Below are 57671 nucleotides of genomic sequence, written 5' to 3' on the forward strand. Positions count from 1 at the left end.
GTCTAGCTACTCAAAGGAATACTCCTGACGAGGAGTATTCATATTACTGGCTGTGTTATCGGCACGCTGTTGAGTTCTCAAAGAACACGCGCTCATCATCACGGTCCGCCGCACGGCGACTCGATCCGAGGCTGTGTCGTACATAAGCTTGTTGTTGAAACTTCCGACGCCCTTGGCCTCTGAGCTCAGACGAGCTACCGGCTGGGTCTTCGTCGTTTCTCGGTCACCCACTCTACCACAGTCCGTGGAAGCTTGGTTCGTGACCCTCGTCGCGCTCCGTTCCGGTGTTCCCGGCCCGTTCCGCGCTGACATGGAGAAAGTTACACGCACGCCAACTCGGGGTCAAATCGGGGGCAAACCGTTCACCCGCGGTGGTGAAACCGCAGGTCAACAGCCCCGTACAGGACCCACGAACACGCTATCGCAGCCCCGATCCCCTGCACACTGTGACCGCGATCACGTTCAGAAAGATCGAAGGCCGCCCGCCCCGTGCGGGACAGACGGCCTTCGGACAGCTGTAGACCCAGGTCAGAGCGCTACCCGCACGCCGGCGTTGTTGCGCTTCCCCCGGCGGAGGACCAACCACTCACCGTGGAGCAGGTCCGACGACGACGGCTTCCACTCCTCGTCGGTCACCTTCGCGTTGTTCACGTAGGCACCACCCTCGTTCACCGTGCGCCGCGCGGCTCCCCTGCTGTCCGCCAGCCCACCGGCGATCAGCAGGTCGACGATCGTGGGCTCGTCCGCGAGCCGGACGTCACCGGTCGGCGCCTCCGCCAGGGCGGCCTTCAGCACCGACTCGTCCAGGTCCCGCAGCTCGCCCCGGCCGAACAGCGCCTGAGAGGCCAGCTGCACCTGCTCCGTCGCGCGCTTGCCGTGCACCAGGTCGGTGAACTCCTGCGCGAGCCGCTTCTGCGCCGAGCGCAGGTGCGGCTTCTCCGCCGTCTCCCGCTCCAGCTCGCCGAGCTCCTCGCGGGAGAGGAACGTGAAGAGCCGCAGGTAGCGGAGCACGTCGGCGTCACCGACGTTGACGAAGTACTGGTACCAGGCGTACGGCGAGGTCATCTCCGGGTCGAGCCACACGTTGCCGCCGCCGGTGGACTTGCCGAACTTGCGGCCCTCGGCGTCGGTGACCAGCGGTGCGGTCAGCGCGTGCACGTGCTTGCCCTCGACCCGGCGGATCAGGTCGACGCCGCCGACGATGTTGCCCCACTGGTCGGAGCCGCCGATCTGCAGCGAGGTGCCGTACTTGCGGTGCAGCTCCAGGTAGTCGTTCGACTGCAGCAGCAGGTAGCTGAACTCGGTGTAGGACATGCCGTCCGACTCGAGCCGGCGCTTCACCGTCTCCCGCGACAGCATGACGTTGACCGAGAAGTGCTTGCCCACGTCGCGCAGGAACTCCAGCGCGGTGACCTGGCCGGTCCAGTTGAGGTTGTTCTCGACGACGGCGCCCGTGGCCGAGGAGTCGAACTCGACGAACCGCTCCAGCTGGCCGCGGATCCGGTCGGCCCACTCGGCGACGGTGTCGAGCGAGTTCAGCGTGCGCTCGCCGGTGTCGCGCGGGTCGCCGATCATGCCCGTGGCACCGCCGGCCAGCACGATGGGCCGGTTGCCCGCCCGCTGGAACCGCGACAGCATCAGCAGCGGCACGAGGTTGCCCGCGTGCAGCGACGGCGCCGTCGGGTCGAAACCGCAATAGAGGGTGAGCGGGCCGGCGGCCAGGTCCTTCCGGAGTGCGTCGAGGTCGGTGGACGTCGCGATCAGGCCGCGCCAGGACAGTTCGTCAAGGATGTGCTCGCTCACGCGTCTCATTGTCGCCTACCTGGTCCAACGTGTTTCGACCCGGTACGCGGACGGGTACGCCAGCGCCATGACAGACCCACGTGATGCGGAGTTACGGCGGCCCACCGAGCGCTTGCCGCGCGTGAACGAGCGGGTGAACGAGCCGGTCGTCGAGGAAGTGGTCGAGCGCCGCGACGACACGTACCGCAAGGTGCGCACCGTGCACAGCGTCTGCGCGGTCATCGACGTCATGTGCTGGGTGTTCGCCATCGTGCTTCTGGTGCACATCTTCCTGGTGATCGCCGATGCCAACGCGACCAACGGGTTCTTCCAGTTCGTCGCGGGCTGGGCGGACGGGATCACCCTGGGCCTGGAGGGCCTGTTCACGCCGGACAGCCCCAAGGTGGCGGTGCTGTTCAACGAGGGCCTGGCCGCGGTGCTCTGGCTGCTCATCGGCACGCTGCTGACGAGCCTGATCACCCGGTTGGCGCTGCCGGTGGACCACCGCAGGGCCTGGTACCGCAGGACCACGGTGCGGCCGTAGCCGACGGCGGCGGGGTGGCCGAGCGCGTCACCCCGCCCGTCCCGTCCTCACCGAACGGGTCAGCTCGACTCCGGTGCCGGGTTCGCGCGCCGTTTCCCGCCGCGCTTGTAGGTCGACACGGACGGGGAGTCGATCCAGAACCGCCACGGCACGTCCATCGCCACGGCGACACCCACGCGCGGTCCGGAGTGCACGGTCGTCACCGAGTCGCCCGCGTACAACCGCACCGGCGAGTCAGCAGACGTCAGGTCGAGGCCGTTGGAGCCGCGGTCCAGCCCGAGGACCTTGCACAGCCGTGCGGGTCCCTTGGCCAGTTCCGCCGCGGAACGCGAGGCCGGGCGGCGGGAGAACGCGATGTCCTCGCCCTCGACGACCTCTCCCGCGCGCAAGAGCACCGCACCGGGCACGCCGTCGGTCAGCGACACGACGTTGGCGCAGAAGTGCATGCCGTAGACGAAGTACACGTACAGATGGCCGGCCGGGCCGAACATGACCTCGTTGCGGGGCGTCTTGCCGCGGTAGCAGTGCGACGCCGGGTCGTCGCCGCCCCGGTACGCCTCCACCTCGACGATGCGCACGCGCACGCCGCCGGTCTCCAGGAAGGACCCCAGGAGGAGCCGGGACGCGTCGACCGGGTCGACCGCCAGCTCCTCCCGGGTGAGCAGCCTAGAACTCACGGGCCGCCGATGCTTTGGCCATCAACGCGTCCAGCTGTTCGCGGACCCGCGGGGGTGCCGTGCCGCCGTGGGCGTTGCGGGACGCGATCGAGCCCTCGACCGTGAGCACCGAACGGACCGAAGGCGTCAACGCGGGCGAGATCGCCGCGAACTCCTCGTCGGTGAGGTCCTCCAGGCCCACGCCACGGGACTCCGCCGCGCGTACGCACGCACCCGCGGCCTCGTGCGCCACGCGGAACGGGACGCCTTCGCGCACCAGCCACTCCGCGATGTCCGTGGCGAGCGTGAACCCGGCCGGCGCGAGCGAGGCCATCCGGTCGACGTCGAACTTGAGCGTCGCGACCATGCCCGCGAACGCCGGGAGCAGCAGTTCGAGCTGTTCGACCGAGTCGAACAGCGGCTCCTTGTCCTCCTGGAGGTCGCGGTTGTACGCGAGAGGCTGGGCCTTCAGCGTCGCCAGCAGCCCGGTGAGGTTGCCGATCAGCCGGCCCGACTTGCCGCGCGCCAGCTCGGCGACGTCCGGGTTCTTCTTCTGCGGCATGATCGACGAGCCGGTCGACCACGCGTCGTCGAGGACGGCGAACCGGAACTCGGCGGTGGTCCAGATGATGACCTCTTCCGCGATCCGCGACAGGTTCACGCTCACCATGGCGAGCACGAACGCGATCTCGGCGGCGAAGTCGCGTGCGGCGGTGCCGTCGATGGAGTTCTCGACCGGTGCGGAGAAGCCCAGGTCGGCGGCCACCTTCGCGGGGTCGAGGCCCAGCGAGGAGCCGGCCAGCGCACCGGAGCCGTACGGCGAGAACGCCGCGCGCTTGTCCCAGTCGTGCAGGCGGTCGACGTCGCGCAGCAACGAGTGCGCGTGCGCCAGCAGGTGGTGCGAGAGCAGCACGGGCTGCGCGGACTGCAGGTGGGTGCGGCCCGGCATGACGGCACCGAAGTGCGTCTCGGCCTGTCCCGCCAGCGCGTCCACGACGTCCAGCACGCCCGCGGCGACCCGGCGGGCGGCGTCGCGCAGCCACATCCGGAACAGCGTCGCCACCTGGTCGTTGCGGGACCGGCCGGCGCGCAGCTTGCCGCCCAGCTCGGCTCCCGCGCGGTCGATCAGGCCGCGTTCCAGGGCGGTGTGGACGTCCTCGTCCTCCAGCACCGGCGTGAACGCGCCCGACTCGACGTCGGCCAGCAGCTCGTCCAGCGCCTTGTGCATGCCGGCGAGCTCGTCGTCGGTGAGCAGGCCCGCCGCGTGCAGCACACGGGCGTGCGCACGCGAGCCGGCGATGTCGTACGGCGCCAGCCGCCAGTCGAAGTGCGTCGACAGCGACAGGCGGGCCATCGCCTCGGCCGGTCCCGACTCGAACCGGCCACCCCACAAGGAACTCATTGCACGCAACTTTCAGCTAGCGAAGTCGTAGAGGGATTCTTCCGAACGGGCGACGATGCCCACCACGCGCCCCTCGGACAGCGTGATGTCGACCTCGCCGGAGCCACCGCGGATCGCCGTCCGCGCCACCCGCAGCGCCACCGAACCGAGGCTGGACCGCACCACGCCGGCGCGGAAGTTCAGCTCCCGCACGGCCTCGGGCACGGTCAGCGTCTCGCCGTCCACCGCGACCGGCACGCCCTCGTCGAACGTCACGACGGCGTGCACCGGGTGGTCATTCATCGCCGTTGACCGAGGCCAGCGCGGTGAGCCGCTCGGCCAGCTCCGCGCCGGTCATCGGCTCGCGGGCCACGACCAGGATCGTGTCGTCGCCGGCGATCGTGCCGACGACCTCGTGCAGCGCGGCCCGGTCGAGCGAGCTGGCCAGGAACTGCGCGGCGCCGGGCGGGGTGCGCAGCACCGCGAGGTTGCCCGACGAGTCGGCCGACACCAGCCACTCGCTGAGCAGCCGCACCAGCCGGGTGGTGCCGCCCTGCACGCCGCGCACCGGGCTGCCGTCCTCCGGGATCACGTAGACCGGCGCACCGCCGTCGGGTCCGCGCAGCTTGACCGCGCCGAGCTCGTCGAGGTCGCGCGACAGCGTGGCCTGCGTGACCTCGATGCCTTCCGCGGCCAGCAGCTTCGCGAGCTCGGACTGGCTGCGGACGGCCTGCTGGCTGACGATCTCGACGATGCGGCCCTGCCGGGCGGTGCGGGTCATGACGACTGCTCCAGCAACCACACGAGCAGCGCCTTCTGGGCGTGCAGCCGGTTCTCCGCCTCCTGCCACACCAGCGACTGCGGGCCGTCGAGCACCTCGTCGGTGATCTCCCAGCCGCGGTGCGCGGGCAGGCAGTGCAGCACCGTCGAGTCCGGCTTGCCGGTCGCGGCCAGCAGGTCGGCGTTCACCTGGTACGGCCGGAACGGGCCGACGCGGTCCTTGCCGTCGTTCTCCTGGCCCATGGACGTCCACGTGTCGGTGACCAGCACGTCGGAGCCGTCGACCGACTCGCGCGGGTCGCTGATCAGCGCCACCGAGCCGCCGGTCTCGGCCGCCCGCTTCTTGGCGTCCTCCAGGAACTGCGGGTTCGGCACGAACCCGGCCGGTGCGCCGATGCGGACGTGCATCCCGGCTGTGGCGCCGCCCAGCAGCAGCGAGTGCGCCATGTTGTTGGCGCCGTCACCGAGGTACGTCAGCGTGAGGCCGGCCAGCGTGCCGTAACGGCGGCGGATCGTCTGGAGGTCGGCGAGCACCTGGCACGGGTGGAACTCGTCGGTCAGCGCGTTGACCACGGGAACCCGCGACACGGAGGCCATCGCCTCCATGCGGGCCTGGGCGAACGTCCGCCACACCACGGCGTCGACGTACCCGGACAGGATCCGCGAGGTGTCCTCGATGGTCTCCTCGCGGCCGAGCTGCATGGAGCGGCCGTCGATGATCACCGGGTTGCCGCCGAGCTGGGCGATGCCGACCTCGAACGACAGCCGGGTGCGGGTCGAGTTCTTCTCGAAGATCACGGCGACGGACTTCGGGCCCGCCAGCGGCTTCGCGGTGAACCGGTCGGCCTTGTAGGTGTCCGCGAGGTCGAGGACGGCGGCCTGCTCGGCGGTCGTCAGGTCGTCGTCGCGGAGGAAGTGCCGCAGAGTCACGCCTGCTCCTCGAAGAAGGTCGGCAGCGCGGCCACGAACGACTGCGCGTCGGATTCGTCCAGCACCAGCGGCGGGGCGAGCCGCAGCACGTCGGGCTGGATGGGGTTGATGAGGTAACCGGCCTTCTGCGCGGCCGCCGCGGCCTTCGCCGAGACCGCCTCGCGCAGCGTGATGCCGAGCAGCAGGCCAGCTCCCCGGACCCCGGTGATCGCGGGGTGGTGCAACGCCTCGACACCGGTGGCGATCTCCTTGCCCACCGCGGAGACGTGCTCCAGCAGGCCTTCGGAGGCGATCGTGTCGAGCACGGCGAGCCCGGCGGCGCAGCAGACCGGGTTGCCGCCGTAGGTCGTGCCGTGGTGGCCGGGCTTGAACAGCTCAGCCGCCGCGCCGAAGCCGATGGTGGCGCCCAGCGGCAGGCCACCGCCGATGCCCTTGGCGAGCGTCAGGACGTCCGGCACGATCCCGGCCTGCTGGAACGCGAACCACGTGCCGAGGCGGCCGATGCCGGTCTGCACCTCGTCGAGGATGAACAGCGCGCCGTGCTCGGCGGTGATCCGGCGGACCTCCTGGAGGTAGCCCGCCGGAGCGACGACGACGCCCTGCTCGCCCTGGATCGGCTCGACGATGAACGCCGCCGTGTCGTCGTCGATCGCGGCTTCGAGTGCGGCCACGTCACCGAACGGGACGTGCTCGACACCGGGGACGAGCGGTGCGAACGGCGCGCGCTTGGGTTCCTGGCCGGTGAGCGTCAACGCGCCCATCGTGCGGCCGTGGAACCCGCCGACGGTCGAGACGACCTTCGTGCGGCCGGTGAGGCGGGCCATCTTCAGCGCCGCCTCGTTGGCCTCGGCGCCGGAGTTGCAGAAGAAGACCTTGCCGGGCTCGCCCGCGATGTCGAGCAGGCGCTCGGCCAGCTTCAGGGCGGGCTCGTTGACGTACAGGTTGCCGGTGTGGCCGAGCTTCGCGATCTGCGTCGAGACCGCCTCGACGATCGCCGGGTGCGCGTGGCCGAGCGCGTTGACGGCGAGACCCGTCAGCAGGTCGACGTAGCGGTTGCCGTCGGCGTCCCAGACGTGCGCGCCCTCACCGCGTTCGAGCTGCAGCGACGGTGTGCCGTAGTTGTCCATCATGGACTGTTGCCAACGCGTGGTCACTTGTCCCCCAACACCATGGTTCCGACACCTTCGGAGGTGAAGACTTCGAGCAGAACGCTGTGGGCCAGCCGGCCGTCGATCACGTGCGCCTGCGGGACGCCGCCGCGCACCGCGCGCAGGCAGGCCTCCATCTTCGGGATCATGCCGCTGTCCAGGCCCGGCAGAATCCGCTCCAGCTCGGAGGCGCGGACCTGGTTCAGCAGCGACGAGCGGTCCGGCCAGTTCGCGTACAGACCTTCGACGTCCGTGAGCACGACGAGCTTCTCGGCGCCGAGAGCGACCGCGAGAGCGCCGGCCGCCGTGTCCGCGTTGACGTTGTGCGGCACGCCTTGGACGTCCGGCGCCACCGACGACACGACCGGGATGCGGCCCGCGCGCACGATGTCGAGCACCGCGTCCGGGTTGACCTTGGTGATGTCGCCGACGAGGCCGATGTCGACCTCCTCGCCGTCCACGAGTGCGCCGCGGCGGGTGGCGGTGAACAGGTGCGCGTCCTCGCCGGAGATGCCGACCGCGTACGGGCCGTGCTGGTTGATCAGGCCGACGAGCTCGCGCCCGACCTGGCCGACGAGCACCATCCGCACGACGTCCATGGCTTCCGGCGTGGTCACGCGCAGGCCGCCGCGGAACTCGCTGTGGATGCCGAGCCGGTCGAGCATCGACTTGATCTGCGGGCCGCCGCCGTGCACGACGACCGGGCGCAGGCCGCACAGCCGCAGGAACACCATGTCCTCGGCGAACGCCTTCTTCAGCTCGTCGTCGACCATGGCGTTGCCGCCGTACTTCACGACCACGAGCGCGCCGCGGAAGCGTTCCAGCCACGGCAGCGCTTCGACCAGAACTGCCGCTTTTTCCTGTGCGTTCACGATGAGTATGCGCTGTTCTCTTCGACGTAGTCGTGGGACAGGTCGGTGGTGAGGATCGTGGCCTCGGCCTCGCCGACGTTGAGGTCGATGACGATCTCGATGTCACGGCCGGACAGGTCGGCCTCGGACCGGTCGCGGTCGCGGGTCCCGTTGCGGTACAGCGACACGCCGTTGATCAGGATCTGCAGCACGTCCGGGTCGATCTGCGCGTCGGCCCGGCCCAGCGCCATCGCGATCCGGCCCCAGTTGGGGTCCGAGCCGAACAGCGCGGTCTTCACCAGGTTGTCCTCGGCGACGGTGCGCCCGACGAGAACGGCCTCGGCCTCGGTGGCGGCCTGCTTCACCGTGATGCTGACCTCCTTGGTCACGCCCTCGGCGTCACCCTGCAGCTGCTTGACCAGGTCGCCCGCGACCTCGGTGAGCAGCGCGAGGAAGTCCTCGTAGGACGGCTCGACGCCCGAGGCGCCGGAGGCGAGCACCAGCACGGTGTCGTTGGTCGAGGTGCCGCCGTCGACGTCGAGGCGGTCGTAGGTCCTGGAGGTGGCCGCGCGCAACGCCCGGTCCAGCTCCTCGCCGGAGATCCTGGCGTCGGTGGTGAGGACCGACAGCATGGTGGCCATGTTCGGGGCGAGCATGCCCGCGCCCTTCACGAACCCGCCGATCGACCAGCCCTGCCCGGAGTCCTTCCACGACTGCTTCGGGCGGCTGTCCGTCGTCATCACGCCGGTGGCGGCGTTGAGACCGGCCTCCTGCGACGACGCGAGCTCCTTCGCGGCCGTCTCGACCCCGGTGAGGACCTTGTCCATCGGCAGCCGCTCACCGATCAGGCCGGTGGAGCACACGGCGACGTCGACCGCGCCCGTGCCGAGCACCTCGGCGACCTTCTCGGCGGTGGCGTGCGTGTCCTGGAAGCCCTCGGGGCCGGTGCACGCGTTGGCGCCGCCGGAGTTGAGCACCACCGCGGTGAGCCGGCGGGACTGGACGACCTGCTGCGACCACAGCACGGGCGCGGCCTTCACCTTGTTGGTGGTGAAGACACCCGCGGCGGCGTCCTGCGGCCCGTCGTTCACGACGAGGGTCAGGTCGAGGGCACCGGACTCCTTGATCCCGGCGGCGACTCCGGCCGCGCGGAAGCCCTGGGGCCCGGTGACGCCCTTGCTGCGGTTCACGGTGCGACTCCAACGGTCGAGAGGCCGGTCGTCTCCGGCAGGCCGAGAGCGAGGTTCATGCACTGAACGGCGGCACCGGCGGTGCCCTTGGCCAGGTTGTCGACGGCCGCCACGACCACGAGGCGGTTCAGGTCCGTGTCGACGGTGACCTGCAGCTGGACGGCGTTGGACCCGAGGACGGCGTTCGTCGTCGGCCACCTGCCCTCCGGCAGGAGGTGGACGAACGGCTCGTCGGCGTACGCCTTCTCGTAGGCAGTGCGGACGTCACCGCCGTCGCGCAACGTGGCGGTGCACGTGGCGAGGATGCCGCGCGACATCGGCGCCAGCACCGGCGTGAAGCTGACCTTGACCGGCCGACCGGCCACGCCGCTCAGGTTCTGGGTGATCTCGGGCGTGTGCCGGTGCGCGCCGCCGACGCCGTACGCGCTCGCGGAGCCCATGACCTCGGAGCCGAGCAGGTTCGTCCTCAGCGACTTGCCGGCGCCGGACGTGCCGGACACGGCGACGATGACGACCTCGTCCTCGATGAGGTCCACGGCCGGTGCGAGCGCCAACGACGACACGGTCGGGTAGCAGCCGGGAACGGCGACCCTGCGCGCGTTGACCAGCTTCTCGCGGTGTCCGGGCAGTTCGGGCAGGCCGTAGGGCCACGAGCCCGCGTGCGTGCCGCCGTACCAGCGGGTCCAGTCGCCGGCGTCGGTCAGCCGGTGGTCGGCGCCGCAGTCGATCACGACGGTGTCGTCGCCGAGCTGGGCCGCGAGCTCGGCGGAGTGGCCGTGCGGAAGTGCGAGGAACACCACGTCGTGCCCCCTGAGGGTGTCGACTGTGGTGTCTTGTAGCTGTCGGTCGGCGAGCGGCAGGAGGTGCGGCTGGTGCTTGAGCAGCTGGTCACCGGCGCTGCTGTTGGCCGTGAGCGCACCGATCTCGACGTCCGGGTGGCCCAGCAATAGGCGGAGCAGCTCGCCACCCGCGTACCCGCTGGCGCCCGCGACCGCGATCCTCACTGTCATACGAATGATTATGCACGCCCATGCAAACTCACTCAACTGAAAGTGCACGCGGGGAGCTTTCGTACCCTCCTGGTGCACGCGGGGAGCTTTCGTACTCTCCTGGGGCACGCGGGGTCCCCGCGTGCCGGCAAAACGTGGCCGGGTGGCTGGGGGATTGGGGTCGGGTGGCGCTGGGCGCCACCGGGGCGGTCGGCGAGGATGATCGCCGTGAACGTGAGGCTGCGCGACGGGTTGTGGGCGGGCGGTGCCCTGCTGCTGGCGCTGATGTCGCTCATGACACCGCTCGGCCGGCCCGCCGCGCCGTGGCTGGTGGTCGCCTCCGCCGTGTGGGCCGCTGCGGTGGTGCCGGTCAGTGCTCGCTGGCCGCGGGCGGCGCTGCTGCTCACCACTCCCCTGCACGCGGTCAACAACCTGCTTGCGATCGCGCCCACCTCGCTCGTGGTCTTCCGCGTGGCCAGGACGGTCCCCGCCCGGCAGCTGTGGCTGCTGGTGCCCGCGACCGCGGCGCTGCAGGCCGGGTTCGGCGGGCTGCACTCGTGGCTCAACGGCGACAACGTCACCGAGTACCTGCTCGGCACCGGGTTCTCGGTGGTGTTCCTGCTGGTCTTCCCGGCCGTGGCCGGTGCGCTCGTCGGGCGCCGCAAGCCGTTGACGCAGGTGCTGATGGAGCGCAACGACTACCTGGAGCACGCGCGTGTGCTCACCGCGAGCACCGCCAGGTCCGACACCAGGGCGCACATCGCGAGCGAGATGCACGACGTGCTCAGCCACCGGCTCCGGCAGCTGACCGCGCACGCGGGCGCACTGGAGGCCGCCGCCGCCGAGCAGGCACCGGAGCTGCGCGAGCAGGTGGAGCTGATCCGCAAGACCTCCGCGGTCGCGATGGACGAGCTGCGCGAGATCCTCGGCGTTCTCGGCACGGCCACCGAGACCGGTGAGGACGCCGGGACGCGCGCCGACGTCGAACGGCTCGTGGCGGCGTCGCAGGACGCGGGCGTCTCCGTGCACCTGCGGTGGACGGGCGACGATCTGGCCGATGCCGACGCACGGCTGCGCAGGGCCGTTCATCGGGTCGTGCGTGAAGCACTCACGAACGTGCACAAGCACGCGCCGTCAGCCCAGACCCGCGTGTCGGTGCACGTGGCCGAACGGGTGCGCGTGGAGGTGGTCAACGGCCCGAGCGGCGAACCCCGCGGTGGCGGCACCCGGCGCGGGCTCATCGGCTTGGAGGAACGGGTCACGCTCATCGGCGGGCAGTTCGACGCGGGCCGGCTCGCGGGCGGGTTCCGGGTGGCGGCCGACCTGCCGGCGCACCCGGTGGTCCAGGAGGAGACGGGCGCGACCGGTGCCGTCGCGGAAGCGCCGCCGCCGGTCACCGCCGACGTCCTCACCGTGCCGCGGGTGGTCGGCAGCAGCTGCCTCGGCGTCCTCGCCGTCGTCCCCGCCGTGGGCACGGTGCTGGTGCTGGTGGTGATCGCGGTGTTCGGCCGCGGCGAGATGACCCGGCAGGAGTTCGACGGCTACCGGGTGGCGGTCACGCACGAGGCCGAGGTGACCGAGACGCACGGCTTCGGCGTGCCCGCCGACGGTCCCGGCTGCTACCGCTACCCCGTGCGCGACGACGACGGGCACGACTTCGAGCTCTGCTTCACCCGGCAGGGCCTGCTGACGACGAAGAGGGAGCTGGCGCGGTGAGGGTCGCGTGGCCGGTGCTGGCGTTCCTGGTCGGTCTGGTGCCGCTGCTCGCACCGCTGGCGCCGGTCCCGCACCCGGCGCTGACCGTCGCGACCGCGCTGTGGGTCGCGGTGCTGGTGTGGCTCGCGCCGCTGCGGCCGGAGTGGGCGCTGCTGCTCACCGCGCCGCTGTTCGCGGTCAACAACCTGTGGGCGCAGGCCGTGACGATGTTCGTGGTCTTCGCCGCGTGCCGGCGCGTCTCCCGGTTCGGCCGGCTGTGGGCGTTGCTGGGGCTCATGACGGTGCTGCAAGGCGGGTTCAGCCTGCTGCAGGAGAGCTACCGCACCACGCCACCGGCCGAGTCGCTGCTGGCCGCGGCGGTCGGGTCGGTCTTCTTCATCTTCTTCCCCGCGGTGTCGGGGATGCTGCTCGGCCGCCGCAGGCCGATGGTCCGGCTCCTGCGGGAACGCAACGAGTACCTGGAACGAGCGCGCGCGCTCACCGCCGCGTCGGCCCGTTCCGAGGAACGCGCGCACATCGCGGGCGAGATGCACGACATGCTCGGCCACCGGCTCAGCCTGATCTCCATCCACGCCGGCGCGCTGGAGCTGACGACCGCCCGCAGGGCACCGCAGCTGCAGGAGCAGGCCGAGCTGATCCGCACCACGTCCTCGCTCGCGATGGCCGAGCTGCGCGAGATCCTCGGCGTGCTGCGGACCAACCCCGAACCCGAGTCGCTCGACGAGGACACCGGCACCAGGACCGACATCGCGAACCTGGTCGAGAACGCGGCCGCGGCGGGCGTCGCGGTCACCCTCGACTGGTCCGGCGACGACCTGCACGGCGCCGACCCGCGGACCCGGCGCGCGGTGCACCGGGTGGTCGGTGAGGCGCTGAGCAACGTCCGCAAGCACGCGCCGAAGGCCCGCACCAGGGTGCAGGTCGCCGTTCAGGGCGGACGGGCCAGGATCCAGGTCCTCAACGGACCGACCACCACCGTGCCCGGCAGGGGCACCCGGCGCGGCCTGGCCGGCCTGGAGGAACGGGTCGGGCTGCTCGGCGGCGCGTTCAGCGCGGGACCGCCGCACGAGGGCGGTTTCCGGGTGGCGGCGGACGTGCCGCTGCACCCGGCATCGCAGGCCGACCAGTTCGCCGCCGAGGTGCAGGAGGTGCCGCCGCCGCTCGCGGCCGAGGTGCTGACCGTGCCGCGGGTGCTCGGCGGCGGCTGCCTGGGGTTGCTCGCGCTGCTGCCGATCAGCGGCGCGCTGATCGTGCTGCTGGTCTTCGCGCTGTTCAACCCGACGCAGATGAACGCGCCGTACTTCGACTCGCTGCGGGTGGGTGTCACCACCGAGGAGGAGGTGTTCGACCAGTACGGGTTCGGGCAGCTCGGCGTGGACAGCTGCTCGCGCTTCCGCAGCTCGCACGACGCGGACCTGCTCTACAAGCTGTGCTTCCGCGAGGGCAGGCTGATCTCCAAGGAGCAGGAGCGCCCGTAGGGTGGGCGCGTGATCCGAGTTCTGATCGCCGACGACGAGACGCTGATGCGCGCCGGCATCCGGCTGATCCTGGAGAACGACCCGGAGATCACCGTGGTGGCCGAGGCGAGCGACGGCAGGCAGGCCGTCGAGCAGGCCCGCGCGCACCGGGTCGACGTGGCGCTGCTGGACATCCGGATGCCCGGCGGCGACGGGCTCAAGGCCGCCGAGCAGATCGCCGGGAGCACGAACGTCGTCATGCTCACGACGTTCGGCGAGGACTCCTACGTGGCGCAGGCGCTGAAGGTGGGCGCGACCGGGTTCCTGCTCAAGGACACCCCGCCGCAGGAGCTGATCACGGCCGTGCGCACGGCGGCCAGGGGCGAGCCGATCCTCGCCCCGCAGATCACGAAGCGCCTGATCGAACGGCACCTGACCGCACCGGACACCAGCGGGGAGGCGCGCCGCAAGGTCGACGCGCTCACCGGGACCGAGCGGGAGGTGCTCCGGCTCGTCGGGTCAGGGCTGTCGAACACCGAGATCGGCGAGCGGCTGTTCATGGCGACCGGCACGGTGAAGGCGCACATCAGCCGGATCTTGCCGAAGCTCGGCTGCGCCAACCGCGTGCAGGCCGCCATCGTCGCTCACGACGCCGGTCTCACAGACCGCTGAACCTCACAGACCGCTGAACCTGTCCAGCGCGCGGATCTTGTTCGTCGCGTCGAGCGCGGCGACCTTGTACGCCTCGGACAGCGTCGGGTAGTTGAACACCGTGTCGACGAGGTAGTCGACCGTGCCGCCGCAGCCCATCACGGCCTGGCCGATGTGCACGAGGTCGGTCGCGCCCGTGCCGAACACGTGCACGCCCAGGATCTTGCGGTCCGCAGTGGACACCAGCAGCTTCAGCATTCCGTAGGCGTCACCGACGATCTGGCCGCGCGCCAGCTCGCGGTAGCGGGAGATGCCGACCTCGTAGGGCACCGCGGACGACGTCAGCTCGGCTTCCGTGGCACCGCAGTAGGAGATCTCCGGGATCGTGTAGATGCCGATCGGCTGCAACGCGGTCAGCTCGTGCACCGGCTCGCCGAACGCGTGGTAGGCGGCGAGGCGGCCCTGGTCCATCGACGTCGCGGCGAGCGCGGGGAACCCGATCACGTCACCGACGGCGTAGATGTGCTCGACCGGCGTGCGGTAGTGCTCGTCGACGGACAGCCGGCCGCGGCGGTCAGCCTCCAGGCCCGCGGCGGCGAGGTCGAGGTGTTCGGTGCAGCCCTGGCGGCCGGCGGAGTACATGACCGCGGCGGCCGGGATGCGCTTGCCCGACGCCAGCGTCGTGATCGTGCCCGACTCCGACACCGAGACGTCCACGACCTTCTCGTCGAACCGGAACGTGACGGCCAGGTCGCGCAGGTGGAACTTGAGCGACTCGACGATCTCCGGGTCGCAGAAGTCCAGCATCCGCTCGCGCTGCTCGACGACGGTGACGCGGGTGCCGAGCGCGGCGAACATCGACGCGTACTCGATGCCGATCACGCCGGCGCCGACGACGACCAGCGACGACGGGATCTCCTGCAGGGCGAAGACCTCGTCGGAGTCGAGGATCCGCTCCTCGTCGAAGTCCACGACGGACGGACGCGCGGGCGTGGTGCCGGTGGCGATGACGATGAACTCGCCGGTGATCCGCGTGTGGTCACCGCGGTGGCTGCCGTCGACGGCGACGGTGTGCTCGTCCACGAACCGGCCGAACCCGTTGAGCAGGTCGATGCCGTTGCGGTGCAGCTGCGCGCGCACGACCTGGACCTCGCGGCCGATCACGTGCTGGGTGCGGGCCATCAGGTCGGAGATCGTGATGTCCTGCTTGACCCGGTAGCTCGCGCCGTAGAGCTCGCGCTGGCTCATGCCGGTCAGGTACAGCACGGCCTCGCGCAGCGTCTTGGACGGGATGGTGCCCGTGTTCGCGCAGACGCCGCCGACCATCTCCTGCTTGTCGATGATCGCCACGCGCTTGCCCAGCTTCGCACCCGCGATCGCCGCCTTCTGGCCGCCGGGGCCGGAGCCGATGACGATCAGGTCGTAGTCGTACGACGTCATGGTCGGCAGCCTACCCAGCGCGCACCGGTTCCACGCGGGAACGACTGATCCGGTTCAGCCGGTCAGCAGCGACAACCCGCAGGCCGCTGTGCGCGCGGGCAGCCGGAGGATCAGGTCCAGCAGCCGCGCGGCTGCCCGGTACTCGGCCACGCGCTCGCCGAACGGCCGGGTCACGATCCCGCGCACCGCCTCGGGTGTCAGGCGTTCGTAGGCGGGCACCGTGTCGTGGCTGAGGAAGTCCCAGCGGGCCACCCGGTCCGCGTAGTTGAACGCGGGCAGCGGACCGCACAGCAGCGGCCGGTACTGCGCCGGGGTCCGCGCGCCCGGCACCGGCATCGGTCCCGCCACCGTCATCGCGTAGGTGACGATCTCGCCGGGCGGCAGCAGGCGGGCGCGCATCCGGTCGAACTGGTCGGGGATCACGAGGTTCTGCTCGCGGTTCGAGAACGCGAGCACCGCGCGTGCCGGGTCCGCCCAGGCCGCGGTGGTCGCCGCGTCGATGATCCCGGCGTCGCGCATCTCCTCCACGGCGGCGATGCCCCCGGCGAGGTAGGCGGCGTGCATCGCGCCGAGGTCCATGAAGATGTGCTTCTGCATCGACATCAGCATCGAGGAGAAGAACCGGAGCTCCGGCAGGGTGCCCAGGTCGAGCATGCCGGCGGCGAACGCGGGCGCGCCGATGTTCGCGAAGCCCATCCACCGCAACGTGTCCGGGTGCGCCAGGTAGAGCCGCGCGTAGAAGTCGTAGACGGCGAAGATGATCGGCCGGTTGTGCTCGGCCGGGCGCTGCGGGTCCCAGTCGGCCAGCCGCACCCCGGCGTCGTCGGCGGCGCGGACGACCCAGTACTGCCACAGCAGCGCCTGGTAGCGGGTCGGGTGCAGGCCCTTCGACCGGGCGGAGTCGAGCGCGCGCTCCAGGACGACCCGGTCGGCCGGGAGGTCGGGGTGCACGCCACCGCGCTGCTCACCGTTCCCGTTGAGCAGCGGCAGGTCCAGGAAATCCGCGGATTCCGCCTTGGTCGCGCTCATGCTGCCGAGCACGAGCGCCACCACCACCATCAGCACGCGCATGAAAGCGAACTGTAGTGCGCGCACAAGTGATTCTTGTTCACCGTGAGGGTGTGGCCGGAGATGTTTTGCGTTTTCGTTAGCTAGGCCGGGCATTGTGCGTAGCGAAATTCAAGAAGTGTGCGCCGATCGACCGCCGGGCCTCGGGCAGTCGGGTCAACGCCCGCGCGAGCGGGACTCCGGTCGTACAGTGCCGCTGTGACTGCCGAGGACGTGTTGGTCGACGCCGTGCGGACGGGGCTGGCCGCGCTGGCCGACCCGGTTAAGGCACCGCAGATGCGGGCGTACATGAAGTCGGACATGCCGTTCCTGGGCGTGCCGAAGCCGGGTCGCACGGCGTTGCTGAGGACGTTGCCGCGAATCGACGACCGGAACGTTTGGTTCCGCGCCGTGCAGCGGTTGTGGCGTGAAGCGGAGTTTCGCGAGGAACGGTATGTCGCGCTCTCGTTGAGCGGGGACGAACGATTTCAGTCGGCCGAGCTCCTGCCGTGGTTCGACGAGATGGTCGTGACCGGTGCGTGGTGGGACCACGTCGACGAGATCGCGGCCAAGCGGATCGGCCCGCTGCTGCGTTCGGAACCCGCGGCCGTCCGGCCGGTGGTGCTCCAGTGGTCGGCCGACCCGGACCGGTGGCGGCGGCGGACGTCGGTCATCTGCCAGCTGGGCGCCAAGGCGGCCACCGACACCGAGCTGCTGACGGCGTGCGTCGACGCGAACGCCGGCGACCCGGACTTCTTCCTGCGCAAGGGCATCGGCTGGGCGTTGCGCGAGTACGCGAAGACCGAGCCGGACTGGGTGCGGGCGTTCGTGGCCGCGCGGCCGGGCCTGTCGCCGTTGTCACGGCGCGAAGCCCTCAAACACCTCTAGGTTGACCACATGAGGGAAACGCACGTCCGGCTGGAACCGCTGACGCCGGCACACGCGGAGGGCCTGTTCGAGGCGACCCGCGACCCGGACCTCTGGACGTGGCTGCCGAGCCGGCCGCGGACGGTCGACGAGATGCGGCAGTGGGTCACCGACGCGGTGCTCACGCGCGAGCCGTACGCGCAGGTCGAGAACGGCACGGGCCGCGTGGTGGGCACGACGTCGTTCTACGAGGTCGTGCCGGAGCACCGCAGGCTGGTGATCGGGTACACCGTCGTCGGCACCGACCGGCACGGCACCGAGATCACCCCGGAGGCCGAGCTGCTGGTGCTGACCGAGGCCTTCGAGACGCGCCGCGCGGTGCGGGTGGCCTGGCACACCGACGCCGGGGACGTGCGGTCGCAGCGGGCGGTGGAGGAGCTCGGCGCGGAACGGGAAGGCGTGCTGCGGGGGCACATCACGCGACCGGACGGCACCTGCCGCGACACGGTCGTCCACTCCGTGCTGGCCGACGAGTGGCCGGCGGTGCGGGAGCGGCTGACTAACCGTGTTTGGCGCGGCCCGAGTAGGTGAGCGGGAAGACCAGCTCGGCGCAGACCGCGGGGACGTCCGCGGCGACCTGGACCTTCATGGTCACCTCGACCGCTCCGCCCGCCGGGATCTCCACGACGTCGGTCAGCGGCACGACGCTCAGCACACCGGCCGGGCAGCCCTCGACGCGCTGCTGCGTGGCGTCCAGCGGCTGACCGGGCACCGCGGACAGGCTCTCGACGATGATGCCGACGGCGTTCGGGTTCGACAGCCGCACCGTGCGCTGGCCCACCGCACCCGGCGTGAGCTCGACCGGGGCACCGGAGATGTCGTTGATCTCGAACGGCTTGAGCTGCTGCATCCCCGACTCGCCGCTGCTGACGGAGTACGCCATCGCCGGGACCTGCGGCTCCGGCCACGTGAGGTGCATGGCCGCCACCACGGCCGCGCCGACCATGAGGATCGTCAACGACACGGCGATCTCCAGTCGGGGACCCAAACTACGCATGGCGCAACTCTCCAGAGTTGTTGCTCCAGGCGGTGGGTTCGCCTCTAGCTCCCCACCGGACCGGCGACCAGACTCGCCCGGTGGTTCATCGCTTCGCCCCTCGGCCCAGCGGGCCGCGCCGCCAATCTTGGAGAACCTTCACGTACTGCGCAAGCGTCTGACGGGCGCCGATCTCCCCCTGTAATGAAGGACCTTCGGCACCTTGACAGCTACGCAGGGCCACCACCTGCCGGTTTGACCCCAAATCCCGGTTCCGGGGATTCAGCCGATCGAGCGATTCTTCGGTACGGCAGTTCTTCTGGACAACGGCACTCGTCCCATGACGCGGCGAAGCCCGGGACTCCGCGGAACCCCGGGCTTCACCGCGAGTGACCGGTCAGGCGCGCAGCGATGCTCCCACGCGCTCACCGGCGGCGGCCACGGCGGCGTCGCGGGCCGCGGTCGCCTCCTCCACCGTCAACGTGCGGTCCGGCGCGCGGAAGCGCAGCGAGTACGCGAGCGACTTCTTGCCCTCGCCCACCTGCTCGCCCGTGTACACGTCGAACAGCCGGATGTCCTCCAGCAGCTCGCCCGCGGACGCGCCGAGCACCTCCGACACGGACTGCACCGGCACGGACGCGTCCACGACGAGCGCCACGTCCAGCAGCACCGGCGGGTACGGCGACACGACCGGGGCCGGGCGGTGGTCGTCGAGCGGCAGCGCGTCGAGGTCGAGCTCGAACGCCACCGTGCGCTTGGGCAGGCCCAGCGCCTCGACGACCTTCGGGTGCAGCTCACCGGCGTGGCCGACGGGCCAGTCGCCGACGCGCAGCTCGGCACAGCGGCCGGGGTGCCACGGCAGCAGGTCCGACGCCACGACGCGCAGGGTCACCCCGTAGGCCTGGCCCGCGCGGCGGGCCGCCTCGACGGCGTCCGACCAGTCGGCGATGCGGCCCTTGCCCCACCAGCCGGCCAGCTCGCGGTGGCCGGTCAGCACACCGGCGACGTGCAGCGGCTGCTGCGGCAGCGCGGCCAGCATCGAGGCGACCTCGGCCTCGGTGGGCCTGCGGTCCACGCCCAGCGACGGCACCGGGACCTGCTGCGCGCGCGGCAACGTCACCTGGGCGACGTTGTAGAGCGCGACGTCCTTGGCGCCACGGGCGAGGTTGCGCTGCAACGTCTCCAGCAGGCCGGGCAGCAGCGTCGTCGCGAGGACGTTCTTGTCCGCCTCCAGCGGGTTCAGCACGCCGACGGTGTTGCGGCGGACGTCGTCCTCCGCGAGACCGAACGCGTCGAACACCGACGGGTCGATGAACGGGAACGGCTTGACCTCGACGAAACCGTCCTCGGCGAGCGTGCGCCACACGGTGCGGCGGCGGCGCTGCTGCTCGGTCAGGCCACGACCGGCGGGCGCGGGCGGCAGCACCGAGGGGATCGTGTCGTAGCCCTCCAGCCGCAGCACCTCCTCCACCAGGTCGGCGGGCTGCACGAGGTCGGCACGCCACGTCGGCGGCGTCGCCGTGACGATCGTCTGGCCGTCGTCGGAGGTGGTCACCGCGACCTGGCAGCCGATCTGGCCGAGGCGCCGTGCCGTCACACCGCGGGCGTAGCGGACGCCGGCGATGCGGTCGGGCAGGTCGATCGGCATCGACACGGGTTCGGGCAGCACGGCCGCGCCGACGTCGGTGCGGCCGGGCTTGATCGCGCCGTCGCCGTAGTGCACGAGCAGCTTCGCGGCCCGCTCCAGCGCGACCGGGGCGAGCGCGGGGTCGACCGTGCGCTCGAAGCGCTTGGCGGCCTCGGACGGCAGCTTGTGGCGGCGGACCGTGCGGGCGATGGACGCCGGGTCCCAGTTCGCGGCCTCCAGCAGGATGTCCGAGGAGCTGTCGCGGACCTCGGTCGACGCGCCGCCCATGACACCGGCCAGTGACACGACCCCGGAGTCGTCGGCGATGACGATGTCGTCGACGTCCAGCGCCCGCACCGCGTCGTCCAGGGTCGTGAGCTTCTCGCCCGCGACCGCCCGGCGCACGGTCAGCGCGCCCTGGACCGCTGCCGCGTCGAACGCGTGCAGCGGCTGGCCCAGTTCGAGCATCACGTAGTTCGTGACGTCGACCGGCAGCGAGATGGAGCGCATGCCGGCGAGCATCAGGCGGCGGCGCATCCACCACGGCGTGGGCGCGGTCGGGTCGACACCGGTCACCCGGCGTGCGACGAAGCGCGAGCAGCCGGCGCGGTCTTCGAGGTGGACCGGCCAGGCCTCACCCTCCGGTTCCGGGACCTCGACGACACCGGGGTCGCCGAACGGCACGTCGAGCGCGCAGGCGATCTCGCGGGCCAGGCCGCGCACCGAGAACGCGTAGCCGCGGTCGGGTGTCGGCGAGACCTCGATGACGCTGTCGTTCAGGCCGAGCAGCTCCATCGCGTCGTCACCGGGCGTCGCGGTGCCCGAGGGCAGCACGAGGATGCCGGAGTGGTCGTCGCCGATGCCGAGCTCGTCCGCGGCGCAGATCATGCCCTCGGACGTGCGGCCGTACGTCTTGCGCGCCGAGATCGCGAAGCCGCCGGGCAGCACGGCACCGGGCAGCGCGACGACGACCGAGTCGCCCTCGACGAAGTTCGAGGCACCGCAGATGATGTTGTTGACCTGCTCGGGGCCGACCTCGACCTTGCAGTAGCGGATCGGCTTCTTGAACTCGGTGAGCTCCTCGATCTCGACGACGCGACCGGCGACGATCGGGCCGGTGACAGGACCGAGCGGGCTCACCTCCTCGACCTCGATGCCGATGCGCACGAACGCCTCGGCGAGCTCGTCAGGGGTGGGGATCTCGTCGAAACCGAGGTGTTCGACCAGCCAGCTGACCGGGATGCGCATCCGGCTCAGGCCTCCGTTCCGAAAGGCTGGGTGAAGCGGACGTCGCCCTCGACCATGTCGCGCATGTCGGGCAGGCCGTTGCGGAACTGCAGCGTCCGCTCCAGGCCCATGCCGAACGCGAAGCCGGAGTAGACGTCCGGGTCGACGCCGCAGGCGCGCAGCACGTTGGGGTTGACCATGCCGCAGCCGCCCCACTCGACCCAGCCTGCGCCGCCCTTGCGCTCCGGGAACCACACGTCGACCTCGGCCGACGGCTCGGTGAAGGGGAAGAACGACGGGCGCAGCCGGGTGCGGGAGTCCTCGCCGAACATGGCGCGGGCGAACGCGTCGAGCGTGCCCTTGAGGTGGCCCATGGTGAGGCCCTTGTCCACGGCGAGGCCCTCGACCTGGTGGAACACCGGGGTGTGGGTCGCGTCGAGCTCATCGGTGCGGAACGTGCGGCCGGGGCACACCACGTACACCGGCGGCTCGCGGTCGAGCAGCGTGCGGGCCTGCACCGGCGAGGTGTGCGTGCGCAGCACCAGCGCGGAGTCGGCCGGCGCGACGTAGAAGGTGTCCTGCATCGACCGCGCCGGGTGGTCCTTGCCGAAGTTCAGCGCGTCGAAGTTGAACCACTCGGTCTCGAGCTCGGGGCCCTCGGCGACCTCGTAGCCCATGGCCACGAAGACGTCACCGATGCGCTCGGCGAGCGTGGTGATCGGGTGGCGCGCGCCGCGCGGGAAGCGGTCCCAGGGCAGCGTGACGTCGACGGTCTCCTCGCGCAGCACCCGCTCGTCGCGCTCGACGGCGAGCACCGCGTGGCGCTCGTCGAAGGCGACCTTGATCGCGGACTGCGCCTCGTTCACCCGCTTGCCGGCGTCGGCCTTGGCCTTGGGCGGCAGCGCCCCGATCTCGCGGCGGGCCAGCAGCACGGGCGACCGGTCGCCGAGGTGGCCGGGCTTGACCGCGGCCAGCGCCTCCAGGTCGGCTGCCCCGGCGAACGCCTCGCGCGCCTTCTGCACGGCGGCGTCGAGGTGCTCGGCCGACAGCGCCGCGACCTGCTTGGGGTCGTACGGGTCGTTGGCTCCGGACATGGTTGTAGGACAGCTCCCGTCACGGACTCGGTAATCAACTCCCCGATCCTAGTGGGTGCCCACTTGACCGCCCCGGGCCGTTCCACATAAATGGCGGCGCCGGCGTGGATCGCGTCCTTAGGATGGGCGGCATCATGTCGCACACCTTCCGCGTCGACCTGCGCGGCATCATCGACCTGCTCAGCCACCACCTGTACAGCAGCCCGCGCGTCTACGTCCGCGAGCTGCTGCAGAACGCCGTCGACGCGATCACGGCACGGCGCGAGCTCGACCCGTCCTGCCCGGCCGAGGTCTCGATCACCTGCGGCCCCGAGCTGACGATCACCGACAGCGGTGTGGGCCTCACCGAGGACGAGGTGCACGGGCTGCTGTCGACGCTCGGCCGCACCTCGAAGCGCGACGACCTGGGCTTCGCCCGCGAGGGGTTCCTCGGGCAGTTCGGCGTCGGCATGCTGTCGTGCTTCCTGGTCGCCTCCTCGGTGACGGTGATCACGCGCTCGGCCCGCGGTGGTGCGGCCGTGCGGTGGCAGGCGGACTCCTCCGGCAACTACTCCGTGTCCGCCGTGGACGGTGAGGTGGCCGTCGGGACGACGGTGGTGCTGCGGGCGTCGCGCGGCAACGAGCACTGGCTGGAAGCCGACGTCGTGCGGCCGCTGGTGAGCGACTACGGCGATCTGCTGCCCGCGGTCGTCACGGTGGACGGCGAGGTCGTGACGCGCGGGCTGCGGCCGTGGGACGACGAGGACGCGGACCTGTCCGCCTACTGCGAGCAGGTGCTGGGGTTCACGCCGTTCGAGGCGATCCCGATCGAGGTCGAGGCGGCCGGGCTGACCGGTGTCGCGTTCGTGCTGCCCTCCGGCGTGCACCCCGGGACGCGCCAGACGCACCGGGTGTACCTGAAGCGGATGCTGGTCGGCGACAACGTCGAGGGCCTGTTGCCGGACTGGGCGTACTTCGTGCGGTGCGTGGTCGACGCGTCCGCGATCCGCCCGACGGCGTCGCGCGAGTCGCTGTACCAGGACGAGATGCTGCTGGCGGTGCGCGAGGAGCTGGGCGAGCAGATCCGCGACTGGCTGATCCGGCTGGACGCGATCGAGCCGCGCCGCGCGGGTGAGCTGCTGGCCGCGCACCACCTGGGCATCAAGTCGCTGGCCCGGTCCGACGACGAGATGCTGCGGCTGGTGGAGCGGTGGCTGCCGTTCGAGACCACGGACGGCGCGATCCCGTTGCGGCAGTTCAGGCGCAAGCACGGCGCGATCCTCTACATCCCCGAGGTCGACGAGTTCCACCAGCTCGCCCCGGTCGCGGCGGCGCAGGGGCTCGGGCTGGTCAACGCCGGCTACGCCTACGACATGGAGCTGCTGAACCGGCTGAGCGCGCTCGACGGTCCCGCCGTCGCGCGGCGGGTCGCCCCGAGCGAGCTGCTGGCGGCACTGGCCGATCCGGAACCCGACGTCGAGGCCGCGTTGAAGCTGCGGCTCGCGGAGGGCGCGGCGGCGCTGGACCGGCACGACTGCGACGCCGTGGTCCGCGACTTCGACCCGGTCTCGCTGCCCGCGCTGCTGATCAGCAACGCCGAGCAGCAGCGCAGGCTCGACACCGAGCAGACCGCCGCCGACGCCGACCCGCTGTGGGCGGAGCTGCTGGGGCAGCTGACCGCGGACACCGGTTCCGGCCGGCCGGAGCAGCTGGTGCTGAACTGCCGCAACCCGCTGGTGCAGCGGCTCGCGCGGCTGACCGACCCGTCGCTCGTGGAGCTGACGCTCGAATCTCTGTACGTGCACGCCGTCCTGCAGGCGCGGCGGGCCATGCGACCGAAGGACACGGCGGCGCTGAACCGCTCGTTCCTGGAACTGCTCGACCGCGCCGTTGGGGGTAAGTGATCACATGGCCGACTTCACCGAGGAAGACGCGGAGAACGCGTTCCTGGAGGCCTACAACATGCCCACGGGCATGCCGAAGCACGAGGCGCTGGAACGGGTGGCGCGGATGTCCGACGCGCTCGGCCACCTGCCGCTCGGGGTGTCGTGCCGGATCGCGATGATCGACTCGGCCTACTACCTGTCGCGCTACGACCTGATGCTGGCGCCGTTCGCGTGGTGCCTGGGCGCGGAGGAGAAGGACCCGGAGGCGTTCAACGACTACGAGCGCCACTCGCTCGACTGGTCCCACAAGTGGATCTCCACCGGCCTGCGCCGCGACCCGCGGTTCTCGCTGAAGCAGCTGCAGGCCGTCATCGGGCAGCTCGCCGACCGCTACGGCCGGCTCGGGTACTCGGTGCAGCCGGTGCACGGCGCCCGCGCGGAGTACGCCTACCACGTCGGTGACCTGGACGGCGTGCGCGAGCACCTCGGCAGGTACCTGGCCACGGAGTCCGGCCCGATGGCCGACTGCGACGCGTGCGTGGTCGAGGAGCAGGTGTGGATGCTGGCGCGGCTCGGCCGGCACTCCGAGGCCGCCGGCCACGGCTGGGAGGGCCTGTCCGGCAACACCGGGTGCGCCACGCAGCCGCAGGGCATCCTGAGCGCGCTGCTGTGGCCGTTGCTGGAGATCGGCGACCTGGAGAAGGCCGCGCACGCGCACACCACCGCGTACCGGTTGATCAAGGACGACGAGATCACCTCGTACGTGCACGAGCACATCCGGTTCTGCGCGCTGACCGGCAACCTCGACCGCGGCGAGGAGATCCTGCGCCGGTCGCTGCACAAGGTGACCGCGACGCAGCTGCCGGCCGACGAGATGTCGTTCGCCGAGTGCGCCTCCGTGCTGCTGAAGCGGCTCCCGGCCGACGTCGGGTTCGACGTGCCGTCGGTGGGCACGCTGACCGCGGCCCAACTGCTCGACCGGTTGTCGGCGCGGGCCGTCGAGCTCGCTAAGGCGTTCGACGAGCGCAACGGCACCCCGGCGTGGACCGAGCGCGTGACGAAGGCGCTGGAGCAGGCCGACTACCCGCACGTGCCGCTGGCGGTCCCGGTGGCCGCGGCGCCGGCGCCGGTGGAGGAGCCGGTCGTCTTCGGCGACCCCGTCGACATCGCGACGCGGATGGTCGAGCTGTACGAGAGCGGTGACTTCGTGCAGGCGCGGCGGATGCTCGACTCGCTGCCCGCCGACATGGACGCGCTGCTGCCGCCGGACCTGGCCGCGCACGCCGGCATCCGCCGGATCACGAGCGGCCTGGCGCCGTTCGAGCAGGAGCACTTCGAGGCGCTGTTGGCGGCACTGCCCGCGGACATGGCGCTGCGCTACCGGGCCAGGATGGCCGTCAAGCTGGAGAACGGCCGGGAGCTTGCCGAGCGGTGCCTGGCCGAGGCCACCACCGACTACACGCGCACGATCGCCGCGCTGTCGCTGGCCGAGCTCCTCGACGAGGAGCACCAGCACGACCAGGCCGGCGAGATGATGGCACTCGCGTCCTCCTTGGACGTTCCGGAGCTGCGCGGCCGGGTGCTCGTGCAGGCCGCCGAGCACAAGGCCCGGCAGCAGGACCTCGACGGCGCGTACGCCGACGTCGTGGCCGCACTGGCCGGTGACCTGCCGCCGAACGCCCGCTTCGAGGGCCTGCGGATGCGGCTGCGGCTCGAGACCCTGCAGCAGCGCGTGCCGGAGGCGCTGGCGACCGCGGCGGCGTTCGTGTCGTCGTTCCCGCTGCCGGAGTCGGCGGAGGCGCGCTGGTACCAGGTGGCCGCGATCCAGGAGCTCGACCAGGAGGGTGCCTGCCTGGCGGAGCTGCGGGAGGCCGTGGCGGTCTCGCGCGTGCACCTCTCCCCCGGCCACACCGCGCACTTCTGCTTCGCGCTGAGCGGCGGCTACGTGCAGACGAACCGGTTCGTCGAGGCCGCCGAGGTGCTGGAGGAGGCGCTGCGGCTGGTGCAGGAGGGCCAGGAGGACCTGCGCCTGCAGATCGTGTTCCGGCTCGGCCAGGTCTGCCGCACGCTCGACGAGCTGCCCGACGCCGTGAAGCACCTGCGGGAGGCCGCCGCCCTGCTGCCCGCCGAGGAGGTCGGCCGCCGCGCGTTCCTGCTCGACGCGCTCGCCTCGGTGCTGCACCGCACCGACGAGCACGAGGAGGCGACGGCGACCTACCGCGCCGCCGCCGAGCTGTGGCAGTCGGAGGGCAACGTCTCCGAGGCCGTCGGTTCGCTGATCGAGCTGGCCTCCGCCCTGCCCGGTGAGGCGGTGCGGGAGACCCGCTCGGCCCTCGACGACGCCGAGGCCCTGCTGCCGTCGCTGGACGACCTCACCGAGGTCACCCGGCGGCAGGCGGAGATCGCGGCGATCAGGGCGTTCCTGCACTCGCAGGCCGGTGAGTACGCGCTGGCGATCAAGTACAACCGCGAGGCGGAGGCGCTGGCGACCTCGTTGTCGGAGGACGGCTGGCGGACGTTCCTGGTCGTGCGCTCGGCACGGGTGCTGCTGGAGGCGGGCGACCCCGAGGGTTCCGAGTCCGAGGCCCGCCGCGCCGCAACCCTGCTCCCCGACGACTCACTGGTCGGCGAGGTGCTCTCGGCGTTGTCGGACGCCCTGGGCGCCCAGCAGAAAACCCCCGGCACCGACCCCCTGGTCCGCGCCCTGACCGCCCGCCTCTCCTGACCGTCACGCGGGGCCCTTTCGTTCCCCTGAGGGAAACGAAGGACTCCCGCGTGACATCAGAAGCGGGTGCACGCGGGGAGCTTTCGTTCACCAGGAGAGCACGAAAGGGCCCCGCGTGCGGTCACACCGAGGTGAGGGCGGCGGTCGCGGCCTCGTGGATGGCGCGGCGCGGGCCGTCGGAGCCCAGGGTCAGGACGTGGGTCAGGGCCTCGCGGTACGCGACGTCGAACGCCTCGGCGGCGGGCACCTCGACGTGCGGCACGACACCGACGCCCTCCCAGTTGGTGCCGGACACCGGGTTGATGGCACGGCCGTTCGGGATGGACGACTTCAGGTGCGGGCCGACGCGGTAGCGGTCGCCGGGGTGCGCCCCGCCCTTCGTCGTCTCGCCGACGAGGGTGGCGCGCTCGTTCTGCCGCAGGTTGTAGCTGAGCTCCTCGGCACCGGAGAACGTGCGGCCGCTCGTCAGCACGTACACCGGTTTGGTGCCGCCGAACTTCGGGCCCGGCACGTGCGGCAACGTCCAGAACTGCTGCGTCGAGTCGGCGGGCCGGTTGTAGATGTCGTTGAGGTGCACCGGCTCGTCGAACAGGTAGCTGCAGATCAACGCGACCGTGTGCGGGTCACCGCCGCCGTTGGCGCGCAGGTCGATGATCAGCGCGTCGGTGTGGGCGAGCAGCGTCATGGCCGCGGTGACGGCCGGGGTGGCGATCTCGGCGTCGTGCAGCAGGCGCAGGGCCAGCAGGCCGACGTTGCCGGCGAGCCGTTCGACGCGGGTGATGCCGAACGCGTCCAGCTCGGCCTCCCGCCGGTACGCCACCGGGTCCCACGCCGACCCCTGGTCGGACTCGGACACCTCGTCGTGGCTGTGCAGGAGCCGCAGGTGCTTGTCGCCGTTGACCTTCTGCAGGTCCTCGGTCACGAGCGCGGCGAACCGCTCGTCGTCCACGCCGGCGTACGCGCCCTCGGCGAGCCGGCCGCGCAGGACCGCGGCGATCTCGACCGCCGTGTCCGGGAAGACGTAGAAGGCGGTGAGCTGGGAACAGAGGAGTTCGATCTCGGGTTCGCGCACCGGCACACGATACGAAAAACGCGACTGCGCGCCAGCGGTTTTCCGCGGCCTGATCAGCTGCGCTGGTCGCGGGCGGAGGCGTAGAGGCAGACCGCGGCGGCCGTCGCCAGGTTGAGGCTCTCGGCGGCCCCGTACAGCGGCACCTTCAGCGCGGTGTCGAGGGAGGCGACCACGTCGTCGGGCAGCCCGTGCGCCTCGCTGCCGAACACCCACGCGGTGGGCCGGTTCAGCTCACCCTTGGCGGAGGCCTCGACCAGGTCCTGCTCCGCGTACCCGTCGGCGGCGACCAGGGTGAGACCGGCCGCGCGGCAGGCCGCGAAGACCTCACCGGCGTCACGGGACCGGGCGATCGGCAGGTGGAACAGCGAGCCCGTGGAGGCGCGCACGCACTTGCCGTTGTGCGGGTCGACCGCATCGCCCGCGAAGATCACCGCGTCGGCTCCCGCCGCATCGGCCACGCGGGTGACGGTGCCGGCGTTGCCCGGGTCGGACACGCCGTACAGCACCGCGACGAGCCGCGGAGAACCGGACAGCGCCCGGTCGAGCGGCTGCGGGACCGCGTCGCACACGGCGACGAGGCCCTGCGGTGTCACGGTCTCGGACAGCGACGCGGCGGCCTTGTCCGTCACCTCGCTGATCCGGATGCCCGCGCCGGCGGCGGTGCGGAGCAGCTCGGGGTTGCGGTCGGCGGCGGTCGCGGTGACGAAGAGCTCGTGGACCTCGCCCTGGCGCCAGGCGAGTGCTTCCCGCACGGCCTGGGCGCCCTCGACGAGGAACCGGCCTGCCTTGTCACGGCCCTGGCGGCGGGTCAGGTGGCGAGCAGCAACGACCCGAGGCGTCCGTTCGGTGAACGGAGCTGCCTCGGGTCGTTGACCGGGTGCGTGGTGGCTCAGGCCTTGTCCTCGGCCGGGGCGTTCACGTCGGCCGGGAGCGCGCCGCGGGCGATCTCGACGAGGGCGGCGAACGCGGTCGCGTCGGTGACGGCGAGGTCGGCCAGGATCTTGCGGTCGACCTCGACACCGCCCAGGCGCAGGCCCTGGATGAGGCGGTTGTAGGTCATCCCGTTCGCGCGGGCAGCGGCGTTGATGCGCTGGATCCACAGCTTGCGGAAGTCGCCCTTGCGCGCACGGCGGTCGCGGTACGCGTAGTTGAGCGAGTGGAGCACCTGCTCCTTGGCCTTGCGGTACAGCCTCGAACGCTGACCGCGGTAGCCGCTGGCCAGCTCGAGGGTGGTACGGCGCTTCTTCTGGGCGTTCACAGCCCGCTTGACGCGTGCCACGGGTCCATCCTGTCGATCTCATGGGGGCGGTGCTCACCAGAGCCTGGTGCTGCCGCCCCGAAATTAGCTAGGGGGTCGAAGCAGGTCAGAGACCGAGCAGCTTCTTCATGCGGGGGGCGTCGGCCGGGGAGACCACGGTCGTGCCGGCCATGCGACGCGTCTCACGGCTGGACTTGACCTCCAGGCGGTGGCGCTTGCCCGTCTTCTCGCGGACGACCTTCCCGCTGCCGGTCACCCGGACTCGCTTCGCGGTGCCCTTGTGCGTCTTGTTCTTCGGCATTTCCGTCCTCGTCTCGTGCTACCCACCGGGTCGGGGGCGGCCATGCGTCCTTATTCGGTGGCCTCGGCGGCTTCGTCGGCTTCGACGACGCCGTCCTGCTCCTGCTTGACCGGACGCGGCTTGATGTTCTTGTGCGGCGCCAACACCATGATCATGTTGCGGCCGTCCTGCTTGGGGTTCGACTCGACGAAGCCCAGCTCCGCGACGTCCTCCGCCAGCTTCTGCAACAACCGGTAGCCGAGCTCGGGGCGCGACTGCTCGCGACCGCGGAACATGATGGTCACCTTGACCTTGTTCCCGTGCGAGAGGAAGCGGGCCACGTGGCCCTTCTTCGTCTGGTAGTCGTGCGGGTCGATCTTCGGCCGGAGCTTCTGCTCCTTGATGACCGTCAGCTGCTGGTTCCGACGGGACTCGCGCGCCTTCTGCGCGGTCTCGTACTTGAACTTGCCGTAGTCCATCAGCTTGCAGACCGGCGGGCGAGCCTGAGCGGCGACCTCGACGAGGTCGAGATCCGCTTCCTGCGCGAGTCGGAGCGCGTCCTCGATGCGAACGATCCCGACCTGCTCACCATTCGGCCCGACCAGACGAACTTCCGGCACCCGAATGCGGTCGTTGATGCGCGGCTCGGTGCTGACGGGTGCACCGCGGTTCGAGGGACTTGTCATTCACGTCCTTTGAGACTCGTTTGCGCCAAAAACAAGAGCCCCGTCGTCGATGACGACAGGGCCCGCTTCCGACCGATCACAGACCTGGCGGAGGGCACCCGTGCGCCCTGCTGCCAGGAGGACCGGACCCGGCCACCTCAACAAGCGGTGATCGCGGGTGGGAGCGGGGCTCCACTTGCCGCTCCCGCACGAGCGGGAGCTGGTCGCGTCGGAAATAGTAGCAGACGCGGTTGTCAACCCCCGAATCGAGGCCGGGTGGGGTCCGCTTGCTTGAATGGGCGGCGTGACCGATCCGCTTGAAGGCACCCTTGAAGACGACGTCCGCGACCTGGGCGACGTCCCCAGCATCGAGGTCATCAGCCGTGCGGCCGTGATGCTGCTGTCCGCCGCCGCGGAGCGCCTCGGCCTCGCGGACCCGGACCCGGACAGCTCGCCGCGCCGCGACCTCGACGAGGCCCGCCGCCTGATCACGGCGCTGGCCGGCCTGGTGACCGCCTCGTCGGAGTACCTCGGCCCGCACGCCGCACCGCTGAAGGACGGTCTCCAGTCGGTGCAGCGCGCGTTCCGCGAGGCCTCCGTCGTGCCCGACGAGCCGGGTCAGGGCCCCGGCGAGAAGTTCACCGGTCCCGTCTACTGATCCGCCCGCACGACCACGGGCTCCCACGGCTGGGCGCTCACCGAGAACACCGGTGAGGCCCGCTGGCCGGTGGCGGCGCGGAACGCGACGCTGGCGCCGTTGGGCAGCGGGCCGATCTCGACCTGCTCGCCCGGCGGTTCGTCGCCCACCGACAGCCCGAGCACCCGCGAGCCCGGTACTACCGAGACGGTGACCTGGTCGAGCACCGGTGGCCCGCCCACGTAGCTGAGGTGGAACTCGTCCGGGGCGCCCGGCGTGATCTCGAACGAGGGCATGCCGCGCCGCCGCCGTTCGGCCGAGACGCTCTCGGCGACCTCTTCGACCCGCTCGATCGCGAACTGCCCAGCCCGCTGCGCCTCGTCGGCCAGCATCCGCGCGGCACCGGCCGCGTCCTGAGCGTTCACCGCCGCGCCACGGGCCTCGTCGACGCCCCTGCGCGCGTCCTCGGCCGCCTTGCGCGACTCCTCGACCGCCGTCTTGGCCTGCAACGCGCTCGAGGTGGCCTGCTCGACGGCCTTGCGGGCCGCCGCGGCCTCCTCCTGCGCCTTGCGCGCCGCCTCCTGCGCGTTCTTCGCCTCCCGCGCCTGCCACAGCGCCACCGCCACCGAGCACAGCGACACCACGGCGGCGATCACCGCGATCGCGGTCATGCCCGCACCCCCAGCGAGGCGAGCTCGCGCCGGGCCAGCTCGTCGATCACGTCGGTGTCGCCGGTGCGCCACGCCACCGCGGGATCTCCGCCGAACTTCGCGAGCTGCCGCGGCGAGAGGCTGGTGAGCGCCCTCAGCGCCAGCAGGTCTGGCTTGTCGCGCAGCCGCGCGACCCCGGCGGCCCTGCGCGCGTACCGCAGCCGGACCGGCAACCACGTGATCAGCAGGAACAGCACCGGTACGACGACCAGCGCCGCGGCGAGCCAGAACGCGGAGTCCTGCACCACGCCGATCTGCGCGTTGCCCGCGTCGGTCAGGGTCTCGCCGGCCTTGGTGCCGTTGCCCAGCGCCCCGGACAGGTCTTCCCCGACGAAGGGGACACCCCTGGCCTTGCCGGCGGCGTTGGTGAAGACGTCGCGGATGCTGACGCCCGCGCTGACCAGCCCGTCGCCCGGCGCCCGCAGCTCGAGCACCCAGTCGTGGACCGTGGTGGCCACCCAGATCCAGAGCGCCACCCACCCGACGGCGAGGAGGTCTGCCACCACCTGACGCGTGAGCCTGACCGGTCTGTCCGCGTACCACTTCATGGGGCGGATGCTGCCACGTGACCAATCCGGCGTCGATGATCACTCCGCCGCCGCGGCCCCCGCCCTGATCCGCGCGGCCCACTCCGCACCGCTCTGCCGGCCGAGCCACCCGCCGTAGAGCAGTGAATAGCGCCTGCTCAGGTCACTCCAGCAGGCGTTGACCAGCGCCACCGCCTCGTCGTGCGGCAGGTCGAGCGCGGCGGCCGTGTCGGCCATCACCGCGCGCTGCTCTTCGTCGCACGCGTAGAGGAACGTCGTCGGCTCGGTGCTCAACAACATCAGCTGCTGATCGGAGTCCGCGAAGTCCTCGGCCTCACGCCGATGCGTCCAGAACGCCACGTGCGTGGTCACCGGCACGACGTCGTCGTACGGCTCGGAGATCGAGAACAACGCCGTCACCGGTCGTTCGGCCTGGCGCAGGCACTCGCGGGCGAAGGCGAGCGCCACCCCCATCCGCTCGTCGAGCGTGTCGGCGAGCGGCATGTCGAGGACCCCGGACTCCAGTCCCCGCAGCAGGTACCGCGACCCCTCGGTGGTCCAGCCGGCCGCGGCGACGTCCGCGAGCGCGGGCGGCAGGCCGACCTCGGGTGGGCGGACGGCGTGCAGGGCGGCCTGCATCCGGGTGTTGGCCTTCTCCGCTGTCAACCTCGGTCTCCCCACGGCGAAGGGCGCACCTCCCGGCCGGGAGGTGCGCCCCCAGGAAACCGCAGTAGCCGGTGTCCGGCGCGCTGTGCGGGCGAAAAAGCCCGCCGAGCGGGTCGTCAGTCCACGACGGCCAGTGCGTCGATCTCCACCAGCAACCCGGCCGGCAGTCCCACGTACACGGTGGTCCGCGCCGGGGCCGGGTCGGTGACGAACTCGCCGTAGACCTCGTTCAGCTCCGCGAAGTGCGCGGTGTCGGTGAGGTACACGCGGATCATCACGACGTCGTCGATGGACGCGCCACCGGCGGCGAGCACGGCGTTGAGGTTCGCGAACGTCTGGCGGGTCTGCTCGGCGACGGTGGTGCCGACGATCTCACCGGAGGACGGGTCGAACGCGACCTGGCCTGCCACCTGCAGGATGTTGCCCTTACGCACACCCTGCGAGAAGCGGGCCACCGGCTGCGGCGCGTCGGCAGTCTTGATCTCAACCTTGGACAACGGAAAATCCCCTTACCTCGGAACGTGACCGCATTCGACGGAAGCGGCCTCTGCGGTGGCGAGCAGTTCTGGCAGGTGCGCGAGCAGCCCGTCGAAGTCGAGCAGCACCTTGGGCACGGACATCGAGACGGCCGCGATCACCTCGCCGCGGGCACCGCGGATGGGTGCGGCGATGCAGTGGATGAAGTCCTCGTGCTCGGCGTTGTCGACGGCGTACCCGTTGGCGCGCACGCGGTCCAGCTCGGCGAGGTAGCCGGCGCGACCGGTGATGGTGTTCGCCGTCAGGCGCGGGAACTCCATGGTCGCCAGCACCTTCTGCAGCGCGGCGGGCGGGAGGCCGGACAGCAGGATCTTGGCCACGGCGGTGCAGTGCAGCGGGGCGCGGCGGCCGATGCGGGAGTACATGCGCATCGGGTGCGAGGACTCGTACTTGTCGATGTAGATGACCTCACCGTCCTCATAGGACGCGAGGTGGAGGGTGTAGCCGAGCTTGGAGTTCAGCTCGCGCAACGCGGGTTCGGCGGCGCGGCGCACGTCGCGTTCCTCCAGGGCGCGGTGGGCGAGGTCGAACAGCGCCGTGCCGAGCCGGTAGTGGTGCACGCCGTCGCGCTGGACGAACCGGTGCGTCTCCAGGGTGCGCAGCAGGCGCAGCGTCGTGGACTTGTGCACGCCGATCACGCCGGACAGCTCGTCCAGCGTCTTCGGGCCGGTCGCGAGCTGGCCCACCAGCGTGAGCGCGCGGTCGAGGCTCTGGCTCATCTACCCCTCCAGGCGGGCGGCGGCCCAGGTCTGCGGATCGGCGTGCAGCAGGCGTGCTGTCACGTCGCCGGGCAAAGGATCGCCGACGTCCTCCGCGGTCAGCAAAGCGGAGGCCGCCTGCAGGTGTCCCGCCCGCAGCCGCACCGAGGGCGGCTCGCCGGCCAGGGTCGCCGCGAGGAACCCCGCCGCGAACGCGTCACCGGCGCCCACGGGTTCCACGACCCGCACCTCCAGCGCCGGTTCGAACCACGAACCCGAGTCCTCCAGCAGCGTCGCGCCGTCCGCGCCGTGCTTGACGACCAGCGACTTCGGGCCGGGCAGCAACGCGCGCAGCCGTGCGGGGTCGCCGGTCCCCCACACCAGCTCGGCCTCGTCGGCGCCGGCCAGCACGACGTCGGCCAGGTCGGCGAGCTCGCGCAGCACCCGCGGGTCGCGGTCGGTCCACAGCGCCGGCCGCCAGTTCAGGTCGAACGAGATCCGGAACCCGTGCCGCGGCCTGCGCAGCAGCTCCCGCAGCAGGGCGAGGCAGGAGTCGGACAACGCGGCCGTGATCCCGCTGAGGTGCACGAGCGCGACCTCGTCCAGGCCGAGCCGGTCGACCATCTCCGGGCCCATGCCGGAGGCCGCCGACCCGCGCCGGTAGTAGCGCACCGGGCTGCCGTGCGGCGAGGCCTCCTTCACGTACAGGCCGGTCGGCCGCGCCGGGTCGACCCGCACCCCGGAGACGTCCACGCCGAATCCGCCGACGGTGTCGAGCACGGCACGGCCGAACGAGTCGTCGCCGACCGCGCTCACCCACGACGAGGACACGCCCAGGCGCGACAGGTGGCAGGCGACGTTGGACTCGGCACCGCCGATGGCGCGGTGCCAGGTGCGCACCAGGTGCACGGGACCGGGTTCAGCCGGAACCATCATCACCATGGTCTCGCCGAGACACACGACACCGCCAACGTGTTCGAACCGCATGCGTGCTCCAGAGGTGTTCGTTGACGGCGGCGCACCCGAATGCTACACACTCCAGCATCACATCGCGCAATGGGAGTTGCAAAATATGCAACAACTGACGGAGATGAACCTCTCCGCGGTCGCCGGCATCCGGTCCGAACGCGTCGACTGGCGGTTCAAGGGCCTGCCGTCGAGCGTCTTCGGCTCGACGATCGGCGAGGTCGCGGACCGCCGCCTCGACCTGTTCGCCGACGAGTTCGTCGGCCCGCTGGTCGTGCTCGACGCGGACGCGTTGGAGCACAACCTGACGACGATGGCGACGTGGTGCGACAACCACGGCGTCAAGCTCGCGCCGCACGGCAAGACGACGATGGCGCCACAGCTGTTCCAGCGGCAGATCGAGCACGGCGTCTGGGGCCTGACCGCGGCCAACGCGTCGCAGGCACGCGTCTACCGGGCGTTCGGCGTGCAGCGCGTCCTGCTCGCCAACCAGCTGCTCGACCCGGCCGGCCTGCGCTGGCTGGTCGCCGAGCAGGACGCGGACCCGCGGTTCGAGTTCAGCTGCTGGGTCGACTCCGAGGCCGGTGTCGCGCTGATGAGCGAGACGCTGCAGGAGCTCCAGCCGGGACGGCCGGTGGACGTGCTGGTCGAGCTGGGCGCACCCGGCGGCCGCACCGGCGCACGGGACGTGGAGACCGCGCTGGCCGTGGCCCGCGCGGCCGCCCAGAGCCCGGTGCTGCGCCTGGTCGGAGCGGGTGGCTACGAGGGCGCCCTGGCGCACGACGCGTCCGAGTCGTCGCAGTCCGTCGTGGACCGCTACCTCGCCGACCTGCGCGGGCTCGTGGTCCAGCTCGCCGACGCCGGTCTGTTCGACGAGCTCGACGAGGTGGTCGTCACCGCCGGCGGCAGCGCGTACTTCGACCAGGTCGCGGCGACGCTGACGCAGCCGTGGCCGATGCCGGTCACCCCGGTGCTGCGCAGCGGCGCGTACATCACGCACGACGACGGCTTCTACCGCGGCATCTCGCCGTTCGCGCGGATCGACGGCGTGGAGCCGTTCCGGCCGGCGCTCAAGGCGTGGGCCCAGGTGACCTCACGGCCCCAGCGCGACCTGGCGCTGCTCACGATCGGCAAGCGCGACGCGTCGTTCGACGAGGGCCTGCCGGAGCCGCAGCTGCTGCGCCGCCGTGACGGCGCGGTCGCCCCGCTGACCCAGGCGGAGGTGACCGCGCTGAACGACCAGCACGCGTTCCTGAAGCTCGGTCCCGAGGCCACGGTCCGGGTCGGCGACTGGGTGGGGCTGGGCCTGTCGCACCCCTGCACGGTGTTCGACAAGTGGCAGCTGATCCCGGTCGTGCAGGGCACGACCGTGGTCGACCTGATCCGCACCTACTTCTAGAAGGGGAGTGCCCTGATGGACGACGTCGTCCTGCGCGGACCACTGATCGCCGACGGCACGGGCGCGCCCGCCTACCAGGCGGACGTGGGGATCAAGGACGGCGTCATCTCGTCCATCGGCAGCGGGATCTCCGCCACGCGGTCGATCGACGCGGACGGGCTCGTGCTCGCGCCGGGGTTCATCGACATGCACTCGCACTCGGACCTGCGGATCCTCGCCGAACCGGACCACCTGGCGAAGGTCTCGCAAGGCGTCACGACCGAGGTGCTCGGCCAGGACGGCCTGTCCTACGCGCCGGTGAACGACGAGGTGCTCGCCACGCTGCGCGGCCAGCTCGCCGGGTGGAACGACGACCCGCCGGGCTTCGACTGGAACTGGCGCTCGGTCGGGCAGTACCTCGACCGGCTCGACCAGGGCATCGCGGTCAACGCCGCGTACCTGGTGCCGCAGGGGACGCTGCGGATGCTCGCCGTCGGCTGGGAGGACCGGCCGGCGACCGGGGCCGAGCTGCTCGCGATGAAGGACGAGCTCGCGAAGTCGTTGGCGGAGGGCGCTTTCGGCATGTCCTCCGGGCTCACCTACACGCCCGGCATGTACGCGGACACGTCCGAGCTGGTGCAGCTCTGCGAGGTCGTCGGGAGCCACGGCGGTTTCTACAGCCCGCACCACCGCAGCTACGGCGCGGGCGCGCTGGAGGCGTACGCCGAGATGGTGGACGTGTCGAAGCGCTCCGGCTGCCCGCTGCACCTCGCGCACGCCACGATGAACTTCCCGGTGAACAAGGGCAGGGCACCGGAGCTGCTGGCGCTGCTGGACGACGCCATCGCGGGCGGTGCCGACATCTCGCTGGACACCTACCCGTACCTGCCGGGCGCGACGTACCTGTCCGCGCTGCTCCCGTCCTGGGCGACGGAGGGCGGACCGGCCAGCGCGCTGGCCCGGTTGTCCGATGTGGACACCCGTGAGCGCATCCGTGCGGAGATCGAGGAGATCGGCTCGGACGGCTGCCACGGCGTGCCGGTCGACTGGGACTCCATCGAGATCAACGGGGTCCGCAACGACCGCAACGCGCACCTCGTCGGCGCGAGCGTCCTGCGGTCCGCGGCACGGCTCGGGCGCACCCCGGCCGACCTGTACTTCGACGTGTTGGTCGACGAACGCCTGGGTACCTCCTGCCTCATGCACGTGGGGCACGAGGAGAACGTGCAGGCGATCATGAAGCACCCGGCGCACACCGGCGGCAGCGACGGGCTGCTCGTCGGCGACCGCCCCCACCCGCGCGCGTGGGGCACGTTCCCCCGCTACTTCGCGCGCTACGTCCGCGAACTGGGCGTGCTGAGCCTGGAGGAGTGCGTCGAGCACCTCACCGGCCGGGCCGCCAAACGCTTGCGGCTCACCGACCGGGGTCTGGTCCGCGAGGGGTTCGCGGCCGACCTGGTGCTGTTCGACGCGGCCACGATCGCCGACACGGCGACCTTCGACCAGCCGAGGCAGCAGGCCACCGGCATCCCGTTCGTGTTCTGCAACGGGGTGCCGGTGATCGACGACGGAACCGCCACCGGCGCATTGCCAGGCCATTCACTCAGGAGCCGCCCGTGATCGACTGGTTGCAACACTCAACACCGGGTCTGCTGACCCTCGCGGTGGTCAGCATCGCGGTGCTGCTCCTGCTGATCATCAAGTTCAAGGTCGAGCCGTTCATCGCGCTGATCGTCGTCGCCCTGCTGGTCGCGCTCCTCGCGGGCGTGCCGGTGGAGCAGCTGGTCGGGTCGGCGCAGAAGGCCTCGGACTCGTTGCTGGAGAAGGGTTTCGGCTCCATCCTCGGGCACATCGCCGCGATCATCGGCCTCGGCACGCTGCTGGGCGCGATCCTCGAGGCGTCCGGCGGCGCACAGGTGCTGATGGACAAGCTGATGAACGCGTTCGGCGAGAAGAAGGCGCCGGTCGCGATCGGCCTCGCCGGCCTGATCTTCGGTGTGCCGGTCTTCTTCGACATCGGCATCTTCGTGCTCGCGCCGCTCGTCTACGTGGCGGCCAAGCGCAGCGGCAAGTCGATCGTGTTGTTCGCCATGCCGTTGCTCGCGGGCCTTTCGGTCATGCACGCGTTCATGCCACCTCACCCGGGACCGGTGGCGGCAGCCGGTCTGCTGGGGGTGTCGCTCGGCTGGATCATCATCATGGGTCTCGCGGTGGCGCTCCCGTCGTGGTTCGTCGGCGGTGTCCTGTACTCGTACTGGATCGGCAAGCGCATCAACGTGCCCGTCCCGGAGGAGATGCTGGCGGCGGCCGAGGTCGCGCGGGCGGAGAACGGTGGCGACGACCGCGACCCGCCGTCGCTCGGCCTGGTGCTCTCGATCATCGGCCTGCCGCTGGTGCTGATCCTCGCCGGCACGTTCGGCTCGATCCTGCTGACCAAGGGCACGCGGCTGTACTCGGTGGCGACGTTCTTCGGCACGCCCGCGGTGGCGCTGACGATCTCGGTGCTGCTCGCGTTCTGGCTGCTGGGCTTCCGGCGCGGCATGACGCGGGAGAAGGTGGCGGAGCTGTCCGCCGCGTCGTTGAAGCCGGTCGCGATGATCCTGCTCGTGGTCGGTGCCGGTGGCTTCTTCGGCGCCGTGCTGGCCGCGACGGGCATCGGCAAGACCCTGGCGGGTGAGCTGTCCGACCTCGGCCTGCCGGTGATCGCGCTGGCGTACGTGATCAGCTGCGTCATCCGGATCGCGCAGGGTTCGGCGACGGTCGCGATCGTGACGACCGCGGGCATCGTGGCACCGGTGCTGTCGGACCTGAACTACTCGCAGCCCCAGCTCGCACTGGTCGTGATGGCGATCGCGTCCGGTTCGATCATCGCCTCGCACGTGAACGACGGCGGGTTCTGGATCGTGTCGCGCTACTTCGGGCTGTCGGTGAAGGAGACGCTGCAGTCGTGGACCGTGCTGGAGACCATCCTGTCGGTGGTCGGTTTCGTGGTCGCGGCGCTCATCAGTCTGATCATCTGATCGGACAAAACCCAACAAGTTCCAACGCTTGACAACGCGGGCCCCGGATCTGAGGATCGGCACATTGTTCAGTTGTGTTTGATGTGGACGGGGCCCGCATGAGCAACACGGAGGTCGTGCACCTGCACGACGACACCTCCAGCGTCGTCATCACCGTCGAGGGCGCAGGCCTGCCGGTCGTGGCGCACTGGGGGCGCACCCTCGGGGACCTCGGCCAGGCCGCACTGCGCGGCCTGGCCGGCGTCGTCTCGTGGAGCAACCCGAACAACACCCCGGACGTCCCCGTCCCGCTCGCGCTGCTGCCCGACGCCGGTGCCGGGTACTCCGGCCGTCCGGGTCTGCGCGGGCACCGCGGCGGTGAGCACTTCGCCCCGGCGCTCCAGGTCACCTCGTCCTCGGCCGAGGACCGGATCTTCCGCTACGCCGCCTCCGACGCGGCGGCCGAGCTGACCGTCACCGGCACCGTCGAGCTGCTGGAGTCCGGCATGCTCCGGCTGCGGCACGTCGTCCGCAACGACGGCACGACGCCGTACGCGCTGGAGGGCGTGGAGACCGCGCTGCCCGTCCCGTCGCACGCCACCGAGCTGCTCGACTTCACCGGCCGCTGGAGCCGCGAACGCCAGCCGCAGCGGCAGGCGTTCCACCACGGCTCGTGGGTGCGGGAGAGCCGGCGCGGGCGCACCGGGCACGACGCGACCATCGGGTTGCTGGCGGGCACGCCGGGGTTCTCGTTCCGCGACGGCGAGGTGTGGGCGCTGCACGTGGCGTGGAGCGGCAACCACGTGACGTACGCGGAGAACCAGGTCGACGGCACGCCCGTCCTCGGTGGCGGCGAGCTGCTGCTGCCGGGTGAGATCACGCTGGCCGCGGGCCAGGAGTACGAGACGCCGTGGCTGTACGCGGCCTACTCGCCGGCGGGTGTCGACGGCATCAGCGCGGCCTTCCACCGGCAGCTGCGGGAACGCCCGCGGCGGCCGCGGCCGGTCGTGCTGAACACCTGGGAGGCCGTCTACTTCGACCACGACCTGGGGCGGCTGACCGCGCTGGCCGACACCGCCGCGGCGATGGGCGTGGAGCGGTTCGTGCTGGACGACGGCTGGTTCCGGCACCGCCGCGACGACACCGCCGGGCTCGGTGACTGGTTCGTCGACGAGACCGTGTGGCCGGACGGGCTGACCCCGCTCATCAAGCACGTGCGCGCGCTCGGCATGGAGTTCGGCCTCTGGTTCGAGCCGGAGATGGTCAACCCGGACTCCGACCTCTACCGCGCCCACCCGGACTGGGTGCTCGGGCCGCGTCCCGGCGTGCTGCCGCCGCCGTCGCGCCACCAGCAGGTGCTGAACATCGCGCACCCGGAGGCGTACGCCTACATCCTCGACCGCGTGTCGTCGGTGCTGGCGGACAACGACATCGCGTTCGTGAAGTGGGACCACAACCGCGACCTGATCGGCTCGCGCGTGCACGAGCAGACCGCCGCGTTCTACCGGCTGCTCGACGAGCTGCGGCTGCGGCACCCGCACGTGGAGATCGAGAGCTGCTCGTCCGGCGGCGGGCGGATCGACCTCGGCGTGCTCGCGCGCACCGACCGCGTGTGGACGTCGGACTGCAACGACGCCCTGGAACGGCAGCTGATCCAGCGGTGGACCGGTGTGTTCCTGCCACTGGAGCTGATGGGCGCGCACGTCGGCCCGACGAAGTCGCACACCACCGGGCGTGTGCACGACCTGTCGTTCCGCGCGGCCACGGCGTTGTTCGGGCACTTCGGGATCGAGTGGGACATCAACTCGGCCACCGACTCCGAACGCGCCGGGCTCCAGGCGGTGATCGAGTACTACAAGGACGTGCGGTCGCTGGTGCACAGCGGGGTCGTCGTGCACTCCGACCACCCGGACCCCGCGGCGTGGGTGCACGGCGTCGTGGCCGCCGACCGGTCCGAGGCGTTCTTCGCCTACGTCCAGCTCACGACCTCGACGCAGACCAAGCCGCGCCGCGTGCGGCTGCCGGGCCTCGACCCCGAGCGGACGTACCGGCTCTCGTTCGACGCGCCCGCCGGCCGACCGCGGCTGACGCAGCGGGGTCCCGCGCGCTGGGAGACCGTGGAGCTGCCCGGTTCCGTGCTGTCGGACGTCGGGGTCCAGCTGCCGGTCCTGGAACCGGAGCAGGCGGTGCTGCTGCGCCTGCGATGAGAGACGGGAAGAGCCCCGACGGGAACATCCCGCCGGGGCTCCTCTCTCCCCTGTGGGCCCGGTCGCCGCGGCGACCACCGCCCTCCACACGCAGGGCGGGCCACACCGGTTCACAACGATCTTGAACTTCTTCCAGCCGGCGACCACACGCCGAGCAGCTGGGCCGGTTGGTGCGCCACCTGTCCGCCGACGGATGACCGGTTCCGCGCACACGGGCGGCCGGTCGTGCGGAGCTGGCGCCCGCGCCGAGGTCAGGACTCGGGGCGGCTCGCGGCCCGGACCTCCAGCTGCTGCTTCAGCCCCTTGAGGCCGCCGCGCATCATCAGGTCGTGGTTGCCGCGGAAGAACGGCTTCGCGATCAGCACCAGCCGCCGCAGCAGCGCCTTGTTGACCACGACCTCCTGGTCGAACACCAGGTCGGTGCCACCGTCGCGGCCGATGATCTCCCAGCCGGCGAAGCCCTCCAGGTCACCGGTCAGCGTCGCGCGCAGCAGACCCGCCTGCTGGTTGCGGATGCTGTGCCGCGCCCGGATGACGAGGTCGAAGGGCAGGAACGACCGGCAGCGGAGCTCACCGGTCTCATCGTCGATCTTCGTCGCCGACTTGACCTCCGGCCACCACCGCGGGTAGTTCGCGATGTCGGACAGCACCTCGTACACGGCTGCCGGCGGCGCGCAGACATGCCACACGCTGCGGAACCGGTAGCGGTTGAGTGACACGTCAGAATCATCCCGGATAGCTCGTGGGAGTCACAGTCCCTCGACAGAAGTCACATCGAGAGGTCAATTCCCCACGACCGGGAATCCGGCTCCACCACCGCTCCAGTGCCGCTCAAGCAGGGCCCGAGCGGCGCCTAGTTCACTTGTCGGCGAGGCGGGGAAGCCGTTCCAGGGTTCGCAACCAGCCGACAGCCGCGACACGGCGGAGTGCCTGCTCCGACATGTCGAGCGCCTCAACGAGGCTGAAGGGGTACGCCACGGGCACGCCGCGCGACGCCGCAAGGGCGCGCTCGCGGTGGGCCAGCGCATCGAGTGGGATCATCACCCTGCCGCCGACACCTCCTCATTCCCGAGCACCTGCAGCAGGAACTGCCCCGTGTAGCTCTCCTCCACCTGCGAGATCTGCTCGGGTGTGCCCTCTGCTACGACCATACCGCCGCCGGAGCCCCCTTCGGGACCCATGTCGACGATCCAGTCGGACGTCTTGATGACGTCGAGGTTGTGCTCGATGACGATGACGGTGTTGCCCTTGTCCACCAGCCCGTTGATGACGCCCAGCAGCTTGCGGATGTCCTCGAAGTGCAGACCCGTCGTCGGCTCGTCGAGGATGTAGACCGTCTTGCCGGTCGACCGCTTCTGCAGCTCGGAGGCGAGCTTCACGCGCTGCGCCTCACCACCGGACAACGTGGGTGCCGGCTGGCCGAGCCGCACGTAGCCGAGACCGACCTCGACCAGCGTCTTCAGGTGGCGGTGGATGGCGTTGATCGGCTCGAAGAACGTCGCGGCCTCCTCGATCGGCATGTCGAGGACCTCGGAGATCGTCTTGCCCTTGTAGTGCACCTCCAGGGTCTCGCGGTTGTACCGCGCGCCCTTGCACACCTCACAGGGGACGTAGACGTCCGGGAGGAAGTTCATCTCGATCTTGATCGTGCCGTCGCCCGCGCACGCCTCGCAGCGGCCGCCCTTGACGTTGAACGAGAACCGGCCCGGCTGGTAGCCGCGGACCTTCGCCTCGGTCGTCGCCGCGAAGAGCTTGCGGATGTGGTCGAACACGCCCGTGTAGGTGGCCGGGTTCGACCGCGGGGTGCGGCCGATCGGCGACTGGTCGACCTGCACCAGCTTGTCGACCAGGTCCAGGCCCTTGATCCGGGTGTGCCGGCCGGGCACCTGGCGGGCGCCGTTGAGCTTGTTCGCGAGCACGGTCGCGAGGATGTCGTTGACCAGCGTCGACTTGCCGGAGCCGGACACGCCGGTGACCGAGGTGAGCGAGCCGAGCGGGAACGACACCTCGATGCCGCGCAGGTTGTGCTCGCGCGCGCCGACGACCGTGAGCTGGCGCTTCTTGTCGATCTTGCGGCGCTTCGCGGGCATCGGGATCGACTTGCGGCCGGACAGGTAGGCGCCGGTGATCGACTCCTTGTTGCTCAGCAGCTTCTTGTACGGGCCGCTGTGCACGACCTTGCCACCGTGCTCACCGGCGCCGGGACCGATGTCGACGACCCAGTCGGAAGTGCGGATCGTGTCCTCGTCGTGCTCGACGACGATCAGCGTGTTGCCCAGGTCGCGCAGCCGGGTCAGCGTCTCGATCAACCGGTGGTTGTCGCGCTGGTGCAGGCCGATCGACGGCTCGTCCAGCACGTACAGCACGCCGACCAGGCCGGAGCCGATCTGGGTGGCGAGCCGGATGCGCTGCGCCTCACCGCCGGACAGCGTGCCGGAGGCGCGGTCGAGCGAGAGGTAGTCGAGGCCGACGTCGAGCAGGAAGTGCAGGCGGGCCTGGATCTCCTTGAGCACCGCGCCCGCGATCATCGACTCGCGCTTGCCGAGCTTGAGGCCGTCGAGGAAGTCCGAGCACTCGCCGACGCTCATCGCGCAGACCTCGGCGATGGACTTGTCGCCCTTTTTGCCGTGGTGCAGCGTGACCGCGAGGATCTCGGGCTTGAGGCGGGTGCCGGCGCACGCGGGGCACGGGACCTCCCGCATGTAGCCCTCGTACTTCTCCCGCATGTAGTCGGACTCGGTCTGCTCCTGGCGCCGTTCGAGGAACGGGATCACGCCCTCGTAGTTGGCGTAGTAGGAGCGCTCACGGCCGTAGCGGTTGCGGTAGCGGACGTGCACCTGCTCGTCGATGCCGTGCAGGATCGCCTTCTGCGCCTTCGCGGGCAGGTGGCGCCACTGCTGGTCCATCCGGTAGCCGATGGTCTCGCCGAGCGACTGCAGCAGGCGCGTGAAGTACTCGGCGGTCTGCCCGCCTGCCCACGGCGCGATGGCGCCCTCTTCGAGCGTCAGCTCGTCGTCGGGGACCACGAGCTCCGGGTCGACCTCCTTGCGCACGCCGATGCCGGTGCAGACCACGCAGGCGCCGTACGGGGAGTTGAACGAGAACGACCGCGGCTCCAGGTCCTCGATCGCGAGCGGGTGGCCGTTCGGGCAGGCCAGGTTCTCCGAGAAGCCCCTGACCCGGTTCGGGTCGGTCTCCGGCAGGTCGACGAACTCCAGCTCGACCAGGCCGTCGGCGAGCCTGAGCGCGGTCTCGACCGAGTCGGTCAGGCGCTGCTTGGACGACGCCTTGACGCTCAGCCGGTCGATGACGACCGCGATGTGGTGCTTCTCCTGCTTCTTGAGCTTCGGCACCTCGCCCAGCGCGTGGACGACCCCGTCAACCTTCGCTCGCGAGTAGCCCTGCGACTGCAGGTTCTGGAACAGGTCGAGGTACTCGCCCTTGCGGCCGCGGATGACCGGCGCGAGCACCTGGAACTTGGTGCCCTGCTCCATGGCGAGCACCTGGTCGACGATCTCCTGCGGCGTCTGCTTGCCGATCGCCTCACCGCACTGCGGGCAGTGCGGCTTGCCGGCGCGGGCGTAGAGCAGGCGCAGGTAGTCGTAGACCTCGGTGATGGTGCCGACGGTCGAGCGCGGATTGCGGCTCGTGGACTTCTGGTCGATGGAGACCGCGGGCGAGAGGCCCTCGATGAAGTCGACGTCGGGCTTGTCCATCTGCCCGAGGAACTGGCGCGCGTACGCCGACAGCGACTCGACGTAGCGGCGCTGCCCCTCGGCGAAGATCGTGTCGAACGCGAGGCTCGACTTGCCGGAGCCGGACAGCCCCGTGAAGACGATGAGGCTGTCCCGCGGCAGGTCGAGATCCACGCTGCGCAGGTTGTGCTCGCGGGCGCCGCGAACGACAAGACGGTCTGCCACTGGGGTCCCTTCGGCTGCGATTGGCGGGTCACTCACGCCACACTCTTCCGAACAAGCGTTCGAAGCGTACTAGCACCGTTCCGGAGGCTGTGACCGACCCGCGAACCATGCTAGGTGCCACCACCGACAAAAACGGATCGGGCGGCTTCCGCATTCCCCTGAACAGGCTCTACCTCCTAGGCTGGGCACTTCGATCAGCCTCAACGTCGGGGAGAGGCAGCACATGACCTACACGCCGTCCACGCAGCACACGTCGGTGCCGTCGCCGCGGGGAGTGCCCGACCGGCACCTGACCGCGGTGCGGCAGGCGACGGACGTGCTGTACGAGGTCGTCGAGGAGCTGGACGAGACCGCGGTGCGCGGCCCCAGCCTGCTGCCCGGCTGGACCCGCGGGCACGTCGTCACCCACCTCGCGCGCAACGCCGACGCGCTGGTGAACCTGCTCACCTGGGCCAAGACCGGGGTCGAGCACCAGGCGTACGCGTCGCGCGCGGACCGCGACGCCGACATCGAGGAGGGCTCCCGCAGGCTGCTGCAGGTGATCAGGGCCGACCTCGACTCCGCCTGCCAGCGCTTCGACGCGGCCTGCCGCGACCTGCCCGCGCACGCCTGGCGTTCCGAGGTCGCCTCGCCCAAGGGCGCGTCGATCCCGGCGTCGTCCGTGCCGTTCCTGCGACTGCGCGAGCTGTGGATCCACCTGGTCGACCTCGACGCCGGCGTGACGTTCGACGACCTGCCGGCCGACCTCGTGGAAGAGTTCCTCGACGACGTCCTGCGCCGGTTCGAGGGCCGTGTCGACGCGTTCTCGGTCGAGGTCACCCTGCCCGGCGGCGCTCAGCGCAGCTGGGAGCTCACCGGCCCGGAGAGCCGCAACTCGGTGAGCGGGCCGGCGAGCGCCGTGCTGGCGTGGCTGACCGGCCGTTCCGACGGCTCCGAGCTGCGCGGCGAGCTGCCGGAACTGCCCGACTGGGCCTGAGTGAGCAGCCGGTAGGCGGGCCGTTCGACGAACTTCGTGAGCGCCCAGCCGAGCACGACCGCCGAGGTGAGGAAGCCGGCGAGCAGCCACCAGGACCGCAGCCCGGCGTTGTGCATGCGGTCCATCACCACGGTGCCGATCTGCTGGTGCACCAGGTAGACGCCGTACGAGATGCCCGCGAGCCACGTGACGGCCCGCTGGACCGGGTTGAAGAACACCCAATCGGGTCCAGCGGCCGCCGCGCACACGAGCAGTAGCAGCACGCCGAAGCCGATCGTCGATCCGTACTCGGTCGTGTGAACCGCCTGTGCCACCGACGTGGCGGTCAGCAGTGCGCCCAGGTGCGCCGTGCCCATCCGGTGTTTGGACCACAGCCAGATGGCAATCCCTGCGGCGAAGAGCTGCGCGCGGTGCAGCGCGAACCCGTTGTAGATCGTGAAGAGCGCGTACGAGTGGTCCAGCAACGGCCGCAGCAGCAGCGGGGTGACGACGAGCCCCCACAGGAAGACCCGCAGCCCGGTCCCGTGCAGCCGCTTGACCAGCAGCGCACCCGCGACGAACGCGCAGATCTGCACCGGCACCGTCCAGTAGGCGAAGTCGACGATGTCGACGTCCGGGAACCACTGGTTGACGAGCAGCAGGTTGTAGACGACGTCACGGCCGTCGAGCTGGCTCCACCCCTCCGGCGCGACCCATCTCTGCACGGCGTAGGTGAGCAGCACGGCGGCCATGTAGGCGGGCAGCAGCCGCGCGAGTCTTCTCCACACGAAGCGGCCCGGCCGGCCGTGGCTGAGGGTGGCGCAGGCGAAGAAGGCCGAGACGACCATCAGGGTGCTGGCGCCCATCGACATCGGGAAGGTGAACGGCAACGGCCCCAGGTCGGGGTGGCTGCTGACGCTCGTGAGCGTGGCGTGGTGGAGCAGCACGCATCCGATGGCGACGACCCTGAGGACGTCCCAGCTGACCCGCCGGGTCGTCCGGGACTTGTGTCGTTGCTCTGGGATCACGAGAGGTGGGGACCTGTTCGTCGATGCGGGTTGGTGCCTTCGGAGTACGCGGCGACGGATTGTCGACCTTTACTTACCCTATGAGTGCAACCTGTATGCAACCTGAAGGTGTGCGGCGCACGGCCCGGAGCGACTACCGTCAGCCACCGTGGACGTACTCGAGAACTACACCGGTCACGTCGAGCCCGGCGGCCCCGCGGCCAGCCGCACCCTCCCCGCGCTGACCATCACGAAGATCTCCGTCGGACCGATGGACAACAACGCCTACCTGCTCGTTTGCCGGTCCACGAACGAGGCGTTGCTCATCGACGCGGCCAACGACCACGAGCGCCTGTCCGCCCTGCTCGACCAACTCCCCACGCGCCCGGCGCTGCGCACGATCGTGACCACGCACCAGCACGCCGATCACTGGCAGGCACTCGAACCCCTGGCCACCACCCACGGCTGCACGACCGCCGCCCACGAGCTGGACGCCGCGGTCCTCCCCGTCGCACCGGACGTCCTCGTGGACCACAACGACACCATCGACGTGGGAGAAGTCCCCCTGACGGTGATCCACCTGCGCGGCCACACCCCGGGCTCGATCGCGATCTTGTACGACGACCCGGACGGCCGCCCGCACCTCTTCACCGGAGATTCACTCTTCCCGGGGGGTGTGGGCAAGACCACCTCGCCCGACAACTTCGCCTCGCTCATCAACGACGTCGAGGACCGCGTGTTCGCGGTGCTGCCCGACGAGACGTGGTTCTACCCCGGTCACGGCGACGACTCGACCCTCGGCGAGCAGCGCCCGTCCCTCGCGGAGTGGCGCGCCCGCGGCTGGTGATCCCTGGCCTGCCGGAGAGCCCGTTCTCCGGCAGGCACCATCAGACCTCGATGATCGTGACCATGCCGTCGAGACCTTTGAAGTCCTCGGCATTCCTGGTGTACAGCGGCAGCCCGCGCGATGACGCGACGGCGGCGATCATCAAGTCCATCCGCCGCGGCTTCGGGTTTCGATTCGCCGCAATGGTGAGCGCCACCAACGTGCCGTACCTGGCAACTGCCTGACCATCGAAGGGCAGCGGCTCGAAGTCGACGATCGCCGCACCCAGCTTCTCCGTGCGCGCAGCTCTGGACGCAGCGTCCTTCGCCATCATCACGCCTTGGTGCAACTCGGCCATCGTGACAGCCGTGAGCTCGGGAACCTGCGGCAGACCAGCCGGATCCAGAAGGCCCAGATCGATGTAGGCGCACGTGTCGAGCACCCCCGACTCGGGACGTTCAGCCACGACTGCGCTCCCACGGGTCAGAGTCGCCCACACGATCCTCGTCACCGAAGAACTCGTCAGCTTCCCGCCGCATCTGAGAGTGATCGACCTGAGGCAGGGTCCTGTGCCGTTCGACGAGTTCCTCAGCCGTCATGCGACGGCGACGACGAGGCAGGGGACGGAGTTCGGCGACCTCCACGCCGTTTCGCGTCACGTGGTAGGTCTCGCCCGCCTCCACCGCGTCCATGACAGCGGCGGAGTGGTTGCGAAACTCCCGTTGGCTGATGACCTTCACCAGACGAGTGTAGCCCCGCGTAGCACCATGAGCTACATCAGGAGGGCTGGTTCACCGTTAGTGCGTTCGCTCATCAACGACGTCGAGGACCACCTGTTCGCGGCGCTGCCCGACGAAACGTGGTTCTACCCCGGTCACGGCGATGACTCGACCCCCGGCGAGCAGCGCCCGTCTCCGTGGAGTGAAAGCCACACAATCGCAGCCGTGGTGACATCGATTTGCACCGCAGTCATCCCGATCGGAAGGCAGTTGGAGTAACGCTCACCTCTTCACCTCGATGTACCAGTACCGCGGTCGCAACGAGAAGCGATGAGCTCGACCAACTGCTGGAGTGGACATGAACGGCACCCCTGAACACACACCTCCACCCAGCCTTTCGACTCCACTGCTGCTCCAGGTGGATCAGCTCGTCCGGGCCTTCAGCAGCATCCATAAGTCCGGCAGATCGGGCACTGCTGCGGACATCGTCCACAACGATCTCGTCAACACACTGAGAAAACTCTCCCAAGTACACTTCGATGACTACACTCCGGATTGGCTGGTATCCGCTCCGGACGCCGGACTCGGCCTTCTGTGGAAATCGATCGACGATGCGGCCGATCTGGAAGTGGACAACCAACTGTGGCTGGTACTCGCCAACGAGCTGGAAGAATCCGGCCTGCGCCACAAGCTCCAGTCGATATCGGTACCGCACGACGACACAAAATCTACTTTCCATAGCACAGATGATCTGGACCGCTGCTCGTTCACCGCAGTGCACGACCCCTCAGGCCGGCAAGTCCGTCTCGACTTCGCCTGCGAGTTCAGCGATCAGAGAGCGCCCGATGACGAACAAGCAGCAGAACACACGTGGAAGCATCGCGTCACGGTAGCTGCCAACGGGTTGCCGAAATCGGTTCTGGACTCATTCGCCAACGGGCTCGACGATGCCATCAAGGTGCTGCGCGACATCGGCTTTTCGGATCTCCAAGTCGCAAAAATCACGCATGTGAAAATTTATCCTGGCACACACCAGACATCGACACTTCCAGTTCTCCCGGGAAACGCCAGGCTGGTGCTTGCCGTCGCAGCCATAAAACATGCACTCGAACTTCCGGAGGACTTCAGCCCGGACAGCTCGCTGCGAGACGGGCAGACCGAGGCCGGCTTTCAGCTCCTGCAGGCAAGACTTGCCGAGCTCGGCCAAAAATGGCTGGAGGTCAGACGTGCCGTCGCATTGGCAGGCCTGCACAGCAGAAAATGGGAGCTGACCAGCACGAGCGGGGAGAACGAAAGGTGTGCCAGCACTCCCGAGGGCACACGGCTGGAGGTTGTGACCAGGCAACAGGAGATTCTGGTCAACCACTTCTCAACCAACCCGCACCAGCCGGCCTTGCTCGGAGGAGGCGCAAGCAGCGGCAAAACGACCACGGCTGCCCTCGTTGCCGAGGAGCTCAGCAGTGGAAACCAGTGGCGAACACTCTTCCTGCGCCCTTTGTCCCACACCTCGCTCCGCCCGGGAAACCTGCTGGAAGCAGTGCGCTTGGCGCAGATCGCCGCGCCTCCGAGCGATGCGGAAAGATCCTTGGTCGTAGTGGATGAGGTTGCGCCCACCGAAGACTTCAACGATCTGGCCGATGAACTCGTCAACAGGGATGTTCCACGAGGAACCAGCATCCTGGTCTTGGCCCTGTACGGCGACCACGGCGGAGAGTGGCAAACGGACGGGCTTCGACAGGTCACGATCAACACCAACTCCAAAGATCGAATTGACTTCACAAGGAGACTTTTCGAGCAGAGCCGGCATCGCGAGCAAGAATTTGCGCCTCTTCTCAAGCCGCTGGTGAGCTTCGCGGGAACTGACCGCTGGCTGCTCACTCGTTCTGCCAGCGAGGTGATGGCGGTCATGGCCAGATCAGCGGACTCCCCCGCCGCCAGCAGGAAGGAGCTGCGGAACATAACCGGAGCCAACTTGAAACCGAGTGGCCGGCGGGCACTGAGCGCCAAAGCCCTCAGCGCACTCGGTCAGGTGATCGGCTTCGACCACGCAGCAGCCGCGCCTGGCACTGCCGGGCCGAATCTCCAAGACACCCCTCAGCACGCTTGGATCAGTGCCCGAGTACCGTCCGAGCACACTCAAGCACTGCGCTACCTCGCACTGCTCTCGATGCTGCGGACAGGCGTGTCCGACGCGGCAGTGGCAACGGTTCCCCCGACAGTTCTGGTCAGCTTGGGAGCCGCTAGGCGCGCATACGGATGGCGGCTCACCAGCGTTCCGATCGCTCGCGCGGTGTACGTCCACACGCTGAGCCAAGCAGACTCGTCCAGTTCTGCCGCCCAGTTCAAGGTCAACGACCCTTATCTCAAGAGGCGGATTCTCTCCGACCTCGTCGAGTACCTGGAGCCGATCGCGGTCTCCGAACCGGCCGAGGCTTCCAGGATCATACTCGCCAGTCGCCTCATCGGAGACTCCGCTCCGCGAAAACTGACCGACAGGTTCAGCAAGAAGATCATCGCCAGCATCAGCTCAGCGCCTACGGCAGAAACGTGCAGCCGAGTGCTGAACGACCTTTATCCTTTTCTCGACCACCCATCCCGTCTCACGCTGCTCCGAATGATGTTCAGAGATCTGTCGGTGGGCGGCTTCGCGGCACTCGACCACGACGTCGCGATGCAGTGCCTGGCTGTCATGAGGCGCGATGAGGAATTCATGCGCAGCCATGACGACGATCAGGCGCTCTTCAACGACGTCGTCAAAGTCGTTGCCGAGGACCTGGAGGCACTGGCTGAACGCTTCTCTCCTCCGGAATCGGTCGAGCTGCTCATGACAGCCCGGAAGATACCGGACCCCCAGGTGGCTGACGCCGCCCTGAACGCGGCGCAGGCGGCATTTTCGTGGTCAGACCCGACTCGGATCGATCACTATCGAGCACTGGTCAGCCTCGTCCGAGCACTGCGCGACGTGGACGACAGCGTCGTTCTCATCTCCGACCTCCGCGGCGCCAAGGGCTGCGCCGACCTGCTGGACGCATCGCCAGGCGACCTCGAGTGCGGCCTCTTCTTGAGCAGGCTGGGGGCGCGCATCGCCGTTGGCGAAGACCCGACCGACAACGCCGCCGCCATGGAGGAGTGGGTCAAACTTCTGGCCTCCGCCCTGCGCACCGCCGACGCACAGGACTTCCTCGCCGGAATTCTCGTGCTGCGCCGCGCGACCCGCAAGGTGCTCGCACCGCTTCTGGGATCACTGGACCTGACCGACCGGCTGCACCAGATGCTCGTCCGCAGCCCGGCCGACACCATCACCGAAGTTCTGCGGCTGTTGTACGAGAACGCTCCCCACCAAGCTTGGCACCTGCTGTACGACCAGTCCGGAAGGATCAGACGAGCTTTCATCTCCGCATGGGTATCGCGAATATCAACCGACGCCGACTTGCGTGAAGTCGGAAAAGCACTTCAGCTCACCGCCAAGATCGATTCCCTGGAAATACGCCTCAGCGAGCAGACTGCTCACCTCGACATCGAATACTTCTCCAGAGCATTGTCCGACTCACTGATCCTCGGGGTAGAAGCCGCTCTCAACCATGAGGATCGACCAGAGGTGGTCCGGCACGTCCTCCAAGGACTAATAGACTGCAACACGCCCGCCGAGGAATTGGAACGCTTGCGGGCGAACTGCTCGCGCATTCTGCTCGACGGCGCCGCCAACGGCATCCAGGAAGGCGCGGCACGGTTGGCTTTGCGCTTGTCCCACGAAGACGCATTTGGCCCTGCCTTCCTCGGACCACTGCACAAGGCCTTGACAGAACGCCCTGCAACCGGGCACCGGAGAGATGATGACTCCTCTGCCGAGAAGCTGGTGGAGATCCTGCTCCGCGTGGGCATGCCCTCCCACATCGAAGCTCTGCACCGCCTGGTGCTGGCCATGAGCCCTGAGGCCGCACAAGCCTTCGAGCGGGATTTCAACGCGAGATCGTTCTTGCGCGGCCTGCCGATCCAACGCTCTCTCGACACAATGCGTGCGCTGACCGCAGTGAGCAAAACGCTCTCCTACGCCGGCCGCACCAGCGCCGGCCAAGAACTGCTGGACCTCACCGGCGGGACCATGAAGTGGGAGGTGAGACTAGGACAGATCGGGAACATCCACCACTTCATCGAATGTGTCGACCTCCTCGGCGACATGAGCGCCGAGGAGTCCAGGAGAGTGATCGACTTCCTCAACCAGCAGAGATCGACGCGATCTGCCGGACAACTGACGCTATGGCGCAACAGCACCCCGGAGCCGTCAAGGCTTCGAACGTTGATGAAACAGGCCGGCTCAAGCATCACAACGTTGCGGATGTTGCGGAGCGTGTCCAAAACAAGCCCTGATGTCGCTCGCAAGCTCGCGAACAGCTATGCCAACGGAAAATGGTGGGAGCACGACATCCTGACGTTGATCGACACGGCAGAGCCCGCGGAACTGGGCAAGCTGCTGAGAGACGCGGCACGCCTCCACATCGAACTGTCCGACGGTGCCGTGAACCGGCTGGCGCAACGCTGGACCACCGAACTCCAGGGCGTTCGTGGTGTCTGGTCGTTGACAGAACTCCTGCGCGGGGTGCACGCCACCGCGCCCGAGGTGGCGGTCCAGATCACGGAACAGATCAGGTTCGACCTCCTCAAGCGGCGAGTGGAGCAAGGCCGCATCGATGAACTGCTGAAGATGGGGTCCTTGTTGAACGTTCTGCGCCTGATCGGCGCTGAGGCCCAGGCAGGAGACCTCCTCGACGCTGTGCCCATCAGAGCTTTCACCAGGGTCGAAGCCGCCGAACTCGCCGAGTTCGGGGTGACTTGCTCTGAAATGGCGATGGACGGCCATCAGGCGCTTGAACTCTGTGACCTGCTGCAGGAGCGCCGATCCACGCTGATCTCCAGCAGGTTCACCCTCGACCGATCCGAGCTGTCGATCTCGGCCGGTTTCGTCTCCATGGCCTTGATGGCCCTGGGACGTGATCCTGAGGAAGCCGAATGCAGAATGGCGACCAACCACCCGGCCGCTCGCCTGTGGATGCGAGCTTTCTCCATCACCCCTTCGATCAACTCTTCGGACGATGCTCGTGACGACTACGACAAGGTCTCAGGCCAAGATCTGCGCCAATGGGCAGCTGCGGCACTGCTCTGCTGTGCCGCGACAGACGGCACGTTGGGCGAGCTGGATGAAGACCACGCGCGAAACCTGACCACCCGCGCTTTGGGAGCGTCACCGAAGTGGCTGTTCGCTCTCATGCTCTTCAGCGAGAGGTTTTCCGACCTGTCGCGTCTACTGGCTCCCCGTACGTACGAAATCGAACAGAGCCTCGACACTGCTTGCAGGTTCAGCATGGACGGTTCGGCAGCCGCTCGGTCGACTTTGAACAGGCTGTTCTCCACACCGCACGATCTTCACGATTTGTGAGGGGTGGCAGCTCACCCGTCGATTCCCGTGCTGTGCACGTCCAGTTCAGCAGCTTCACCAGCTGATGCGAACAGTCTCAGGAAATACCGGCCGTACGAGGTCAGGATCCACCTCTGCTCGCCGTCAGCATCACCTGTGGAGGTGTCCGCGATCAGGCCGTGGAGTTGAAGCATGGACAGCACCGGACGGAGCACGCGTTCGACATCAGTCCGTTCGGAGGCTATCTCCGAGAACGTGAGACCGGCGGTTCCTCCCGCACCGCCGGATCCTCCGCTGTCACCAGGGTGGAAGAGGACGTCCAGCACCGCGACGTGGGGCTCCTCCAGCGCGGCCAGAGTCGCTCCTTCGACCACCTCGCGGTTGAGCGTTTCATCTTCTGCAATTCCACCGAGCCGATGCAGTTGACGACCGATAGCGATCAACTTGCGTTGCGAAGAAGTCCGCCCGGCTGCTTCGAGGAGCTGCTCGGCAAGGGTTTCTTTGAGGGGGCTCGCAGTGAGTCGGTTGACCAACTGCTCCAAAGACAGGTTCCCGATCTTGCCGGCCATGTCGAGAACGAACCCGCTTTGTCTCTCCTGTCTGATTGCCTGGCGTCTCCGGAAGACCTCAGCAGACTCCACGGCAGCCTGCGACAGGGCAGATCCGATGCCTGGAATCCATCCGACGATTCCGGCAGCAGCAACACGGACCAATGCGTCCTTGGACTCACGCTGCTTGCTGCTGTTCGAGTTCTTGTTTGCACTCATCGGCACATCGTGCCTTAAGTGGTGGTCGTCGAACCAGCTGACTCAACAAACAGGTGCCGAATCTGCTAGCTGGTGGCTGTGCCACCGGTCCTCGCCCGTCGGTCCAGCACCGCGATGACCACCAACGCAGCGGCAGCCACACTCAACAACAGGCCCCACAACGGCAAGTACTCGGCTTCCGGCAACTGCCCCCACACCCGCCCGTAGTCGAGCACCGGCTGCACAACCTGCCGCAACCCGTCGGCGAACCCCACCAGCACCAGCCCGAACGCGACCGGCAACACCCGCAGGTGCAGCAACGTAGGCGCGGCGGTCGCCGCCGACGACGTCACCGCCGCCATGGCCAGCCCGATGACCAGCGCCCCCAGCCCGCCCTGCGTCACGTCGGCGTACTCGCCGGTGAGCTCGACCACCGTCACCATGAGCACGGCGAGCACCGCGCACGCCAGCGCCGCCACCACCGTCGGCTGTCGCAGCTGCGCCGCGAGCAACCCGACCCCGACACCGACCAGTGCGGCGGGCGCGTAGTTGGCCACGCTGCCGGCGGACATGTAGATGGCGAGCGTGATCGGCGCGGCGACCGCGAACAGCACGAGCCCCGCCGTCGCGATCCTGAGCAGCGCGCCCCGTCCCAGCGCGATCGCGAGCGCGGTGGCACCGGCCAGCAGGAGCACCCCTGCCACCACCGGTGCGGAGGGCTGTCCGACGAGGTGGCCGAGCACCGCCACCACCACCGGCAGCAGCGCGGCGAAGGTGCCCACCACCCTGGTGCGCCGGTCGAGGGGCTCGACGGTCACCTTGCCCGTCCGTGCCGCGAACACCGCCAGCACCGCCCCGGCCACCGCGAGCCCGGCCAGCGTGATCTCCAGGGCCGCCGGCCGCAGCGGGCTCGACAGCCACGACAGCCCGAGGAACACCGTTCCCAGCAGCTGCACCGCGACGACCAGCGCCGCCAGCGCGGCGTCCCGTGCCGCCGACAGCGCGCCGAGGACGACCAGCACCGCCCCCGCGGTCCCCAGCGACCCGACGATGCTCGCGATGCCCGGCCGGGAGCTCGTGAGGTGCACGTGCGACTCGGTCGTCGCGACGAGGACGCCGAGGGTGCCCGCCACCAGCAGCCACGGCCACCGCCGCGAGAACCACACCCCGGCGACCGCCGCCACGAGCGGCATCCCGAGTGTCGCGACGGCGTACTTGCTCAGCTCGAACGTCTCGCCGCGGGTGGAGACGAGGTCGGCGTCGCTCACGGTGAACAGGGCGAGGAGCGCCAGCGCGACCGGCCCCCAGAGCCAGCCGAGCTCACGACGGGTGTTCTGCACAGCGCGGAACGTAACCCAGCACGCAGGACGCCGGGGTGGAATCGGATCAGTTGACCACGTCGAGCAGCTCCAGGTACCCGCCGCTGACCCGCCACAACGCGTCCGCGTGCGGTGTCAGCTTGCCCGGTGCCCACCGGTGGTCGGTGTAGGTCTGCTGGGCCCGCCGCAACGCCGCGAGGCTGACCTCCAGCTCCTCCTCGACCCGCTTGCGCAGCTCGTCGGGTGACGGCGCGGCCTGGCGCACCAGCTCACCCGTGCCGTCGCTCACGGCGACGAGCGTCTCCTCGGCGATCCCGCCGGCCGCGCTCCACACCAGCGCGGGTCGCTCGATCCGGTGGTTCCACACCGGCGCGCCCGCCGACCGCCAGTGCGCCGCGAACGGGTTGCGCGACAGCCGCGTCGAGTTCGCCCAGTGCTCCGCCCCGACCGGTTCGCTGCGCCACGGCACCTCGTCGACCGGCAGGTCCACCACGAGCGCGACGTCGATCATGTCCACGTCCCGCGGCACGTCCAGCAGGTCGCCGAAGACCCACAGCTCGACCACCTGGAACCGGAAGAACGAGGTCGGCAGCTCGGCGCACTTCTCCGCGAGCTCTCCGAGGTGGTGCACAGCACGAGTCCACTTCACCCGCACGATCCTCCCCCATGATGTGCGCGGTGCCCGAACTGACCGCCACCGAGATCGCCCGCGCCGTGAACACCGGCGCCACCACCGCCGTGGACCAGGTCGCCGCCGCACTGGACCGCCTCGCCCGCGTGGAACCGCACCTCCGCGCGTTCACCGAGGTCTTCGACTGCCTGGACCACGCCGCCGAGGTGGACCGCCGCGTGCGCTCCGCGTCCCTGCCCCTCGCCGGTGTCCCGATCGCCGTCAAACGCGGTGAGCGGCGCGCGCACCGGGAACGGTTGACGGCCCTGGGCTGCGTCCCGATCGGGCTGACCACCACTCCCGACGGCACCACGCCGTGGCAGACCTGGGGCCGCAACGCGCACGGCGTGACCCGCAACCCGTGGCACCCCGACCGCACTCCCGGCGGTTCCTCGGCGGGTTCCGCCGTCGCCGTGGCGTCCGGTGTCGTGCCGCTGGCCACCGGCGTGGACGGCGCGGGCTCGATCCGCGTCCCCGCCGCGTGGTGCGGCGT

The 57671-nt window shown here is 69.9% G+C and carries 51 protein-coding genes and 2 pseudogenes (1 of these 53 running past the window's edge); 18 read left to right on the forward strand and 35 right to left on the reverse strand.

The window, feature by feature from the left end:
• Positions 1–528: 528 nt before the first annotated feature.
• The gene (tyrS, locus tag ACZ7CD_RS37690) at positions 529–1803 is read right to left on the reverse strand and encodes a tyrosine--tRNA ligase (protein ID WP_360397879.1); all 1275 of its coding nucleotides are present in this window, start codon (positions 1801–1803) and stop codon (positions 529–531) included.
• A gap of 121 nt (positions 1804–1924) precedes the next feature.
• Here tyrS and ACZ7CD_RS37695 point away from each other — a divergent pair, with 121 nt between their 5' ends.
• Positions 1925–2326, forward strand: a complete 402-nt coding sequence (locus ACZ7CD_RS37695; RefSeq protein WP_470380759.1) for a hypothetical protein — start codon at positions 1925–1927, stop codon at positions 2324–2326.
• Between the two features lie 59 nt (positions 2327–2385).
• Here the strand turns inward: ACZ7CD_RS37695 and ACZ7CD_RS37700 are convergent, their stop codons facing one another.
• Genes ACZ7CD_RS37700 through argC form a run of 9 tightly spaced genes read right to left on the reverse strand, consistent with a single transcriptional unit; the run spans position 2386 to position 10272 of the window.
• Positions 2386–3003: a DNA-3-methyladenine glycosylase gene (locus ACZ7CD_RS37700; RefSeq protein WP_470380760.1), complete on the reverse strand. Its 618-nt coding sequence runs from the start codon at positions 3001–3003 to the stop codon at positions 2386–2388.
• On the reverse strand, positions 2993–4384 hold the full coding sequence (gene argH, locus ACZ7CD_RS37705) for an argininosuccinate lyase (protein ID WP_360397873.1): 1392 nt from the start codon (positions 4382–4384) through the stop codon (positions 2993–2995). The genes ACZ7CD_RS37700 and argH overlap by 11 nt, the downstream gene beginning before the upstream one ends.
• A 12-nt stretch (positions 4385–4396) precedes the next feature.
• The gene (locus ACZ7CD_RS37710; protein WP_458430904.1) at positions 4397–4666 is read right to left on the reverse strand and encodes an argininosuccinate synthase; all 270 of its coding nucleotides are present in this window, start codon (positions 4664–4666) and stop codon (positions 4397–4399) included.
• Positions 4659–5144, reverse strand: coding sequence for an arginine repressor (locus ACZ7CD_RS37715; RefSeq protein ID WP_360397871.1), 486 nt, complete (start codon positions 5142–5144; stop codon positions 4659–4661). The genes ACZ7CD_RS37710 and ACZ7CD_RS37715 overlap by 8 nt, the downstream gene beginning before the upstream one ends.
• Positions 5141–6073: an ornithine carbamoyltransferase gene (argF, locus tag ACZ7CD_RS37720; RefSeq protein WP_360397869.1), complete on the reverse strand. Its 933-nt coding sequence runs from the start codon at positions 6071–6073 to the stop codon at positions 5141–5143. The genes ACZ7CD_RS37715 and argF overlap by 4 nt, the downstream gene beginning before the upstream one ends.
• On the reverse strand, positions 6070–7203 hold the full coding sequence (locus tag ACZ7CD_RS37725) for an acetylornithine transaminase (RefSeq protein WP_360397887.1): 1134 nt from the start codon (positions 7201–7203) through the stop codon (positions 6070–6072). The genes argF and ACZ7CD_RS37725 overlap by 4 nt, the downstream gene beginning before the upstream one ends.
• Before the next feature lie 20 nt (positions 7204–7223).
• A complete protein-coding gene (gene argB / locus ACZ7CD_RS37730) occupies positions 7224–8102 on the reverse strand; it encodes an acetylglutamate kinase (RefSeq protein ID WP_470380789.1) in 879 nt (292 codons plus the stop codon).
• A complete protein-coding gene (gene argJ / locus ACZ7CD_RS37735; RefSeq protein ID WP_470380761.1) occupies positions 8090–9262 on the reverse strand; it encodes a bifunctional glutamate N-acetyltransferase/amino-acid acetyltransferase ArgJ in 1173 nt (390 codons plus the stop codon). Before argJ ends, argB begins: the two co-directional genes overlap by 13 nt.
• Positions 9259–10272 carry an N-acetyl-gamma-glutamyl-phosphate reductase gene (argC, locus tag ACZ7CD_RS37740; RefSeq protein ID WP_470380762.1) on the reverse strand — a complete coding sequence of 338 codons (1014 nt, stop codon included), beginning with the start codon at positions 10270–10272 and terminating at the stop codon, positions 9259–9261. The genes argJ and argC overlap by 4 nt, the downstream gene beginning before the upstream one ends.
• A 207-nt stretch (positions 10273–10479) precedes the next feature.
• Between argC and ACZ7CD_RS37745 the strand changes: the two genes are divergently transcribed.
• The 3 genes from ACZ7CD_RS37745 to ACZ7CD_RS37755 are packed head-to-tail and all read left to right on the forward strand — an operon-like array spanning position 10480 to position 14096.
• Positions 10480–11967: a sensor histidine kinase gene (locus tag ACZ7CD_RS37745; RefSeq protein WP_470380763.1), complete on the forward strand. Its 1488-nt coding sequence runs from the start codon at positions 10480–10482 to the stop codon at positions 11965–11967.
• Positions 11964–13445, forward strand: coding sequence for a sensor histidine kinase (locus ACZ7CD_RS37750; protein ID WP_360397861.1), 1482 nt, complete (start codon positions 11964–11966; stop codon positions 13443–13445). Before ACZ7CD_RS37745 ends, ACZ7CD_RS37750 begins: the two co-directional genes overlap by 4 nt.
• A gap of 9 nt (positions 13446–13454) precedes the next feature.
• Positions 13455–14096 carry a response regulator transcription factor gene (locus ACZ7CD_RS37755; protein WP_360397859.1) on the forward strand — a complete coding sequence of 214 codons (642 nt, stop codon included), beginning with the start codon at positions 13455–13457 and terminating at the stop codon, positions 14094–14096.
• A gap of 3 nt (positions 14097–14099) precedes the next feature.
• Here ACZ7CD_RS37755 and sthA read toward each other — a convergent pair whose 3' ends face one another.
• Positions 14100–15515 (reverse strand): Si-specific NAD(P)(+) transhydrogenase, encoded by a 1416-nt coding sequence (gene sthA, locus ACZ7CD_RS37760; RefSeq protein WP_360397857.1) that lies wholly within the window; start codon positions 15513–15515, stop codon positions 14100–14102.
• A gap of 54 nt (positions 15516–15569) precedes the next feature.
• Positions 15570–16586, reverse strand: a complete 1017-nt coding sequence (locus tag ACZ7CD_RS37765; RefSeq protein WP_360397856.1) for a hypothetical protein — start codon at positions 16584–16586, stop codon at positions 15570–15572.
• Positions 16587–16781: 195 nt separating this feature from the next.
• Between ACZ7CD_RS37765 and ACZ7CD_RS37770 the strand changes: the two genes are divergently transcribed.
• A complete protein-coding gene (locus ACZ7CD_RS37770) occupies positions 16782–17450 on the forward strand; it encodes a DNA alkylation repair protein (RefSeq protein WP_360397855.1) in 669 nt (222 codons plus the stop codon).
• A gap of 9 nt (positions 17451–17459) precedes the next feature.
• Positions 17460–18020 carry a GNAT family N-acetyltransferase gene (locus tag ACZ7CD_RS37775; RefSeq protein ID WP_470380764.1) on the forward strand — a complete coding sequence of 187 codons (561 nt, stop codon included), beginning with the start codon at positions 17460–17462 and terminating at the stop codon, positions 18018–18020.
• Here ACZ7CD_RS37775 and ACZ7CD_RS37780 read toward each other — a convergent pair.
• The 3 genes from ACZ7CD_RS37780 to pheS all read right to left on the reverse strand — a co-directional run bounded on the left by ACZ7CD_RS37780 (position 17989) and on the right by pheS (position 22413).
• Entirely contained in the window at positions 17989–18486 is a 498-nt protein-coding gene (locus tag ACZ7CD_RS37780; RefSeq protein WP_360397851.1) for a hypothetical protein, read from the reverse strand. The genes ACZ7CD_RS37775 and ACZ7CD_RS37780 overlap by 32 nt on opposite strands.
• A gap of 376 nt (positions 18487–18862) precedes the next feature.
• Entirely contained in the window at positions 18863–21340 is a 2478-nt protein-coding gene (gene pheT, locus ACZ7CD_RS37785) for a phenylalanine--tRNA ligase subunit beta (protein WP_470380765.1), read from the reverse strand.
• A 5-nt stretch (positions 21341–21345) separates the two neighbouring features.
• Positions 21346–22413 (reverse strand): phenylalanine--tRNA ligase subunit alpha, encoded by a 1068-nt coding sequence (pheS, locus tag ACZ7CD_RS37790; protein WP_360397847.1) that lies wholly within the window; start codon positions 22411–22413, stop codon positions 21346–21348.
• Positions 22414–22547: 134 nt separating this feature from the next.
• On the opposite strand from pheS, the gene ACZ7CD_RS37795 reads away from it, so the two are divergent.
• Positions 22548–24296, forward strand: coding sequence for an HSP90 family protein (locus tag ACZ7CD_RS37795; protein ID WP_458430898.1), 1749 nt, complete (start codon positions 22548–22550; stop codon positions 24294–24296).
• Between the two features lie 4 nt (positions 24297–24300).
• Positions 24301–27003, forward strand: a complete 2703-nt coding sequence (locus tag ACZ7CD_RS37800; protein WP_470380766.1) for a tetratricopeptide repeat protein — start codon at positions 24301–24303, stop codon at positions 27001–27003.
• A gap of 121 nt (positions 27004–27124) precedes the next feature.
• Here ACZ7CD_RS37800 and ACZ7CD_RS37805 read toward each other — a convergent pair whose 3' ends face one another.
• The 5 genes from ACZ7CD_RS37805 to infC all read right to left on the reverse strand — a co-directional run bounded on the left by ACZ7CD_RS37805 (position 27125) and on the right by infC (position 30299).
• Positions 27125–28075, reverse strand: a complete 951-nt coding sequence (locus tag ACZ7CD_RS37805; RefSeq protein WP_470380767.1) for a S41 family peptidase — start codon at positions 28073–28075, stop codon at positions 27125–27127.
• A gap of 53 nt (positions 28076–28128) precedes the next feature.
• Entirely contained in the window at positions 28129–28968 is an 840-nt protein-coding gene (locus ACZ7CD_RS37810) for a TrmH family RNA methyltransferase (protein WP_470380790.1), read from the reverse strand.
• Complete coding sequence (gene rplT, locus ACZ7CD_RS37815; RefSeq protein WP_360397839.1) at positions 28965–29354, reverse strand: 50S ribosomal protein L20; 390 nt, start codon at positions 29352–29354, stop codon at positions 28965–28967. Before rplT ends, ACZ7CD_RS37810 begins: the two co-directional genes overlap by 4 nt.
• Positions 29355–29439: 85 nt before the next feature.
• Positions 29440–29634, reverse strand: coding sequence for a 50S ribosomal protein L35 (gene rpmI, locus ACZ7CD_RS37820; protein WP_360397837.1), 195 nt, complete (start codon positions 29632–29634; stop codon positions 29440–29442).
• 50 nt (positions 29635–29684) lie between these two features.
• Entirely contained in the window at positions 29685–30299 is a 615-nt protein-coding gene (infC, locus tag ACZ7CD_RS37825; protein ID WP_360397835.1) for a translation initiation factor IF-3, read from the reverse strand.
• A gap of 283 nt (positions 30300–30582) precedes the next feature.
• Between infC and ACZ7CD_RS37830 the strand changes: the two genes are divergently transcribed.
• On the forward strand, positions 30583–30936 hold the full coding sequence (locus ACZ7CD_RS37830) for a DUF1844 domain-containing protein (RefSeq protein WP_360397833.1): 354 nt from the start codon (positions 30583–30585) through the stop codon (positions 30934–30936).
• On the opposite strand, the gene ACZ7CD_RS37835 is transcribed toward ACZ7CD_RS37830, so the two are convergent.
• From ACZ7CD_RS37835 to ACZ7CD_RS37860, 6 genes are all read right to left on the reverse strand, one after another.
• Positions 30930–31586 (reverse strand): hypothetical protein, encoded by a 657-nt coding sequence (locus ACZ7CD_RS37835; RefSeq protein WP_470376153.1) that lies wholly within the window; start codon positions 31584–31586, stop codon positions 30930–30932. The genes ACZ7CD_RS37830 and ACZ7CD_RS37835 overlap by 7 nt on opposite strands.
• A complete protein-coding gene (locus tag ACZ7CD_RS37840) occupies positions 31583–32173 on the reverse strand; it encodes a hypothetical protein (protein WP_360397829.1) in 591 nt (196 codons plus the stop codon). Before ACZ7CD_RS37840 ends, ACZ7CD_RS37835 begins: the two co-directional genes overlap by 4 nt.
• A gap of 39 nt (positions 32174–32212) precedes the next feature.
• Entirely contained in the window at positions 32213–32818 is a 606-nt protein-coding gene (locus ACZ7CD_RS37845) for a hypothetical protein (protein ID WP_470380768.1), read from the reverse strand.
• Between the two features lie 116 nt (positions 32819–32934).
• Positions 32935–33315: a RidA family protein gene (locus ACZ7CD_RS37850; protein ID WP_030474127.1), complete on the reverse strand. Its 381-nt coding sequence runs from the start codon at positions 33313–33315 to the stop codon at positions 32935–32937.
• A gap of 12 nt (positions 33316–33327) precedes the next feature.
• Positions 33328–34074, reverse strand: coding sequence for an IclR family transcriptional regulator (locus ACZ7CD_RS37855; RefSeq protein ID WP_360397823.1), 747 nt, complete (start codon positions 34072–34074; stop codon positions 33328–33330).
• Complete coding sequence (locus tag ACZ7CD_RS37860) at positions 34075–35040, reverse strand: sugar kinase (protein ID WP_470372451.1); 966 nt, start codon at positions 35038–35040, stop codon at positions 34075–34077.
• 85 nt (positions 35041–35125) lie between these two features.
• On the opposite strand from ACZ7CD_RS37860, the gene ACZ7CD_RS37865 reads away from it, so the two are divergent.
• The 4 genes from ACZ7CD_RS37865 (at position 35126) to ACZ7CD_RS37880 (ending at position 41603) form a co-directional block, all read left to right on the forward strand.
• Positions 35126–36418 carry an amino acid deaminase gene (locus ACZ7CD_RS37865; RefSeq protein WP_470372452.1) on the forward strand — a complete coding sequence of 431 codons (1293 nt, stop codon included), beginning with the start codon at positions 35126–35128 and terminating at the stop codon, positions 36416–36418.
• 15 nt (positions 36419–36433) lie between these two features.
• Entirely contained in the window at positions 36434–38017 is a 1584-nt protein-coding gene (locus ACZ7CD_RS37870) for an N-acyl-D-amino-acid deacylase family protein (RefSeq protein ID WP_470380769.1), read from the forward strand.
• Positions 38014–39417 (forward strand): GntP family permease, encoded by a 1404-nt coding sequence (locus ACZ7CD_RS37875; protein WP_360397815.1) that lies wholly within the window; start codon positions 38014–38016, stop codon positions 39415–39417. The genes ACZ7CD_RS37870 and ACZ7CD_RS37875 overlap by 4 nt, the downstream gene beginning before the upstream one ends.
• A gap of 98 nt (positions 39418–39515) precedes the next feature.
• Complete coding sequence (locus ACZ7CD_RS37880) at positions 39516–41603, forward strand: alpha-galactosidase (protein WP_470380770.1); 2088 nt, start codon at positions 39516–39518, stop codon at positions 41601–41603.
• Between the two features lie 251 nt (positions 41604–41854).
• Here the strand turns inward: ACZ7CD_RS37880 and ACZ7CD_RS37885 are convergent, their stop codons facing one another.
• From ACZ7CD_RS37885 to uvrA, 3 genes are all read right to left on the reverse strand, one after another.
• Positions 41855–42322 (reverse strand): SRPBCC family protein, encoded by a 468-nt coding sequence (locus ACZ7CD_RS37885; protein ID WP_360397811.1) that lies wholly within the window; start codon positions 42320–42322, stop codon positions 41855–41857.
• Between the two features lie 139 nt (positions 42323–42461).
• Entirely contained in the window at positions 42462–42647 is a 186-nt protein-coding gene (locus ACZ7CD_RS37890) for a hypothetical protein (RefSeq protein WP_470372455.1), read from the reverse strand.
• Positions 42644–45523, reverse strand: a complete 2880-nt coding sequence (gene uvrA / locus ACZ7CD_RS37895) for an excinuclease ABC subunit UvrA (protein ID WP_360397807.1) — start codon at positions 45521–45523, stop codon at positions 42644–42646. The genes ACZ7CD_RS37890 and uvrA overlap by 4 nt, the downstream gene beginning before the upstream one ends.
• Before the next feature lie 223 nt (positions 45524–45746).
• Here uvrA and ACZ7CD_RS37900 point away from each other — a divergent pair, with 223 nt between their 5' ends.
• A complete protein-coding gene (locus ACZ7CD_RS37900; protein WP_470380771.1) occupies positions 45747–46499 on the forward strand; it encodes a maleylpyruvate isomerase family mycothiol-dependent enzyme in 753 nt (250 codons plus the stop codon).
• A gap of 47 nt (positions 46500–46546) precedes the next feature.
• Here ACZ7CD_RS37900 and ACZ7CD_RS37905 read toward each other — a convergent pair.
• A pseudogene (locus tag ACZ7CD_RS37905) lies at positions 46547–47506 on the reverse strand (acyltransferase family protein); the annotation flags it as partial.
• Positions 47507–47654: 148 nt separating this feature from the next.
• Between ACZ7CD_RS37905 and ACZ7CD_RS37910 the strand changes: the two are divergent.
• Positions 47655–48332: an MBL fold metallo-hydrolase gene (locus ACZ7CD_RS37910; RefSeq protein ID WP_360397803.1), complete on the forward strand. Its 678-nt coding sequence runs from the start codon at positions 47655–47657 to the stop codon at positions 48330–48332.
• Positions 48333–48372: 40 nt separating this feature from the next.
• Here ACZ7CD_RS37910 and ACZ7CD_RS37915 read toward each other — a convergent pair whose 3' ends face one another.
• Together ACZ7CD_RS37915 and ACZ7CD_RS37920 are read right to left on the reverse strand one after the other, a co-directional pair.
• Positions 48373–48777, reverse strand: a complete 405-nt coding sequence (locus ACZ7CD_RS37915) for a type II toxin-antitoxin system VapC family toxin (protein ID WP_470380772.1) — start codon at positions 48775–48777, stop codon at positions 48373–48375.
• Positions 48770–49051, reverse strand: coding sequence for a type II toxin-antitoxin system Phd/YefM family antitoxin (locus ACZ7CD_RS37920; protein ID WP_470376129.1), 282 nt, complete (start codon positions 49049–49051; stop codon positions 48770–48772). The genes ACZ7CD_RS37915 and ACZ7CD_RS37920 overlap by 8 nt, the downstream gene beginning before the upstream one ends.
• Positions 49052–49114: 63 nt before the next feature.
• On the opposite strand from ACZ7CD_RS37920, the pseudogene ACZ7CD_RS37925 reads away from it, so the two are divergent.
• A pseudogene (locus ACZ7CD_RS37925) lies at positions 49115–49309 on the forward strand (hypothetical protein); the annotation flags it as partial.
• Between the two features lie 79 nt (positions 49310–49388).
• On the forward strand, positions 49389–54464 hold the full coding sequence (locus tag ACZ7CD_RS37930; protein ID WP_470380773.1) for a hypothetical protein: 5076 nt from the start codon (positions 49389–49391) through the stop codon (positions 54462–54464).
• An 11-nt stretch (positions 54465–54475) separates the two neighbouring features.
• On the opposite strand, the gene ACZ7CD_RS37935 is transcribed toward ACZ7CD_RS37930, so the two are convergent.
• The 3 genes from ACZ7CD_RS37935 to ACZ7CD_RS37945 all read right to left on the reverse strand — a co-directional run bounded on the left by ACZ7CD_RS37935 (position 54476) and on the right by ACZ7CD_RS37945 (position 57157).
• Positions 54476–55210 carry a hypothetical protein gene (locus ACZ7CD_RS37935; protein WP_470380774.1) on the reverse strand — a complete coding sequence of 245 codons (735 nt, stop codon included), beginning with the start codon at positions 55208–55210 and terminating at the stop codon, positions 54476–54478.
• Positions 55211–55275: 65 nt separating this feature from the next.
• Positions 55276–56529: a hypothetical protein gene (locus ACZ7CD_RS37940; protein ID WP_470380775.1), complete on the reverse strand. Its 1254-nt coding sequence runs from the start codon at positions 56527–56529 to the stop codon at positions 55276–55278.
• A gap of 46 nt (positions 56530–56575) precedes the next feature.
• A complete protein-coding gene (locus ACZ7CD_RS37945) occupies positions 56576–57157 on the reverse strand; it encodes a DUF7711 family protein (protein WP_458430863.1) in 582 nt (193 codons plus the stop codon).
• A 29-nt stretch (positions 57158–57186) separates the two neighbouring features.
• Here ACZ7CD_RS37945 and ACZ7CD_RS37950 point away from each other — a divergent pair, with 29 nt between their 5' ends.
• Positions 57187–57671, forward strand: partial view of an amidase gene (locus ACZ7CD_RS37950; RefSeq protein ID WP_470380776.1) — the 5' portion only. Its footprint extends 532 nt past the window's final position; 485 of the gene's 1017 nt are visible here — the first part of the coding sequence; it begins with the start codon at positions 57187–57189; its stop codon lies beyond the right edge, outside the window.

The organism is Lentzea sp. NPDC036949 (assembly GCF_055608075.1).

Excerpts from the sequence above, each read along its gene's own strand:
- ACZ7CD_RS37725 (WP_360397887.1), bottom strand. The coding sequence starts at position 7,203 with ATGATGGACAACTACGGCACACCGTCGCTGCAGCTCGAACGCGGTGAG.
- ACZ7CD_RS37840 (WP_360397829.1), bottom strand. The coding sequence starts at position 32,173 with ATGAAGTGGTACGCGGACAGACCGGTCAGGCTCACGCGTCAGGTGGTG.
- ACZ7CD_RS37715 (WP_360397871.1), bottom strand. The coding sequence starts at position 5,144 with ATGACCCGCACCGCCCGGCAGGGCCGCATCGTCGAGATCGTCAGCCAG.
- ACZ7CD_RS37775 (WP_470380764.1), top strand. The coding sequence starts at position 17,460 with ATGAGGGAAACGCACGTCCGGCTGGAACCGCTGACGCCGGCACACGCG.
- ACZ7CD_RS37765 (WP_360397856.1), bottom strand. The coding sequence starts at position 16,586 with ATGCGCGTGCTGATGGTGGTGGTGGCGCTCGTGCTCGGCAGCATGAGC.
- ACZ7CD_RS37935 (WP_470380774.1), bottom strand. The coding sequence starts at position 55,210 with ATGAGTGCAAACAAGAACTCGAACAGCAGCAAGCAGCGTGAGTCCAAG.
- argH (WP_360397873.1), bottom strand. The coding sequence starts at position 4,384 with ATGAGTTCCTTGTGGGGTGGCCGGTTCGAGTCGGGACCGGCCGAGGCG.
- ACZ7CD_RS37880 (WP_470380770.1), top strand. The coding sequence starts at position 39,516 with ATGAGCAACACGGAGGTCGTGCACCTGCACGACGACACCTCCAGCGTC.
- ACZ7CD_RS37870 (WP_470380769.1), top strand. The coding sequence starts at position 36,434 with ATGGACGACGTCGTCCTGCGCGGACCACTGATCGCCGACGGCACGGGC.
- ACZ7CD_RS37710 (WP_458430904.1), bottom strand. The coding sequence starts at position 4,666 with ATGAATGACCACCCGGTGCACGCCGTCGTGACGTTCGACGAGGGCGTG.
- ACZ7CD_RS37860 (WP_470372451.1), bottom strand. The coding sequence starts at position 35,040 with ATGCGGTTCGAACACGTTGGCGGTGTCGTGTGTCTCGGCGAGACCATG.
- sthA (WP_360397857.1), bottom strand. The coding sequence starts at position 15,515 with ATGACGTCGTACGACTACGACCTGATCGTCATCGGCTCCGGCCCCGGC.
- ACZ7CD_RS37930 (WP_470380773.1), top strand. The coding sequence starts at position 49,389 with ATGAACGGCACCCCTGAACACACACCTCCACCCAGCCTTTCGACTCCA.
- infC (WP_360397835.1), bottom strand. The coding sequence starts at position 30,299 with ATGACAAGTCCCTCGAACCGCGGTGCACCCGTCAGCACCGAGCCGCGC.
- ACZ7CD_RS37865 (WP_470372452.1), top strand. The coding sequence starts at position 35,126 with ATGCAACAACTGACGGAGATGAACCTCTCCGCGGTCGCCGGCATCCGG.
- ACZ7CD_RS37780 (WP_360397851.1), bottom strand. The coding sequence starts at position 18,486 with ATGCGTAGTTTGGGTCCCCGACTGGAGATCGCCGTGTCGTTGACGATC.
- rpmI (WP_360397837.1), bottom strand. The coding sequence starts at position 29,634 with ATGCCGAAGAACAAGACGCACAAGGGCACCGCGAAGCGAGTCCGGGTG.
- ACZ7CD_RS37855 (WP_360397823.1), bottom strand. The coding sequence starts at position 34,074 with ATGAGCCAGAGCCTCGACCGCGCGCTCACGCTGGTGGGCCAGCTCGCG.
- pheS (WP_360397847.1), bottom strand. The coding sequence starts at position 22,413 with ATGTCCGGAGCCAACGACCCGTACGACCCCAAGCAGGTCGCGGCGCTG.
- pheT (WP_470380765.1), bottom strand. The coding sequence starts at position 21,340 with ATGCGCATCCCGGTCAGCTGGCTGGTCGAACACCTCGGTTTCGACGAG.
- ACZ7CD_RS37800 (WP_470380766.1), top strand. The coding sequence starts at position 24,301 with ATGGCCGACTTCACCGAGGAAGACGCGGAGAACGCGTTCCTGGAGGCC.
- argC (WP_470380762.1), bottom strand. The coding sequence starts at position 10,272 with ATGACAGTGAGGATCGCGGTCGCGGGCGCCAGCGGGTACGCGGGTGGC.
- ACZ7CD_RS37795 (WP_458430898.1), top strand. The coding sequence starts at position 22,548 with ATGTCGCACACCTTCCGCGTCGACCTGCGCGGCATCATCGACCTGCTC.
- ACZ7CD_RS37835 (WP_470376153.1), bottom strand. The coding sequence starts at position 31,586 with ATGACCGCGATCGCGGTGATCGCCGCCGTGGTGTCGCTGTGCTCGGTG.
- ACZ7CD_RS37900 (WP_470380771.1), top strand. The coding sequence starts at position 45,747 with ATGACCTACACGCCGTCCACGCAGCACACGTCGGTGCCGTCGCCGCGG.